The sequence below is a fragment of the Pseudomonas sp. ES1 genome (assembly GCF_050586605.1).
Classification (GTDB): Bacteria; Pseudomonadota; Gammaproteobacteria; order Pseudomonadales; family Pseudomonadaceae; genus Aquipseudomonas; species Aquipseudomonas sichuanensis.
In genome coordinates this window covers 1-52,513 of record NZ_JBOBDM010000046.1, presented here as the reverse complement: position 1 = coordinate 52,513, position 52,513 = coordinate 1, and the positions used below count along the sequence as shown (strand labels likewise).

At 64.7% G+C, this 52,513-nt stretch carries 47 protein-coding genes and 1 tRNA gene; 28 read left to right on the top strand and 20 right to left on the bottom strand.

Annotation, left to right across the window (positions count from 1 at the left end):
• Positions 1 to 8 precede the first annotated feature (8 nt).
• From ACQ4N9_RS18860 to ACQ4N9_RS18850, 3 genes are read left to right on the top strand one after another with little or no spacing between them, the layout of a single operon-like run.
• Positions 9 to 467: a tripartite tricarboxylate transporter TctB family protein gene (locus ACQ4N9_RS18860; protein ID WP_390967163.1), complete on the top strand. Its 459-nt coding sequence runs from the start codon at positions 9 to 11 to the stop codon at positions 465 to 467.
• 3 nt (positions 468 to 470) lie between these two features.
• A complete protein-coding gene (locus ACQ4N9_RS18855; protein WP_390967162.1) occupies positions 471 to 1,985 on the top strand; it encodes a tripartite tricarboxylate transporter permease in 1,515 nt (504 codons plus the stop codon).
• The gene (locus ACQ4N9_RS18850) at positions 1,978 to 3,009 is read left to right on the top strand and encodes an AbrB family transcriptional regulator (protein ID WP_430933471.1); all 1,032 of its coding nucleotides are present in this window, start codon (positions 1,978 to 1,980) and stop codon (positions 3,007 to 3,009) included. The genes ACQ4N9_RS18855 and ACQ4N9_RS18850 overlap by 8 nt, the downstream gene beginning before the upstream one ends.
• Positions 3,010 to 3,128: 119 nt before the next feature.
• Here ACQ4N9_RS18850 and ung read toward each other — a convergent pair whose 3' ends face one another.
• Positions 3,129 to 3,821 (bottom strand): uracil-DNA glycosylase, encoded by a 693-nt coding sequence (gene ung / locus ACQ4N9_RS18845; RefSeq protein WP_110993777.1) that lies wholly within the window; start codon positions 3,819 to 3,821, stop codon positions 3,129 to 3,131.
• Positions 3,822 to 3,949: 128 nt separating this feature from the next.
• On the opposite strand from ung, the gene ACQ4N9_RS18840 reads away from it, so the two are divergent.
• Positions 3,950 to 5,056 carry an enoyl-CoA hydratase/isomerase family protein gene (locus tag ACQ4N9_RS18840; protein WP_390967159.1) on the top strand — a complete coding sequence of 369 codons (1,107 nt, stop codon included), beginning with the start codon at positions 3,950 to 3,952 and terminating at the stop codon, positions 5,054 to 5,056.
• Between the two features lie 60 nt (positions 5,057 to 5,116).
• On the opposite strand, the gene ACQ4N9_RS18835 is transcribed toward ACQ4N9_RS18840, so the two are convergent.
• Positions 5,117 to 5,581 carry a hypothetical protein gene (locus tag ACQ4N9_RS18835; RefSeq protein ID WP_390967158.1) on the bottom strand — a complete coding sequence of 155 codons (465 nt, stop codon included), beginning with the start codon at positions 5,579 to 5,581 and terminating at the stop codon, positions 5,117 to 5,119.
• A gap of 212 nt (positions 5,582 to 5,793) precedes the next feature.
• On the opposite strand from ACQ4N9_RS18835, the gene ACQ4N9_RS18830 reads away from it, so the two are divergent.
• From ACQ4N9_RS18830 to ACQ4N9_RS18805, 6 genes are all read left to right on the top strand, one after another.
• Positions 5,794 to 7,287, top strand: a complete 1,494-nt coding sequence (locus tag ACQ4N9_RS18830; RefSeq protein WP_390967157.1) for a sensor domain-containing diguanylate cyclase — start codon at positions 5,794 to 5,796, stop codon at positions 7,285 to 7,287.
• A complete protein-coding gene (locus ACQ4N9_RS18825; RefSeq protein WP_125462797.1) occupies positions 7,277 to 7,498 on the top strand; it encodes a cysteine-rich CWC family protein in 222 nt (73 codons plus the stop codon). The genes ACQ4N9_RS18830 and ACQ4N9_RS18825 overlap by 11 nt, the downstream gene beginning before the upstream one ends.
• A gap of 31 nt (positions 7,499 to 7,529) precedes the next feature.
• Entirely contained in the window at positions 7,530 to 8,222 is a 693-nt protein-coding gene (locus ACQ4N9_RS18820; RefSeq protein ID WP_125857594.1) for a pseudouridine synthase, read from the top strand.
• A 447-nt stretch (positions 8,223 to 8,669) separates the two neighbouring features.
• Positions 8,670 to 9,554 (top strand): alpha/beta fold hydrolase, encoded by an 885-nt coding sequence (locus ACQ4N9_RS18815; protein ID WP_390967156.1) that lies wholly within the window; start codon positions 8,670 to 8,672, stop codon positions 9,552 to 9,554.
• A gap of 113 nt (positions 9,555 to 9,667) precedes the next feature.
• Positions 9,668 to 9,741 (top strand) — tRNA-Gly (locus ACQ4N9_RS18810).
• A 204-nt stretch (positions 9,742 to 9,945) separates the two neighbouring features.
• Positions 9,946 to 11,646 carry a SulP family inorganic anion transporter gene (locus tag ACQ4N9_RS18805; RefSeq protein ID WP_390967155.1) on the top strand — a complete coding sequence of 567 codons (1,701 nt, stop codon included), beginning with the start codon at positions 9,946 to 9,948 and terminating at the stop codon, positions 11,644 to 11,646.
• Between the two features lie 104 nt (positions 11,647 to 11,750).
• On the opposite strand, the gene ACQ4N9_RS18800 is transcribed toward ACQ4N9_RS18805, so the two are convergent.
• Both ACQ4N9_RS18800 and ACQ4N9_RS18795 read right to left on the bottom strand, forming a co-directional pair.
• A complete protein-coding gene (locus tag ACQ4N9_RS18800) occupies positions 11,751 to 12,233 on the bottom strand; it encodes a hypothetical protein (RefSeq protein ID WP_390967154.1) in 483 nt (160 codons plus the stop codon).
• A 14-nt stretch (positions 12,234 to 12,247) separates the two neighbouring features.
• Positions 12,248 to 12,619, bottom strand: coding sequence for a hypothetical protein (locus tag ACQ4N9_RS18795; protein WP_390967153.1), 372 nt, complete (start codon positions 12,617 to 12,619; stop codon positions 12,248 to 12,250).
• Positions 12,620 to 12,783: 164 nt separating this feature from the next.
• Here ACQ4N9_RS18795 and ACQ4N9_RS18790 point away from each other — a divergent pair, with 164 nt between their 5' ends.
• Positions 12,784 to 13,794 carry a DUF4917 family protein gene (locus ACQ4N9_RS18790; protein ID WP_390967152.1) on the top strand — a complete coding sequence of 337 codons (1,011 nt, stop codon included), beginning with the start codon at positions 12,784 to 12,786 and terminating at the stop codon, positions 13,792 to 13,794.
• Positions 13,795 to 13,816: 22 nt separating this feature from the next.
• Here ACQ4N9_RS18790 and ACQ4N9_RS18785 read toward each other — a convergent pair whose 3' ends face one another.
• From ACQ4N9_RS18785 to ACQ4N9_RS18775, 3 genes are all read right to left on the bottom strand, one after another.
• Positions 13,817 to 14,326: a helix-turn-helix transcriptional regulator gene (locus ACQ4N9_RS18785; RefSeq protein WP_390967151.1), complete on the bottom strand. Its 510-nt coding sequence runs from the start codon at positions 14,324 to 14,326 to the stop codon at positions 13,817 to 13,819.
• 131 nt (positions 14,327 to 14,457) lie between these two features.
• Complete coding sequence (locus tag ACQ4N9_RS18780; protein ID WP_390967150.1) at positions 14,458 to 15,678, bottom strand: class I SAM-dependent methyltransferase; 1,221 nt, start codon at positions 15,676 to 15,678, stop codon at positions 14,458 to 14,460.
• A gap of 99 nt (positions 15,679 to 15,777) precedes the next feature.
• A complete protein-coding gene (locus tag ACQ4N9_RS18775; RefSeq protein WP_390967149.1) occupies positions 15,778 to 16,386 on the bottom strand; it encodes a TPM domain-containing protein in 609 nt (202 codons plus the stop codon).
• Between the two features lie 200 nt (positions 16,387 to 16,586).
• On the opposite strand from ACQ4N9_RS18775, the gene bglX reads away from it, so the two are divergent.
• The 5 genes from bglX to ACQ4N9_RS18750 all read left to right on the top strand — a co-directional run bounded on the left by bglX (position 16,587) and on the right by ACQ4N9_RS18750 (position 24,930).
• Positions 16,587 to 18,878 carry a beta-glucosidase BglX gene (bglX, locus tag ACQ4N9_RS18770; RefSeq protein ID WP_390967148.1) on the top strand — a complete coding sequence of 764 codons (2,292 nt, stop codon included), beginning with the start codon at positions 16,587 to 16,589 and terminating at the stop codon, positions 18,876 to 18,878.
• A gap of 116 nt (positions 18,879 to 18,994) precedes the next feature.
• Positions 18,995 to 20,752, top strand: coding sequence for a sensor histidine kinase (locus ACQ4N9_RS18765; protein ID WP_125857588.1), 1,758 nt, complete (start codon positions 18,995 to 18,997; stop codon positions 20,750 to 20,752).
• Positions 20,746 to 22,080 carry a sigma-54-dependent transcriptional regulator gene (locus tag ACQ4N9_RS18760; protein WP_390967147.1) on the top strand — a complete coding sequence of 445 codons (1,335 nt, stop codon included), beginning with the start codon at positions 20,746 to 20,748 and terminating at the stop codon, positions 22,078 to 22,080. Before ACQ4N9_RS18765 ends, ACQ4N9_RS18760 begins: the two co-directional genes overlap by 7 nt.
• 269 nt (positions 22,081 to 22,349) lie before the next feature.
• A complete protein-coding gene (locus tag ACQ4N9_RS18755) occupies positions 22,350 to 23,669 on the top strand; it encodes an MFS transporter (protein WP_390967146.1) in 1,320 nt (439 codons plus the stop codon).
• 124 nt (positions 23,670 to 23,793) lie between these two features.
• A complete protein-coding gene (locus tag ACQ4N9_RS18750; RefSeq protein ID WP_390967145.1) occupies positions 23,794 to 24,930 on the top strand; it encodes a Fic family protein in 1,137 nt (378 codons plus the stop codon).
• Between the two features lie 16 nt (positions 24,931 to 24,946).
• Here the strand turns inward: ACQ4N9_RS18750 and ACQ4N9_RS18745 are convergent, their stop codons facing one another.
• Complete coding sequence (locus ACQ4N9_RS18745; RefSeq protein WP_390967144.1) at positions 24,947 to 25,699, bottom strand: COG4705 family protein; 753 nt, start codon at positions 25,697 to 25,699, stop codon at positions 24,947 to 24,949.
• A 341-nt stretch (positions 25,700 to 26,040) separates the two neighbouring features.
• Here ACQ4N9_RS18745 and ACQ4N9_RS18740 point away from each other — a divergent pair, with 341 nt between their 5' ends.
• Both ACQ4N9_RS18740 and ACQ4N9_RS18735 read left to right on the top strand, forming a co-directional pair.
• Positions 26,041 to 26,445 carry a heme utilization protein gene (locus ACQ4N9_RS18740; protein WP_258705785.1) on the top strand — a complete coding sequence of 135 codons (405 nt, stop codon included), beginning with the start codon at positions 26,041 to 26,043 and terminating at the stop codon, positions 26,443 to 26,445.
• 119 nt (positions 26,446 to 26,564) lie between these two features.
• Positions 26,565 to 27,170, top strand: a complete 606-nt coding sequence (locus ACQ4N9_RS18735) for a flavin reductase family protein (protein ID WP_125462782.1) — start codon at positions 26,565 to 26,567, stop codon at positions 27,168 to 27,170.
• On the opposite strand, the gene ACQ4N9_RS18730 is transcribed toward ACQ4N9_RS18735, so the two are convergent.
• Together ACQ4N9_RS18730 and ACQ4N9_RS18725 are read right to left on the bottom strand one after the other, a co-directional pair.
• Complete coding sequence (locus ACQ4N9_RS18730; protein WP_110993798.1) at positions 27,171 to 27,404, bottom strand: hypothetical protein; 234 nt, start codon at positions 27,402 to 27,404, stop codon at positions 27,171 to 27,173.
• A 121-nt stretch (positions 27,405 to 27,525) separates the two neighbouring features.
• Positions 27,526 to 27,819 (bottom strand): antibiotic biosynthesis monooxygenase family protein, encoded by a 294-nt coding sequence (locus ACQ4N9_RS18725; RefSeq protein WP_110993751.1) that lies wholly within the window; start codon positions 27,817 to 27,819, stop codon positions 27,526 to 27,528.
• Between the two features lie 198 nt (positions 27,820 to 28,017).
• Between ACQ4N9_RS18725 and ACQ4N9_RS18720 the strand changes: the two genes are divergently transcribed.
• Complete coding sequence (locus tag ACQ4N9_RS18720) at positions 28,018 to 28,938, top strand: AraC family transcriptional regulator (protein WP_110993750.1); 921 nt, start codon at positions 28,018 to 28,020, stop codon at positions 28,936 to 28,938.
• 127 nt (positions 28,939 to 29,065) lie between these two features.
• Here the strand turns inward: ACQ4N9_RS18720 and ACQ4N9_RS18715 are convergent, their stop codons facing one another.
• Positions 29,066 to 30,703: a 5-guanidino-2-oxopentanoate decarboxylase gene (locus tag ACQ4N9_RS18715; RefSeq protein WP_390967143.1), complete on the bottom strand. Its 1,638-nt coding sequence runs from the start codon at positions 30,701 to 30,703 to the stop codon at positions 29,066 to 29,068.
• A 112-nt stretch (positions 30,704 to 30,815) separates the two neighbouring features.
• Here ACQ4N9_RS18715 and ACQ4N9_RS18710 point away from each other — a divergent pair, with 112 nt between their 5' ends.
• Complete coding sequence (locus ACQ4N9_RS18710) at positions 30,816 to 31,691, top strand: LysR substrate-binding domain-containing protein (protein WP_390967142.1); 876 nt, start codon at positions 30,816 to 30,818, stop codon at positions 31,689 to 31,691.
• Between the two features lie 154 nt (positions 31,692 to 31,845).
• On the opposite strand, the gene ACQ4N9_RS18705 is transcribed toward ACQ4N9_RS18710, so the two are convergent.
• Together ACQ4N9_RS18705 and ACQ4N9_RS18700 are read right to left on the bottom strand one after the other, a co-directional pair.
• Complete coding sequence (locus ACQ4N9_RS18705; protein WP_390967141.1) at positions 31,846 to 32,460, bottom strand: NAD(P)-dependent oxidoreductase; 615 nt, start codon at positions 32,458 to 32,460, stop codon at positions 31,846 to 31,848.
• Between the two features lie 28 nt (positions 32,461 to 32,488).
• The gene (locus ACQ4N9_RS18700) at positions 32,489 to 33,364 is read right to left on the bottom strand and encodes an MBL fold metallo-hydrolase (protein ID WP_390967140.1); all 876 of its coding nucleotides are present in this window, start codon (positions 33,362 to 33,364) and stop codon (positions 32,489 to 32,491) included.
• Positions 33,365 to 33,468: 104 nt separating this feature from the next.
• On the opposite strand from ACQ4N9_RS18700, the gene ACQ4N9_RS18695 reads away from it, so the two are divergent.
• Positions 33,469 to 34,380, top strand: coding sequence for a LysR family transcriptional regulator (locus ACQ4N9_RS18695; RefSeq protein ID WP_390967139.1), 912 nt, complete (start codon positions 33,469 to 33,471; stop codon positions 34,378 to 34,380).
• A 628-nt stretch (positions 34,381 to 35,008) separates the two neighbouring features.
• On the opposite strand, the gene ACQ4N9_RS18690 is transcribed toward ACQ4N9_RS18695, so the two are convergent.
• The gene (locus ACQ4N9_RS18690) at positions 35,009 to 35,878 is read right to left on the bottom strand and encodes an isocitrate lyase/PEP mutase family protein (RefSeq protein ID WP_390967138.1); all 870 of its coding nucleotides are present in this window, start codon (positions 35,876 to 35,878) and stop codon (positions 35,009 to 35,011) included.
• A 357-nt stretch (positions 35,879 to 36,235) separates the two neighbouring features.
• On the opposite strand from ACQ4N9_RS18690, the gene ACQ4N9_RS18685 reads away from it, so the two are divergent.
• Positions 36,236 to 37,687 (top strand): MDR family MFS transporter, encoded by a 1,452-nt coding sequence (locus ACQ4N9_RS18685; protein WP_390967137.1) that lies wholly within the window; start codon positions 36,236 to 36,238, stop codon positions 37,685 to 37,687.
• Between the two features lie 168 nt (positions 37,688 to 37,855).
• Here the strand turns inward: ACQ4N9_RS18685 and ACQ4N9_RS18680 are convergent, their stop codons facing one another.
• Positions 37,856 to 38,488 (bottom strand): TetR family transcriptional regulator, encoded by a 633-nt coding sequence (locus ACQ4N9_RS18680; RefSeq protein WP_258645094.1) that lies wholly within the window; start codon positions 38,486 to 38,488, stop codon positions 37,856 to 37,858.
• 256 nt (positions 38,489 to 38,744) lie between these two features.
• On the opposite strand from ACQ4N9_RS18680, the gene ttgA reads away from it, so the two are divergent.
• The 5 genes from ttgA (at position 38,745) to ACQ4N9_RS18655 (ending at position 47,269) form a co-directional block, all read left to right on the top strand.
• Positions 38,745 to 39,899, top strand: a complete 1,155-nt coding sequence (gene ttgA, locus ACQ4N9_RS18675) for a toluene efflux RND transporter periplasmic adaptor subunit TtgA (protein WP_125857575.1) — start codon at positions 38,745 to 38,747, stop codon at positions 39,897 to 39,899.
• A 3-nt stretch (positions 39,900 to 39,902) separates the two neighbouring features.
• A complete protein-coding gene (gene ttgB, locus ACQ4N9_RS18670; RefSeq protein ID WP_258645091.1) occupies positions 39,903 to 43,055 on the top strand; it encodes a multidrug efflux RND transporter permease subunit TtgB in 3,153 nt (1,050 codons plus the stop codon).
• Entirely contained in the window at positions 43,052 to 44,497 is a 1,446-nt protein-coding gene (locus ACQ4N9_RS18665; RefSeq protein WP_390967135.1) for an AdeC/AdeK/OprM family multidrug efflux complex outer membrane factor, read from the top strand. Before ttgB ends, ACQ4N9_RS18665 begins: the two co-directional genes overlap by 4 nt.
• Positions 44,498 to 44,838: 341 nt before the next feature.
• On the top strand, positions 44,839 to 46,092 hold the full coding sequence (locus ACQ4N9_RS18660; protein ID WP_390967134.1) for an OprD family porin: 1,254 nt from the start codon (positions 44,839 to 44,841) through the stop codon (positions 46,090 to 46,092).
• A gap of 193 nt (positions 46,093 to 46,285) precedes the next feature.
• Positions 46,286 to 47,269 (top strand): LysR family transcriptional regulator, encoded by a 984-nt coding sequence (locus tag ACQ4N9_RS18655; protein WP_390967133.1) that lies wholly within the window; start codon positions 46,286 to 46,288, stop codon positions 47,267 to 47,269.
• Here the strand turns inward: ACQ4N9_RS18655 and ACQ4N9_RS18650 are convergent.
• A complete protein-coding gene (locus ACQ4N9_RS18650) occupies positions 47,169 to 47,855 on the bottom strand; it encodes a Crp/Fnr family transcriptional regulator (protein ID WP_390967132.1) in 687 nt (228 codons plus the stop codon). The two genes, ACQ4N9_RS18655 and ACQ4N9_RS18650, sit on opposite strands and share 101 nt — an antisense overlap.
• A 91-nt stretch (positions 47,856 to 47,946) precedes the next feature.
• On the opposite strand from ACQ4N9_RS18650, the gene ACQ4N9_RS18645 reads away from it, so the two are divergent.
• Positions 47,947 to 48,471 carry a DUF962 domain-containing protein gene (locus ACQ4N9_RS18645; protein ID WP_125857569.1) on the top strand — a complete coding sequence of 175 codons (525 nt, stop codon included), beginning with the start codon at positions 47,947 to 47,949 and terminating at the stop codon, positions 48,469 to 48,471.
• A 110-nt stretch (positions 48,472 to 48,581) separates the two neighbouring features.
• Here ACQ4N9_RS18645 and pcaC read toward each other — a convergent pair whose 3' ends face one another.
• The 4 genes from pcaC to ACQ4N9_RS18625 are packed head-to-tail and all read right to left on the bottom strand — an operon-like array spanning position 48,582 to position 52,440.
• Positions 48,582 to 48,974, bottom strand: coding sequence for a 4-carboxymuconolactone decarboxylase (pcaC, locus tag ACQ4N9_RS18640; protein ID WP_125462767.1), 393 nt, complete (start codon positions 48,972 to 48,974; stop codon positions 48,582 to 48,584).
• A gap of 11 nt (positions 48,975 to 48,985) precedes the next feature.
• The gene (gene pcaD, locus ACQ4N9_RS18635) at positions 48,986 to 49,777 is read right to left on the bottom strand and encodes a 3-oxoadipate enol-lactonase (RefSeq protein ID WP_390967131.1); all 792 of its coding nucleotides are present in this window, start codon (positions 49,775 to 49,777) and stop codon (positions 48,986 to 48,988) included.
• 11 nt (positions 49,778 to 49,788) lie between these two features.
• Positions 49,789 to 51,141: a 3-carboxy-cis,cis-muconate cycloisomerase gene (locus ACQ4N9_RS18630; RefSeq protein ID WP_390967130.1), complete on the bottom strand. Its 1,353-nt coding sequence runs from the start codon at positions 51,139 to 51,141 to the stop codon at positions 49,789 to 49,791.
• A gap of 9 nt (positions 51,142 to 51,150) precedes the next feature.
• Positions 51,151 to 52,440: an MFS family transporter gene (locus ACQ4N9_RS18625; protein ID WP_125857566.1), complete on the bottom strand. Its 1,290-nt coding sequence runs from the start codon at positions 52,438 to 52,440 to the stop codon at positions 51,151 to 51,153.
• Positions 52,441 to 52,513: the final 73 nt, after the last annotated feature.

The following is a 52,513-nucleotide window of genomic DNA, read 5'->3' as shown; positions in this document are numbered from 1 at the left end:
ATTCTCCCATGATCCTGCAACGCCTCTTCGCCCTGCTTTTGCTGGCGGTGTGCACCGCCCTGGCCGTGATGGCCTGGCCCTACCAGGCCGCGTTTTCCTATGAACCGGTGGGCCCGCGCGCCTACCCGCTGCTGATGCTCGGCCTGATGGGCCTGGGCCTGCTGTACCTGGCCATCCGCCCCACGCCCATCGTACGCAAGGACGACGAGCCTGAACTGGACCGCGAAACCCTGATCAAGATCGCCGCCTGTGTCGGCCTGCTGATCGTCTTCGCCAGCACCTTCGAGGCCCTGGGCTTCATCCTCAGCGCCGTGCTGGTGGGCATCCCCATGGCCCGCCTGTACGGCGGCCGCTGGCTGCACAGCGCCATCGTGGTGGTGGGCATGAGCCTGCTGCTGTACTGGCTGTTCGACCGCGTGATGGACGTGCCCCTGCCCCTTGGCCTGCTGAGCGTACTGGAGAACTGACACATGGATACCTTGAGCTATCTCGGCCAGGGCTTCGGCGTCGCGCTGAGCCCGTACAACCTGGTCACCGCCCTCACCGGCACCCTGATCGGCACCGTGGTCGGCCTGCTGCCGGGCCTGGGCCCGATCAACGGCGTGGCCCTGCTGATCCCCATCGCCTTCGCCCTCGGCCTGCCGCCGGAGTCGGCGTTGATCCTGCTGGCCGCCGTTTATCTGGGCTGCGAATACGGCGGGCGCATCAGCTCGATCCTGCTGAACATCCCCGGTGAAGCCTCCACCGTGATGACCACCCTCGACGGCTACCCCATGGCCCGCCAGGGCCTGGCCGGTGTGGCGCTGTCGCTGTCGGCCTGGAGTTCGTTCATCGGCGCCTTCATCGCCACCTGCGGCATGGTGCTGTTCGCCCCGCTGCTGGCGAAATGGGCGATCGCCTTCGGCCCGGCGGAGTACTTCGTGCTGATGGTGTTCGCCATCGTCGCCCTCGGCGGCATGGCCGGCGACAAGCCGTTGAAGACCTTCATCGCCGCGTTGATCGGTCTGTTCCTGTCGGCGGTGGGTATCGATGCCAACAGCGGCGTGTACCGCTTTACCGGCGACAGCGTGCACCTGGCTGACGGCATCCAGTTCGTGGTGCTGGTGCTGGGGCTGTTCTCGATCAGCGAGATCCTCCTGCTGCTGGAGAAGACCCACCATGGCCACGTGGCGGTCAAGGCCACCGGGCGCATGCTGTTCAACTTCAAGGAAGCGGCGTCGGTGTTCGCCGTGAACATCCGCTGCGGCCTGCTGGGTTTCTTCATGGGCGTACTGCCGGGTGCCGGCGCGACCCTGGCCAGTGCCGTGGCGTACATGACCGAAAAACGCATGGCGGGTGAAAAAGGCAAGTTCGGCAAGGGTGACGCCCGTGGCCTGGCCGCCCCGGAAACCGCCATCGGCGCCTCCTGCTGTGGCGCCCTGGTGCCGATGCTGACCCTGGGCGTACCGGGTTCGGGCACCACTGCCGTGATGATCGGCGCGCTGACCCTGTACAACATCACCCCGGGCCCGCTGCTGTTCGAACAGCAGCCGGACATCGTCTGGGGCCTGATCGCCTCGCTGTTCATCGCCAACATCATGCTGGTGATCCTGAACATCCCGATGATCCGCATCTTCACCCGCATCCTCGCCGTGCCGAACTGGGCGCTGGTACCGGTGATCGCGATCATCACCGCGATCGGCGTGTACGCCGTGCATGCCACCACCTTCGACCTGTTCCTGATGGTCGGCATCGGCATCATGGGCTACATCCTGCGCAAGCTGGACTTCCCGCTGTCGCCGATCCTGCTGGGCTTCATACTCGGTGGGCTGATGGAGCAGAACCTGCGCCGCGCGCTGTCGATCTCCAACGGCGAACTGGGCATCCTCTGGTCGAGCCCGATCAGCATGTCGGTCTGGGTGCTGACGGTGCTGATGCTGACCCTGCCGCTGCTGCGCATCTGGCGCAAACGCGCGCAACAGCGCCGGGCGATGGCGGATGCCTGACCGCGGTCTCCCTCTGTTCTGGGCCACCGGGCTGGTCGGTCTTGCTGGCGGTTTTGCCGCCAGCAAGGTCGGCTGGCCTTTGCCATGGATGGTCGGCGCGTTGCTGGCGATCATCCTGGTGCGCTGCCTGACCCCCTGGCAACTGAGCGAAATCCCCAATGGCCGCAAGTGCGGGCAGTGGATCATCGGTATCGGCATCGGCCTGCACTTCACCCCGGCGGTCATCGAGCAGGTTGCCGAGCACTTCGCGCTGATCTTCTTCGGCGCCTTGTTCACCACGCTGTCCAGCGTGTTCAGCGTGTGGCTGCTGCGGCGTACCGGCGAAGACCGCGCCACGGCGTTTTTTGCCAGCATGCCGGGCGGTTCTGGAGAAATGGTCAACCTCGGCGCGCGCAATGGCGCGGTGCTCAGCCAGGTGGCAGCCGCTCAAAGTTTACGGGTGCTGGCGGTGGTGCTGTGCGTGCCGGCGCTGTTCAAGCTGTTGCTCGGTGATGGGGTGCCGTTGAACCACGCCGGTAGCGTCAGCTGGGGCTGGCTGGCCCTGATCGCACCGCTGGCCGTGGCGGTCGCGCTGATCTGGCAACGGCTGCGCCAGCCCAACCAGTGGTTGTTCGGGCCGTTGCTGGTGGCGGCGAGCGTGAGCCTGGCCGGTAACCTGCAGATCGGTTTGCCCAATGGCGCCAGCCAGATCGGCCAGTGGCTGATCGGCAGCGGCCTGGCCTGCCACTTCAACCGCGCGTTTTTCCGCCGGGCGCCGTCGTTCCTCGGCCGGACCTTGCTGGCCACGGCACTGTGCATGCTGATTGCCGCAGGCGCGGCCTGGGGGTTGAGCCTGCTCACCCACCTGGACCTGCGCTCGCTGACCTTGGGGATGATGCCGGGAGGGATTGCCGAGATGAGCCTGACAGCCGAGACTCTGCAACTGTCGGTGCCTCTGGTGACGGCATTGCAGGTGATGCGCTTGTTGTTCGTGCTGTTTCTGGCCGAGCCGCTGTTCAGGCGCTGGAACGCCAGCCAGGAATAATGTGCAGGCCCTTTCGCGGGTAAACCCGCTCCCACAGGTACTGCGCAGGCTTCTGAGTTTGCGCGATCCCTGTGGGAGCGGGTTTACCCGCGAAGAAGCCTACACAATGCTTCAACCGATCACAGCGGCGGCAACGCCCAGTTGATCGGCGCCATCCCGCGCTGCTCGAGGAAGCCGTTGGCCCGGCTGAAATGCCCGCAGCCGAAGAACCCGCGATAGGCCGACAACGGCGACGGGTGCACCGACTTGAGTACCAGGTGCTTGCTGGCGTCGATCAGCTTCTGCTTGCTCTGGGCATGCGCCCCCCACAGCAGGAACACCACGTTCGGGCACTGCTCGCTGACCACCTGGATGACCCGGTCGGTAAAGAACTCCCAGCCCTTCTTGGCATGCGAGGCGGCATTGGCCCGCTCCACGGTCATGGTGGTGTTGAGCAGCAGCACCCCCTGCTCGGCCCAGCTCTGCAAGTAACCGTGGTTGGGGATCGGCAGGTTGAGGTCGCGTTGCAGCTCTTTGTAGATGTTGACCAGCGACGGCGGCGTAGGCACGCCCGGCTGCACCGAGAAGCACAGGCCATGGGCCTGGCCGGGGCCGTGGTACGGGTCCTGGCCGAGGATCACCACTTTCACCTGCTCCAGCGGCGTTGAGTTCAACGCATTGAAGATCAGCGGCCCCGGCGGGTAGATCTCCTTGCCGGCGGCGTATTCACCCTGCAGGAACTCACGCAGCTGATGCATGTAGGGCTGGTCGAACTCGGCGCGCAACGCGGCCTTCCAGCTGGGTTCGAGTTTGATGCGGTCGTCGTCGGTCATGGGGCCATCCAGAAGCAAAGTGGCGCGACACTAGGAAAGCCGCGCCGGCTTGTCAATCGATCCGACCGACGACCGGCAGCTTCAGCAGCGCGGGCCATACTGGTGGGATGACTTGCGCGAGGTAGTCCATGTCCATTCAATGCGAGGTACTCACCGGCGCCGATGGCGCCCGCATCGGCATCGCCACCCTGGATGCACCCAAGGCGCTCAATGCGCTGACCCTGCCGATGATCGAGGTGCTCGACGAGCGCCTGCACGCCTGGGCTCACGACCCCGGCATCGTCTGCGTACTGCTGCGCGGCAACGGGCCTAAAGCCTTCTGCGCCGGAGGCGACGTGCGCGCACTGGTACAAGCCTGCCGCGAACATCCCGGCAGCATACCGCCGCTGGCCGCCACCTTCTTCGCCAGCGAATACCGCCTCGACCACCGCCTGCACACCTACCCCAAGCCCCTGCTGTGCTGGGGCCATGGCCATGTGCTCGGGGGTGGCATGGGGCTGCTGCAGGGCGCGGCGGTGCGCATCGTCACCCCCAGCAGCCGCCTGGCCATGCCCGAGATCAGCATCGGCCTGTATCCGGACGTTGGCGCCAGCTGGTTCCTGTCCCGCCTGCCCGGCAAGCTCGGCCTGTTCCTCGGCCTCACCGGCGCGCCGATCAATGCCCGTGACGCCCTGGACCTGGGCCTGGCCGACCGTTTCTTTGGCGAGCATCAACAAGAAGCGCTGGTGGAGGAGCTGCTGCAACTGAACTGGCAGGAACAGACCGACCTGCAGCTCAACAGCCTGCTCAAGGCCGAACAGCACCGGGCGTGCGCCGAACTGCCCGAGGGCCAATGGCTGGCACGCCGGGCAGTGATCGACGAAGTACTCGATGTGGCCGACCCGGTAGCAGCCTGGCGTGCGCTGGCCGGCCTGGCTCGGCATGCCGACCCTTTACTGGCCGCGGCAGGTCAGCGCCTGCACGAGGGCTGCCCGCTGACCGCGCACCTGGTGTGGGAGCAGATCCGCCGGGCCCGCTACCTGTCGCTGGCGCAGGTGTTCCAGATGGAATACACCCTGAGCCTCAACTGTTGCCGTCACCCCGAGTTCAGCGAAGGGGTGCGGGCCAGATTGCTGGACAAGGACAACACGCCGCACTGGCACTGGCCGGACGTGGCGCAGGTGCCCGCAGCGGTGGTGGCGGCGCATTTCAACAAGGCCTGGGAAGGTCGGCATCCGCTGGCTGATCTGGCGTAGAAACAGCACAGGGCAAGTCGGTACGGCACGCCGACTTGCCCTGTGATGGCTCATTTGCCCTCAACGCTGCCAGTTGCGATCCCCTCCCCGCCCGCCGTCCTGGCCGCGGTCACCATGGCCCTGCCCATTGGAATGCCAGCGATCCCCGCGCCCGCCACGGTTGTCGTTGCGGTAGTCCTGCCGATCCCGGTCGCGCCCGTAGTCATAACGCTGGCGGTTGCCATAGTCGTTGCGCGGGTTGCCGTGCCAGCTGGGCTGCATGCCGGGTGCCGGATAAGGCCGGTACTGCGGCACCGGTGCCGGCCGGTAGTAGCGCGGTGCAGGCTGGTAGTAACGCGGCGCGCTCTGGTAGTAGTAGCGCGGTTGCGGGGCTACATAGTAGCGGTCCTGGCGGTAATAGCCGGGGTACACGTAGCGGTCGCTGGTGTAGTAGTCACTGCGGTAGTAGCCGTCGCTCTCGTAGTAGGGGGCGCAGGCAGAAGTCAGCAGTCCGAGCAGGACAATGATCAGGATTCGTGGGTACATGGCGGCCTCCTGGACCGCAGGGGTGCCCGACACAGCGGCGCTGGCGAGCGTCGACGACGATGCGTTGATCGACACTGCATAAGACAGTCCGGCCAGGGTTCAGTGCCATTTCTGCAACAAATTGAAACATCCCCTATAACCCTGAAAAACATGCAGTCATTTTTCGGTCATCTCACTAGAATGTCGCCACTGGCACACATCATGGGACGATCATGCCCTCGCCTTCCGCCCTGTTTTCGCAACGCTCGCTGATCTTCACCCTGCTGCTGTTGCTGGGCTGCGGCTTCCTCGCCACCTCGCTGCTGAGCTACTACGCCTCGCGCGGGGCAATCCGCGACGGCATTATCAATACCGAGCTGCCACTGACCTCCGACACCGTCTATTCGGAAATCCAGAAAGACCTGATCCGCCCGGTGCTGATCTCGTCGATGATGGCGCAGGACACTTTCCTGCGGGACTGGCTGCTGGGCGGCGAACAGGACCCCACGCGCATTACCCGCTACCTGGGCGAAGTGATGGGCGGCCAGGGCACTTTCACCAGTTTCCTGGTCTCCGAGCGCAGCCGCACCTATTACCAGGCCAAAGGTGTACTCAAGCAGGTCAAGGCCGATGCCTGGCGCGATGCCTGGTACTTCCGCCTGCGCGAGGCCAGCGTGCCCTACGAGATCAATGTCGACGTGGACATGGCCAACCAGGACAAGCTCACGGTATTCATCAACTACCGCGTGCTCGACTACCAGCAGCGCTTCATCGGTGCCGTGGGGGTGGGCTTGAGCGTCGAGTCGGTGGTGCGCCTGATCGATGACTACCAGCGCCGCTACCATCGCTCGGCGCTGTTCACTGATGCCCAGGGCAAGGTGCTGCTGACCGGTTCTGACGGCGGCCCCCACGGCCTTCGCGCAGGGCAGCAGTTGAGTGACAGCAGCCAGTGGCGGGACCTGCTGGCGCGCATGCCGACACCTGCCGCCGGCAGCCACGAGTATTACGACAACGACGGCCACAGCCACTTCCTCAACGTGCGCCCGCTGCCCGAACTGGACTGGTACCTGCTGGTGGACAAGCGCGAGACCAGTGCCCTGGACCGCATCCGCCAGTCGCTGTACCTGAACCTGGCGATCTGCGCGATGATCACCCTGGTGGTGCTGTCGCTGCTCAACGCCATGATCAAGCGCCATCAGGACAACGCCGAGGCCCTGGCCACCCTCGACAGCCTCACCGGCCTGCCCAACCGACGCAGCTTCGACCTGCTGGCCGGCCAGGCGCTGGTCGAGGCGCAGCGCATCAGTGCGCCGCTGGTCGCCCTGTTGATCGACCTCGACCACTTCAAGGCCCTCAACGACACCCACGGCCACCTGGCCGGCGACGAAGTGCTGCGCCAGTTCGCCAACGTGCTGCAGGGCAGCCTGCGACAGTCCGATATACTCTGCCGCTGGGGCGGCGAGGAGTTCATCGTGCTGCTGCGCGAAACCGAAGGTCGCCAGGCCGTCGAAGTGGCCGAAAAGATCCGCCGGCGCACCGAGCAACTGATCTTCAGTTATGCCGACCAGCCGCTGCGCCTGACCGTCAGCATCGGCCTCGCCGGCCTGCAGCGCGACGACACCCTGCACAGCCTGCTGAGCCGCGCCGACCTCGCGCTTTATCGTGCCAAACAAGGCGGACGCAACCGCGTCTGCAGCCAGATGCCCGGACCCGACCATGACCAGTAACCAGCACTGCCCTGCCTGCGGCGCCGCCAACCAGTGCGGCCTGGCCAACCCGGCCAGCGCCACCCAAGGTTGCTGGTGCTTCGCAGTGAGCATCGACCCGGCCATCATCGAAGCCCTGCCTGCCGAACTGCGCAACCAGGCCTGCCTGTGCCCGCAGTGCGCGAAAGTGGACGAGCAACTCAAGGCAGCGCAATCCCCCGCGATTCGCTAGACTGCGCGCCGATCTGCCGCGACCTGCCGCCATGCGCCTCGACCGTTTCCTCGCCAACCTGCCCTGTTTCAACCGCCAGCAAGTACGCCTGCTGCTGGTGCAGCGGCGTGTGCGCGTGGATGGCGTGATCACCGCCGACCCGCTGCACGAGGTACGCGAGTTCAGCCGTGTCGAGGTGGACGAGCAACTGCTGCAGGCCGGCCGCCCGGCGCGCTACCTGATGCTGCACAAGCCCATGGGCTGCGTCAGCGCCACCAGCGACCCGCAGCACCGCACCGTGCTCGACCTGCTGCCGCCCGCATGGCGCGACGACCTGCACATTGCCGGGCGCCTGGACTACAACACCACCGGCCTGCTGATCCTGACCAACGACGGCCAGTGGTCGCGCCGCCTGACCCAGCCACAGACCAAGCTGGCCAAGGTTTACCACGTGCAGACCGAGGACGAGATCGGCGCCCACTACGTCGAGAAGTTTCGCCAAGGTTTCTATTTCGCCTTCGAAGACCTCACCACCCAGCCTGCGCAGCTGGATATTCTCGGCCCCCGCGAAGCGCGGCTGGCGATCGTCGAAGGCCGCTATCACCAGGTCAAGCGCATGTTCGGCCACTTTCAGAACAAAGTGCTGCAACTGCACCGGGAAAGCATGGGGATGATCGAGCTGGATCCGGCCTTGTTGCCGGGCCAGTACAGGGACCTTTCGGCCGCAGAAATCGCCTGTTTCTGAGCCGCTGCGAAGGCTCTGCGCGGGCGTTTTTCGCGCAAACGATTGGGTAGCCCTGGCCGTTTTCCACTACATCGACCGCCCAGCGGTTTGCTGCAAAATATCCGCAGAAACTCACTTGCGCGATCGGCCCTGCGCTGCTTGACTGCCAACTTGTCGGTCTGCCTGTGACTTACCGGTCACAAACGCAGTCCAAGACACCTTTTTGCCGGCCACCCAGGGTCTCGACACCTTGGGGCACGGTAAATCGCCCGCTACAACAATACCGTCGACACGCGCGTCAGGGATCGACACAAGGGCCCACCGGTTTTCTTCCAGGCAAATGCCTACCTGTCATAAAGCACGTGCACCCTAACGGCCTGCGCGGTTGATTCGAACGCGAGTTCACCAACCAGCCACGCAGACCAACAGGTGACGCGAATACCCTTTTTTGCGCCAGGAGTCGATGACATGAGGCCAGAAATTGCTGTACTTGATATCCAAGGTCAGTACCGGGTTTACACGGAGTTCCATCGCGCGGAAGGCGCCGAAAAGACCATCATCCTGATCAATGGATCATTGGCCACCACGGCGTCCTTTGCACAGACAGTGCGCAGCCTGCACCCGCAATTCAACGTGGTGCTGTACGACCAGCCCTATGCCGGCAAGTCCAAGCCCCACAACCGCCAGGAACGGCTGATCACCAAGGAGACCGAGTCACACATCCTCCTTGAGCTGATCGAGCACTTCCAGGCCGACCATGTGATGTCGTTCTCCTGGGGCGGTGCCTGCGCCCTGCTGGCGCTGGCGCACCAGCCACGGTTGGTGAAGAAGGCCATCGTCAGTTCGTTCTCGCCGGTGATCAACGAACCGATGCGCGACTACCTGGAGCGTGGTTGCCAGTTCCTCGCCGCCTGCGATCGCTACCAGGTGGGCAACCTGGTCAACGACACCATCGGCAAATACCTGCCGTCGCTGTTCAAGCGCTTCAATTACCGGCATGTCAGCAGCCTGGACAGCCACGAATACGCGCAGATGCATTTCCACATCAACCAGGTGCTCGATCACGACCTGGAGCGGGCGCTGAAGGCCGCGCACAACATCGACATCCCGGTGCTGTTCATCAACGGCGACCGTGACGAATACACCACCGTCGAAGATGCGCGGCAGTTCAGCAAACATGTGGGGCAAAGCCACTTCAGCGTGATCCGCGGAGCCGGCCACTTCCTCGACATGGAGCACAAGAGCGCCAGTGAGGATACCCGCTCGGTCATGCTCGGTTTCCTCAAGCCGACCGTGCGCGAGCCCCGTCAACGCTACACCCACACGCAGGGGCAGCATGCACTGGCCATCTGAGCGCAACGGCACCTGCATGCCTGGCTTATCCGCAGGCAGCAGAGTGCCGACAGCCTTTTATGACATTGGGCTATTAATTGGCAGGGGGTTATGGTAAAAAGTCGGGCGCCGACGCGGGTATAGTTTAGTGGCAAAACGAAAGCTTCCCAAGCTTTAGTTGAGGGTTCGATTCCCTCTACCCGCTCCACATCGCATTCCCCGCATGGCGTTCCAGTGACGTCATCGCTGTAAAAAGGAGCCTTGGCTCCTTTTTTCGTTTCTGCCGCCTGCATTTGCGCACCCTTCATTGATCTGGCCCATGGCCATCCCGCGCCCGATTGGCTTAAATGCCCGGTGCTGCCCAGCACGCAAAAGCACCTAAGCTTTCTGAAACATTTCCAAAGGACTGCGCATGTTTCTCTCCCGCTGGCTACCGGGCCTGGCCAACCTGCTGCATTACCGTCGCGAGTGGTTCCATGCCGACCTGCAGGCGGGCCTGTCGGTGGCCGCGATCCAGATCCCCATCGCCATCGCCTATGCCCAGATCGTCGGCTTGCCGCCGCAGTACGGCTTGTACGCCTGCGTGTTGCCGATGATGGTCTACGCCTTGATCGGCAGTTCACGGCAACTGATGGTCGGGCCCGATGCCGCCACCTGCGCGATGATCGGCGGCGCTGTGGCCCCGTTGGCCATGGGCGACCCGCAGCGCATCGCCGAGCTGTCGGTGATCGTGACCGTGTTGGTGGGCGTGATGCTGATCGGTGCCGGGGTGGCGCGCGCCGGCTTCATCGCCAGCTTTTTCTCGCGGCCGATCCTGATCGGCTACCTCAACGGCATCGGCCTCAGCCTGCTCGCCGGGCAACTCTCCAAAGTCGTGGGTTTCAAGATCGAGGGCGACGGTTTCATCCTCAGCTTGATCAACTTCCTGCAGCGGCTGGGCGAGATCCATTGGCTGACGCTGTCGATCGGCCTGGCCGGGCTGGCATTGCTGATCTGGTTGCCGCGGCGCTACCCGCGCCTGCCGGCGGCACTGGTGACGGTGGTGGTGTTCACCGCCCTGGCCGGGCTGCTCGGCCTGGACCGTTATGGCGTGGCGATCCTTGGCCCGGTACCGGCGGGCATCCCGGAGCTGGCCTGGCCACAAAGCAACCTGGCGGAAACCAAGAGCCTCCTGCGTGACGCCCTGGGTATCGCCACCATCAGTTTCTGCAGCGCCATGCTCACCGCCCGCAGCTTTGCCGCCCGGCATGGCTACGCGATCAACGCCAACCATGAATTCGTCGCCCTCGGGGTGAGCAACCTGGCCGCCGGCATTTCCCAGGGCTTCGCCATCAGCGGCGCCGACTCGCGCACCGCGGTCAACGACATGGTCGGCGGCAAGAGCCAGCTGGTGGGCATCATCGCCGCGCTGGTGATTGCCCTGATCCTGCTGTTCTTCACCGCCCCCATGGCCTGGATCCCCCAGGCGGCGCTGGGCGCGGTGCTGCTGATGGCCGGCTGGGGGCTGATCGACATCAAGTCGCTGAAGACCATCCGCAAGCTCAGCCGCTTCGAATTCTGGCTGTGCCTGCTGACCACGGTCGGCGTGCTGGGGCTGGGCGTGCTGCCGGGCATCGTGTTTGCCGTGACCCTGGCCATCCTGCGCCTGCTCTACAGCATCTACCAGCCTACCGACGCGGTACTCGGCTGGCTGCCGGGTGTCGAGGGGCAGGTGGACGTACGCCAGCACAAGGACGCCCGCACCGTGCCAGGCCTGGTGGTGTATCGCTTCGACGACGCGATCCTGTTCTTCAACGCCGACTACTTCAAGATGCGCCTGCTCGACGCCGTGCAGGGGGTGGACAAGCCCCAGGCGGTGCTGTTCGACGCCGAAGCCGTGACCAGTATCGACGTCAGCGGCATCGCCGCCCTGCGCGAGGTGCGCGACACGCTCACCGCCCAGGGCATCCACTTCGCCATCGCCCGCGCCCGCGGCACCTTCCTGCGCATGCTGGTGCGTTCGGGGATGGCGCGGGAGATGGAGGACAAATTGCTGTTTGGCTCGGTGCGGGCCGGGATTCGGGCGTATCGGGTATGGCGCAACAGGAATCGGCAAGCGCCAGTGGACCGTTGAGAGACAAGGGCTACAGCATTACGCGACGCGAATGCTGTAGCGGCAAGTAAGACCCTCGCCCAGCGCAGGCCCGGAAAATCAGGGCCTGCAATTGCGCTGCGGCCTCAAGCCTGCGGATAGCTGCAGCCGACGTAAAGGTCACGCGCCTTGTCTTCGGTCGAAACCACCCGCAAAGTGCCCTTGCTCTCGAGCACTCGCTGATAGTCGACGTAGCCGTCGGTATCGAGGGTCTTCTTCAGTTTCAGGGCGCTGGCGAGCTTGGCCGCATCGGCCAGCGGCGCGCTGCTGCTGGTCTGCAGATAGAAGCTGTAGCGGTCGGTCATCACCAGGGTGGCGGACGACACGCCATTGACGCTCAATGCCGGCGTGACCTGCCAGGCAGCACCACCCCACGGGCTGTGGGCTTCGTCCTTGGTGAAGGTCAATTGGCCGCTATCCGCCAGCTGATTGAACGCCTCCACCTGTTGCGCACTGGCCTGGCACTGCGCCAACGCCGTGAACAAGGCAACCTGGGCCGAATCGGCGGCCATGGCGTTGAACGCAGTCAGGCTGCCGACCAGCGTGATGAAGCGAAGAGATCCTTTCATGAAACCATCCTTGTTCAGTTGAAGGTGCATTGCTCGAACGCCATGAAGTCACTGCCAGAGGTGAACTGCAGCACGCACTGCGCATCGAATTTCTGGCCAGGGCGCATCGCCTTCATCAACGCTTGCTGAGCCTCGTCGGCACCGTTGAGGCGGGCCAGTTCGTAGCCCTCATCGTCACCGGCAGCAAGGATCGGCGCGCCCTTGAGGTTGGTCGAGACCCCCAGTGCCACCGCTGTGATCTGCACAGACTGGTGCAGCTCCTCCATGCTCAGCGTGGAATAGCCCTTCTGCTCATAAACCTGATACAGCGTGGAAATGTCCTGGGCACAGGCACCCGAGGCCAGGAAGAGACTGCCGGCAAACACGGCCAGATTGCTGAATTTCACACTAGTTCCTTGTGTTGGGTCGCCTGCGCGGGCGCGCAGGGGGTAGGCACTCTGCCATCAACGGTTGCTGTATGCCATCGGGGCCTCCCTGAGCGGCGAGCGTCGCACAGGTGGCCCGACATGCTAAAGTCGCCGCGTTTTGAGCCACGCCCAACGGAATGCCCATGCCCGCACTCGACGCCCACTTGCCCGCCTGGGCCGACCTCACCCAGCGCCACCCTTGCACCGCCCTGTTGCTGGGCAACGGTGCCAGCCGGGCGTTGTGGAAACCGTTCGGCTATTTCTCGCTGTACGAAGAAGCCCAGCGTGCCGGCCGCAAGAAAGGCCTGGCGGTCAGTGACCAGGCGCTGTTCAAGTCGCTCGGCACAGAGCTGTTCGAACCGCTGCTGAGCACCCTCAACCACACTGTCCGCGCCAACGCCGCGCTGGCCATCAACTCCACCGCGCCGCTGAACCGCTACTACTCGATCAAGGAAGCGCTGATTCACGCCGTGCGCACCGTGCACCTGCCGTGGCCATTGGTGCCGGCGGCTACCCTGGCCTCGATCAACCAGGCCTTGCGTGGCTTTCGCAGCGTCTACACCAGCAACTACGACCTGATCCTGCCGTGGGCCGTGCAGCATGCTCCACAGGGCTTTGCCACGCTGTTCGACGAGCAGGGCTTCTTCGACGTGCGCCGCACCCGCAGCGAAGGCACCCGGGTGATGCACCTGCATGGCGGCCTGCACCTGCTCAAACTGCCGGACGGCTCCAGCCGCCAACGCAGCGCCGAATGCGCCGAATTGCTGGACGGTTTTGCCGTGAACATCCCCGGCGAGGTGCCGTTGTTCGTCAACGAGTTCCGTAGCGAGGAGAAACTGCGCGCGATCCGCAACTCGGATTACCTGTCATGGTGCCTGGGCCAACTGGCCAATGAGCACGAAGGGCTGTGCCTGTTCGGCCAGCATCTGGACAGCAGCGACCAGCACCTGCTCGACGCCATTCGCCAGGCGCGGCCGGCGCATCTTCTGATTGCCATCCGGCCGCTGAGCGAGGCATCGGTGCTGAACCAGAAGCAGCATTTCGTCGAGCGGTTCGGTGATCTTCCGGGGACAGCGCTGCACTTCTTCGATGCCAGTACCCATCCCCTGGGGCTGGCGGAGTTGGCGATCGAGGTGCCGACAGGACGCCGTTGAAGCTGCCCCCAGCGGCACAGCTTCAATCGGCCAAAGCCACCGTCCCTTTGAAAACCCGTGCATGGGCGCTTGATACATTGACGGTCATCGCGACCCGAGCCAGATCCAGCATCTGCTGGCCGATGTCATAACTCCCCCTCGCCTGCAGCCAGGCCAATACATCGGCGAGATGCCAGAGCGAGGTACTGCCTTCATGCATGGGGGCCGGGAAGCTGTGCATGTGCGCCAGCATCAACTTGCGCATGTTCTGGCGCGACACACCCACGATCTGGGCCACATCGGTCAGCCCGACGAGGTCGGGCGTCGCCTCTATCAGTCGTGCGCCAGGCACTGCGCTGCGAACATCCCTGAGCGCACTCTCGATCGCCTCCTCGGCACTAGGCGACTCCCGTACAAACTCCAGCGACAGGCGACCGGGCTGACCAATCCCGACCAGGGCGTCGTCACAACCCGCTTCGGCCAGGCGCTCGAAGAGCGCATCCATTTCTTCGTCATCGACCAGTTGGTAGTTGAGGGTGAACTCGTATTCCATCGTCACTGCTCCTTACCCGCCTTCACATGGATGGCCAGCACACTACAGAGCTCTCGACACCAATATCGGCCGCCAAACGCGCTTGGGAGGGGTCCTACACACTTTCGGGATTGGCACCCAACAGTTTGTGCTTACCCGGCGATCAATCCATCCGCCTGCAACAACGTCTCCAGGCAATGCTCCTGCACCCCATAAAACGCCTTGAGCTGCGCAATCTTCTCCAGCAGCGCCCCCGCCGGCACTGGCTGTTTGCGCTTCACCGCGAGAATCATCTTGTTCTTGTTGGTGTGCTCCAGCGAGATGAACTCGAAGACCTTGGTCTCGTAGCCGCAGGCCTCGAGGTACAGCGCGCGCAGGCTGTCGGTGAGCATCTCGGCCTGCTGCCCAAGGTGCAGGCCGTACTGCAGCATCGGCTGCAGCAGCCCTGGGCTGTGCAGTTGCGGGCGGATCTGCTTGTGGCAGCACGGCGAACACATGATGATCGCCGCATTGCAGCGGATGCCCGTGTGGATGGCGTAGTCGGTGGCGATGTCGCAGGCATGCAGGGCGATCATCACCTCGATGGCCTCCGGCACCACGCTGCGCACGTCACCGCACTCGAACACCAGCCCCGGGTGCTCCAGGCGCGCAGCCGCGGCATTGCACAGCTCGACCATGTCCGGGCGCAGCTCGACGCCGGTAACCTGTGCCTCACGCCCGAGGGTGTTGCGCAGGTAGTCGTGCATGGCGAACGTCAGGTAGCCCTTGCCCGAGCCGAAGTCGGCCACCCGCAAGGCCTGATCGGCCGCCACCGGCGCGCCGGCCAGGGCGTGGTCGAAGACTTCGATGAACTTGTTGATCTGCTTCCACTTGCGCGACATCGACGGGATCAACGCGCCTTGCGCGTCGGTCACCCCAAGATCGCGCAGGAAGGGCCGCGACAGTTCCAGGTAACGCTTCTTCTCGCGGTCATGCCCAACTGCCGCCGCTTCACGGGGTGCCTGTTGGGCCAGGTGACGGCGCAGCATCGGCTTGCCCTTCTTGCTGAACTCCAGTTGCACTTCACCCGCACCGGTGAACAGGTGAGCGTTGCGAAAGCTCTCCGGCAGCAGCTCGGCCACCAGTGCCTGCGCCTGGCCCAATGGCAGGTTGCGGGTGATGTCGCGGGTCTGGTGGCGGTAGACCAGTTGCAGGCAGGCCTCGCCCTTGAGCTGCACCGGCTTGGCGATGATCCGCTGCAGGGTCTGGTCGGCCCCCACGTGACGGGCCAGCACCAGTTTGGCCAGGCTGCCATCGGCCAGGGCGTCGGCCAGCAGGCTCAGGAACTGGGCGCGCGCATCCGGCGCGGTGGGGGCGGAAGTAATGGACGACATGGGGAGCGGGTGCCTCGGAATACGGGGAGCGCGTTACGCAATGCCGCGCATTCTACGTCGCTGGCCGCCCATCGCGAAGGTTTTCGCGATGGGCGCGGCTCAATCGAGGATCACCAGGCGGTTGGGCAGCTCGTTACGCGCATGGGTGGGCGGTACATGCTCGCTGAGCAGTTCGCCGCACGCCTCGATGCAGTCGACAAAGCCTTGCAGGGTATGGCCTTGGCAGACCTGCTCGGTGAACCGCGCAACGATCGCTTCGCGGGCCTGGGCCGGCAGGTGCCGGGCGATCCCCTCATCGACCAGGATCTCGACATGCCGCTCGGCTTCGCTGACAAAGATCAGCACCCCGGTAGCCCCGGCGGTGCGCTGCAGGTTGAGTTCGAGAAACTGCTGCCGGGCAAGCCCGGAAGCACGTCGCCGGCGCAGGATCGCCGGCACCAGCCAGGCCGCCAGGCGTGGATGGCGCAGCAACAGGCACAAGGCAACAAAGGTGAGCATCTGCGCCAGCAACAGGCCGTTGAGGCCGATCCCGCCCTGCCAGCGGTGCAGCAGCAGTGGGATAACCAGCGCCAGCAGCGCCGCCCAGAGCAGGGGCAGATAGGGGTATTCGTCGGCGCGGCGCGCCAGCACGGTCACCAGCTCCGCGTCGGTGCGCCGCTCGACGCGTGCGATCGCCTCGGCGATCTGGCGCTGTTCGTATTCGGTCATGCCATCGTCTCTTGAGCGTTCTTATCGTTGTTATCCCGGCATCGGGGTGGCGAGAGTGTATCTCAACAAGCGCTTCATATAAGGCATAATCCGCGGCTGCGTCGGATCATGGACGAATGATCCAAAAAATCGCCAGCGGACCTCATAACAACAGGCGTACGAAAGTTCTCGGCCAACCGCCCTACTCAACAACGGAATTGATGATGAAACTGTCTTTGCTGGGCCTGGCCATGGGCCTTGCCAGTCAGGCGGCCCTTGCCGCCCCCTCCGCCCCGCCCCTGCAAGACAAGCAGGCATTCATCGACCACCTGGTCAGCCAGATGACCGAGGCCGAAAAGATCGGCCAACTGCGCCTGATCAGCATCGGCCCCGAAATGCCCCACGAGAAGATCCGCGAAGAGATTGCCGCCGGGCGCATCGGCGGCACCTTCAACTCGCGCACCGCCCCCGAGAACCGGCCGATGCAGGACGCCGCCATGCGCAGCCGCCTGAAGATCCCGATGTTCTTCGCCTACGACACCATCCATGGCGAGCGCACCATCTTCCCGATCGGCCTGGGCCTGGCCGCGTCCTGGGACATGGACGCCATCGCCAAGGTCGGCCGCACCTCGGCCATCGAGGCCGCCGCCGACTCGCTGGACATGACCTTCGCGCCGATGGTCGACATCGCCCGCGACCCGCGCTGGGGCCGCACCAGTGAAGGCTTCGGCGAAGACACCTACCTCACCTCGCGAATCGGCCAGGTGATGGTCAAGTCGTTCCAGGGCAAGAGCCCGGCCGAGCCCGACAGCATCATGGCCATCGTCAAGCACTTCGCCCTGTATGGCGCGGTGGAAGGCGGGCGCGACTACAACACGGTCGATATGAGCCTGCCGAAGATGTACAACGAGTACCTGCCGCCCTACCGCGCCGCGCTGGACGCCGGTGCGGGGGGTGTGATGGTGGCGCTGAACTCGATCAACGGCGTGCCGGCCACCTCCAACACCTGGCTGATGAACGACCTGCTGCGCAAGGAGTGGGGCTTCAAGGGCGTGACCATCAGCGACCACGGCGCCATCCAGGAACTGATCCGCCATGGCGTGGCCCGCGACGGTCGCGAAGCGGCCAAGCTGGCGATCAAGGCCGGCATCGACATGAGCATGAACGACACCCTGTACGGTGAAGAGCTGCCAGGCCTGCTCAAGTCCGGCGAAGTGACCCAGGGCGAGCTGAACCAGGCGGTGCGCGAAGTGCTCGGCGCCAAGTACGACATGGGCCTGTTCAAGGACCCTTATGTGCGCATCGGCAAGCCTGAGACCGACCTTACCGACTACTACGCCGAGAGCCGCCTGCACCGCGACGCCGCCCGCGACGTGGCACGCCGCAGCCTGGTGCTGCTGGAGAACCGCGAGCAGACCCTGCCGCTGAAGAAGGCCGGCACCATCGCCCTGGTCGGCCCGCTGGCCGACGCCCCCATCGACATGATGGGCAGCTGGGCCGCCGACGGTAAGCCACAGCACTCGGTCACCGTACGCGAAGGCCTGCGCCGCGCCGTCGAAGGCAAAGCCAAGCTGGTCTACGCCAAAGGCTCGAACGTGACCGGCGACAAGGCCATGTTCGACTACCTCAACTTCCTCAACTTCGATGCCCCGGAAATCGTCAACGACCTGCGCCCGGCCGCCGTGCTGATCGACGAAGCGGTCAAGGCCGCCCAGCAGGCCGACGTGGTGGTGGCCGTGGTCGGTGAATCCCGTGGCATGTCCCACGAATCGTCGAGCCGCACCACCCTGGAAATCCCGGCGGTGCAGCGCGACCTGATCAAGGCGCTCAAGGCCACCGGCAAACCGCTGGTGCTGGTACTGATGAACGGCCGCCCACTGTCGATCGCCTGGGAACGTGAACAGGCCGATGCGCTGCTCGAAACCTGGTTCAGCGGCACCGAAGGCGGCAACGCCATCGCCGACGTGCTGTTCGGCGACTACAATCCGTCGGGCCGCCTGGCCATCACCTTCCCGCGCTCGGTCGGGCAGATCCCGATGTACTACAACCACCTGCGCATCGGCCGCCCGTTCACCCCCGGCAAGCCGGGCAACTACACCTCGCAGTACTTCGAGGAGCCCAACGGCCCGCTGTACCCGTTCGGCTACGGCCTGAGCTACACCAGCTTCGACCTGACCGACCTGACCTTGTCGCGCACCGAACTCAAGCGCGGCGAAACCCTCAAGGCCAAGATCACGGTGAAGAACACCGGCAAACGTGACGGCGAGACCGTGGTGCAGCTGTACCTGCAGGACCAGAGCGCGTCGATGAGCCGCCCGGTGAAAGAGCTGAAGAACTTCCAGAAGCTGATGCTCAAGGCCGGTGAAGCACGTACCGTGACCTTCGACATCAGTGAAGAAGACCTGAAGTTCTACAATGGCCAGCTGCAGCGCGTGGCCGAGCCGGGTCAGTTCAATGTGCAGATCGGCCTGGACTCGCAGGCGGTGCAGCAGCAGAGCTTCGAACTGCTCTGACACCTGCTTTGGCTTCTTCGCGGGTAAACCCGCTCCCACAGGCTTCTCGATACCTGTGGGAGCGGGTTTACCCGCGAAGAGGCCGGACCTGAAAACCTACACCCCGGATCCGCCCCATGCCCTCTTCCTTCCGCGCCCTGCGTCTGGGGCTGATCATCCTGCTGATCCTGGTCGGCACCGGCCTCAGCGCCGGCTGGGCCATGCACCAGGCCAAGCGCGAGGCCATGCGGGCCGACGCGCAGCGGGCCAGCCAACAGCTGGGCCTGTACGCCAACAACCTGCACACCCTGATCGAACGTTACCGCGCCTTGCCTGCGGTACTGGCGCTGGACCCGGAACTGATCGACGCCCTGCGCGGCCCGGTCACAGACCCGGTGCAAAGTGCCCTGAACCACAAGCTCGAGCGCATCAACGGCGCCGCCAATTCCTCCACCCTGGAGCTGCTCGACCGCACCGGCCTGGCCATCGCGGCCAGCAACTGGCGCCTGCCGACCACCTATGTCGGCTCCAACTACGGCTTTCGCCCCTATTTCAAACAGACCCGCAGCCAAGGCAGCGGCCGCTTCTACGCGGTCGGCGTGACCAGCGGCGTGCCGGGCTACTTCCTGGCCAGCGCGGTCAACGACGAACATGGCCGCTTCCTCGGCGCCATGGTGGTCAAGCTGGAGTTCCCCGAGCTTGAACGCGAGTGGCGCCAGGGCAGCGATATCCTGCTGGTCAGCGACGCCCGTGGCATCACCTTCATCGCCAACCAGGACGGCTGGCGCTACCGCGAGCTGCAACCGCTGAGCGGCGCCGACCGCGCCGAACTGGCTGAAACCCGCCAGTACGACAAGCAGCCGCTGGTGCCCCTGCAGCACCAGGCCTTGACCCGCTTCGCCGACAACAGCCACCTGACCCGCGTGCAAGGCCCCGACGGCGCCGCCGAATACCTTTGGGAAAGCCTGCCGCTGGAAGCCGAAGGCTGGACCCTGCACCTGCTGCGCAAGCCGCAGGTCGCCGAGGATGGCCGCAACGCCGCCCTGGCCGCCGCCGCGATCTGGCTGACCCTGGTGTTCGCCGCGCTGTTCGTCAGCCAGCGCCTGCGCCTGGCCCGCCTGCGCCAGCGCAGCCGCGAAGAGCTCAAGCGCCAGGTCGAGGAGCGCACCCGCGAACTGCGCACCGCCCAGGAAGGCCTGGTGCAATCGGCCAAGCTGGCGGCGCTGGGGCAGATGTCCGCCGCCCTGGCCCACGAAATCAACCAGCCGCTGACCACCCAGCGCATGCAGCTGGAAACCCTGCGGCTGCTGCTTGACCATGGCCGTTACGACCAGGCGCGCCAGGCCCTGGAGCCGCTGGAGCAGATGCTCACGCGCATGGCCGCGCTCACCGGCCACCTGAAAACCTTCGCCCGCAACAGCCCCGGCGGGCTGCGCGAGCGCCTGGACCTGGCCACGGTGGTCGACCAGGCGCTGCACCTGCTCGATGCGCGCATCCACGCCGAAGCGGTCGACGTGGCGCTGTACCTGGCCCGCCCGGCCTGGGTCCGCGGCGATGCGATCCGCCTGGAGCAGGTGCTGATCAACCTGCTGCGCAACGCCCTCGACGCCATGGCCGACAAGCGCTACAAACGCCTGGAGATCCGCATCGAACTCGACGATGGCCAGTGGCGCCTGAGCGTGCTCGACTCCGGTGGCGGCATCGAGCCGGCCGACCTGGCCAAGGTGTTCGACCCGTTCTTCACCACCAAGCCGGTGGGTGAAGGGCTGGGCCTGGGCCTGGCGATTTCCTACGGCATCGTGGTCGATGCCGGCGGCTGCCTGCAGGTCGAGAACCTGCCGGGCGGCGCGCGTTTCAGCCTGACGCTACCCCGTGACCTGGAGCCGGTATGTTGAATTCAGTGATCGTCGTCGATGACGAAGCCAGTATCCGCACCGCCGTGGAACAGTGGTTGAGCCTGTCGGGCTTCAGCGTGCAACTGTTCGCCCGTGGCGAGGACTGCCTGGCGCAGCTGCCGCGCAACTTCCCCGGGGTGATCCTCAGCGACGTGCGCATGCCCGGGCTTTCCGGCATGCAACTGCTCGAACGGCTGCAACAGGATGACCCCGACCTGCCGGTGATCCTGCTCACCGGCCATGGTGATGTACCGATGGCGGTGGAGGCGATGCGCAACGGCGCCTACGACTTCCTGGAAAAACCCTTCACCCCGCAGCACCTGCTGGGCAGCCTCGGCCGCGCCCTGGAAAAGCGCCGGTTGGTACTGGAGAACCGTCGCCTGCATGAGCAGGCCGACCTCAAGGCGCAGCTCGAAACCAGCCTGCTCGGCATGTCCCAGGGGCTGCAACAGTTGCGCCGCCAGGTGCTGGACCTGGCCAGCCTGCCGGTGAACGTGCTGATCCGTGGCGAGACCGGCAGCGGCAAGGAGCGGGTGGCGCGCTGCCTGCACGATTTCGGCCCGCGCGCAGACAAACCCTTCGTCGCGCTCAATTGCGCGGCGATCCCCGAAACCCTGTTCGAGGCCGAACTGTTCGGCCATGAGAGCGGCGCGTTCACCGGTGCCCAGGGCAAACGCATCGGCAAGCTGGAATACGCCAACGGTGGCACCGTGTTCCTCGACGAAATCGAAAGCATGCCGTTGGCCCAGCAGGCCAAGCTGCTGCGGGTGATCCAGGAACAGAAGCTCGAGCGCCTGGGGGCCAACCAGAGCATCGCCGTCGATCTGCGCATCATTGCCGCGACCAAGCCGGACCTGCTTGAAGAAGCCCGTGCCGGGCGCTTTCGCGAAGACCTGGCGTACCGCCTCAACGTTGCCGAGCTGCGCCTGGCACCGCTGCGCGAGCGCCGTGAAGACATCCCGCTGCTGTTCGAACACTTCGCCCGCACGGCCGCCGAACGCCTGGGCCGCCATGCCCCACCGGTCAGTGGAGGACGATTGGCGCAACTGCTGGCCCACGACTGGCCGGGCAATGTGCGTGAGCTGGCCAATGCTGCCGAGCGTCATGCCCTGGGGCTGGACTCACCGAACTTTGAGAGCCTGCCAGGCGGACAGTCGCTGGGCGAACAGATGGAGGCCTTCGAAGCCCAATGCCTGCGTGCGGCGCTGCGCCAGCACAAGGGCGAGATCAAAGGGGTGATGGAGGCGTTGCAGCTGCCACGGCGTACGCTGAACGAGAAGATGCAGCGGCATGGGCTGGTGCGTGAGGACTTTCTCGGCAGCGAATGAGCGGATTTCCGCTTATTGATTCGGGTGAATGAGCGGAAGTTCGCTCATTGCATGCGCAATCGCCGGGGCTGCCCTGCAGCCCATCGCTGGCAAGCCAGCTCCCACAAAGCATCACGCAAGCCAGGCACTGTGGGAGCTGGCTTGCCAGCGATGGGGCACAAGACGCCCCCGAATGGATCACCCCGCACCCATTTGGCACAGCTCCTGCAAAACCCTTCTCAAGCTGCGCCCCGAGCGCGCTCCACAAAAACAACGAGAAGGTATCCCTGATGGATAACGCCAGCACCCTGCCCAGCGGGGCGGCCGCCGCGCCCGCCGCGGAAAAAACCACCGCCAGCCGCCTCAAATCGATCTTCAGTGGTTCCATCGGCAACATGGTCGAATGGTACGACTGGTACGTCTACGCGGCGTTCTCGCTGTACTTCGCCAAAGCGTTCTTCCCCGCCGGCGACACCACCGCACAACTGCTCAATACCGCTGCGATCTTCGCCGTGGGCTTCCTGATGCGCCCGATCGGTGGCTGGCTGATGGGCATCTACGCCGACCGCAAAGGCCGCAAGGCCGCGCTGATGGCCTCGGTGCTGCTGATGTGCGCCGGCTCCCTGGTCATTGCCCTCACCCCCGGCTACGAGACCATCGGCGTTGCCGCACCGGTCCTGCTGGTAGTCGCGCGCCTGATGCAAGGCCTGTCGGTAGGCGGTGAATACGGCACCTCGGCCACCTACCTGAGTGAGATGGCCAGCAAGGAACGCCGTGGCTTCTTCTCCAGCTTCCAGTACGTGACCCTGATTTCCGGCCAGCTCATCGCCCTGGCGGTGCTGATCATCCTGCAGCAGACCCTCACCACCGAGCAGCTGTATGCCTGGGGCTGGCGTGTACCCTTCGTGATCGGCGCGCTGTGCGCGGTGGTTGCCCTGTACCTGCGCCGTGGCATGGAAGAGACCGCCTCCTTCACCAAGAAAGAGAAGTCCAAAGAGAGCCTGATGCGCACCCTGATGCGCCATCCCAAAGAGCTGATGACCGTGGTCGGCCTGACCATGGGCGGCACCCTGGCCTTCTACACCTACACCACCTACATGCAGAAGTACCTGGTCAACACCGTGGGCATGAGCATCAGCGACTCGACCACCATCTCGGCGGCCACGCTGTTCCTGTTCATGTGCCTGCAGCCGATCATCGGCGGGCTGTCCGACAAGATCGGCCGGCGCCCGATCCTGATCGCCTTCGGCGTGCTCGGCACCCTGTTCACCGTACCGATCCTCAGCACCCTGCACACCGTGCAGACCTGGTGGGGCGCGTTCTTCCTGATCATGGCCGCGCTGATCATCGTCAGCGGCTACACCTCGATCAACGCCGTGGTCAAAGCCGAGCTGTTCCCCACCGAAATTCGCGCCCTGGGCGTCGGCCTGCCGTACGCGCTGACCGTATCGATCTTCGGCGGTACTGCCGAGTACGTGGCCCTGTGGTTCAAGAGCAACGGCATGGAAACCGGCTTCTACTGGTACGTCACCGGCTGCATCGCCTGCTCGCTGCTGGTATACGCGACCATGAAGGACACCAAGCAGCACTCGCGGATCACCACTGACTGATTGGCGGCACGGCAATGAAAAGGGGGCGCTCCGGCTGACGGAGCGCCCCTTTTTATTGGCTGTGAGCCGAATAATAGCGTTATTCGGCTCACCAAATGAGCCGAATAACGCTATTATTCGGCTCATGGACACCACAACACCTCTCTGGATCTGGCAACAGCCGGACTGGCCAGCCTTTCGCTGGGACAATCAACAGCTCACGACACTGCTGCGCCACTGCGTCGAAACGCAGGGGCAACTGTTGGGCAGAGCCGGTGCCGTCACTGCAATGGAAGCCAGCAGCGACATCCTCGATACCTTGCTGCAGAACATCGTCACTTCATCGGCCATCGAAGGTGAACATCTCAATGTCGAGTCTGTACGTTCTTCCCTGGCGCGGCGCCTGGGCATTGATGAGCCCGGGCCGACCAGCGCCCGCAGCGAAGGCCTGGCCGAGCTGATGCTCGACGCCACCGCAGGCTACGACCGCCCGCTCGACCCGCAGCGGCTGTTCACCTGGCACCGGTGGTTGTTCCCCGATAACACTGGTGGGCTCACCCCTGCCCTGCCCGTGGGCGAACTACGCGATGAGGCCCCCATGCAGGTGATATCCGGGCGCATCGACAAACCTAGGGTACATTTCCAAGCGCCGCCTCGCGCAGGCCTGGAAGCTCAGTTGCAGGCATTTCTCGACTGGTTCGAAACCAGCCGCAATGAACACCAGCTCGACCCGCTGCTGCGAGCAGGCATTGCCCATTTCTGGTTCGTTACCCTGCACCCGTTCGCCGACGGCAACGGCCGCCTTACCCGGGCACTGACCGACTTGGCCTTGGCGCAAGGCGAACAGCAAGCCATTCGTTTCTACGCCATGTCTGCCAGCATCCTGGACGATCGTGCTGGCTACTACGCCGTGCTGGAACGCTGCCAGAAAGGCAGCCTGGACATTACCGAATGGCTGCAATGGTTTCTCGCCACGCTGCTGCGCAGCCTGCAACAGGCACTGCTGCGCATCGACCGGGTACTGATCAAGGCACGCTTCTGGCAGGCGCACCGGGGCGACGGCCTGTCGCCGGAGCAGATCAAAGTACTCAACCGTCTGCTCGATGGCGGCCCCAGCGGTTTCGAAGAAGGCATCAGCGCCAGCCAGTACCAGGCAGTGGCCAAGGTTTCCAAGGCCACCGCCACACGCCATCTGGCCGATCTGCTGGACAATGGCTGCCTGACTCGCCTGCCGGGTGGAGGACGCAGCACCCGCTACACCGTCAAAACGCAAGGCATCTGAGCCTGGCAGCCCAGGCTTACGAGCGCTCCAGCACCGGCAACGGCTCACGACGCTGGTAGTAGGTGGCCGCCAGCACCAGTACCAGCAGCACCCCGCCCAGCACCATCGACGACCCCACGGTACCGAAGTCCAGGCCGCCTTTCTCGTGGGTCTTGGTCAGCACGTCGCCCAGGGTCGCACCGAATGGGCGAGTGAGCACGAAGGCGATCCAGAACAGCACCACGCCGGAGATCTTCGTCCAGTAGCGGGCAGCCGCCACCACGGCGATTGCCGAGCCGATCAGCAGCGCACCGCCGGCGAAGCCCAGCCCCGAATCGTCGGCCAGGTAGTCGCCCAGCGCCGTGCCGAGGGTGTTGGAGAACAGGATCGCCACCCAGTAGAACAGCTCGCCGCTGCGGTTCTTGATACGGGTGACATCCAGCGGGTTGCCGCTCAGACGCCACACCGCGAAGGTCATCAGCAGGATGCCGATCAGCAGCGCCGAGCCTGTTGCGTAACCCAGCCCCAGGGTGCGGTCCATGAAGTCGGACATGGTGGTGCCGGCAGTGCTGGTGGAGAGGATCACCAGCCAATAGAGCATCGGGTTGTAGCGGCGCGAGTAGAGCTGGGTAACCAGGGTCAGCAGAAACACGCTGATCAGCAGCAGCGAGCTCATCGCGTAACCGATGTTCAGGGTCATGGACAGCAGGTCGCCCGCCGTCTCGCCGAGTGTGGTAGCGCAGATCTTCATGACCCAGAAGGCCAGGGTGATTTGCGGGAGTTTGTTCATCGTTGTGCCGCTCCAGGTTTTAAGTGCGGCGATGGTGAAGAGCGCTGTCTGAAAAAACGGTTGGAGTTGTATGAAAAAAGCGTTGGTCGCGTACGACGAATGCTCGTGAGCTGTTAATTCGGCATTAATTCCCACCCGCCATGCTTGGCCAACTGAAAAAGCCCCGTCGTTCGCATGGCCTGCCAAGGCCAGGTACTGCATTTGACGAGGTACAAGCACGTCCAAAACAATCTATTTAATCGATTATTTAGCGTTGTTTTTTGCGCTTTTTAATCAATTTAATCGGCGTAGCATTGAACCCATAGAAACAAACAACCCACTGATCCACCGGAGCAACGACCATGAAAAACAAACTGATCCTCGCCCTGACCCTCTCGGTTCTGACCACTGGCGCTTTCGCCGAAGACGGTTTCGACCGTACCAGTGCCCACACCTTCGCCGCCGTCCAGAGCCAGTCGAACAGCTACGCAGAAGATGGTTCTGATCGCACCGGTGGCCAACGCTTCGCTGAAGACGGCTTCGACCGCACCAACGGCCAACGCTTTGCCGAAGACGGCTTCGACCGCACCAATGGCCAACGCTTTGCCGAAGACGGTTTCGACCGCACCAACGGCCAACGCTTTGCCGAAGACGGTTTCGACCGCACCAACGGCCAACGCTTCGCCGAAGACGGCTTCGACCGCACCAACGGCCAACGCTTCGCCGAAAATGGCTTCGACCGCACCAACGCTCACCGCTTCAGCTGATCACTGACAGCGTGCAACCAGCCCGGCTTAGGCCGGGCTTGATCATTTCCAGCCAGGCAAAGCCTTGGCACACTAGGCGCCTCGTTCCCAACCTGGAAGGGCCTCGCGGCCTAGCGCAGATGTACTACTACGAACCCGCCAAAGGCCACGGCCTGCCCCACGACCCGTTCAACGCCATCGTCGGCCCCCGGCCCATCGGCTGGATCTCCAGCCACGACCGCGAAGGCCGCCTGAACCTGGCGCCCTACAGTTTCTTCAACGCCTTCAACTACATCCCGCCGATCATCGGTTTCTGCAGCGTCGGGCGCAAAGACAGCCTGAACAACATCGAGCAGACCGGCGAGTTCGTCTGGAACCTGGCCACCCGGCCATTGGCCGAACAAATGAACCAGAGCTGCGCCGCCGTGGCGGCGGAGGTCGACGAGTTCGTCCTCAGCGGCCTTACGCCAGCAGCCTCGAAGGTGGTCAAGGTGCCACGGGTGGGCGAGAGCCCGGTGAGTTTCGAATGCAAGGTGAGCCAGATCGTCCAGCTCAAGCGGGCCGACCAGGAAATGGTGCCCAGCTGGCTGATCCTTGGCGAAGTGGTGGCCGTGCACATTGCCGAACACCTGCTCAAGGATGGCATCTACGACACCGCTGCCGCCGAACCGATCCTGCGTGGCGGCGGCCCGGCGGATTACTTCGCATTGGGCGAGCTGTTCAAGATGAGCCGCCCGCAGGTCTGATCAGAAGATCAGCTCGCCTTCCTCACCCACGCCCTGCAGGCGTTCGAGTTCGGCGCAGGCAGCCGCGTCGGCGGCGATGGCGGAGGTGAACACCTGGCCCTCGAGGACCTTGTGGAAGCGCGGCGCACCGCCCATGTTCAGGGCCTTCACGGCAATCGCCGCGTTGTAGCCGCCGCCTTCCACCGGGACCATCGCCGAAACCGCTTCGAAGTGAGGGAATTCTTTACGTGCCATGCTGCTCTGCGCCTGTGTGATCGAGGGGCGGCATTGTACACCTGACAGGGTTGCCTGTTCCGGCCCCATCGCCGGCAAGCCGGCTCCCACATGCGGCCTAGCCGGCGACAGGGCCGCAAGATCAGGCAAAGGTATGCAGGTCCAGGCTGCTGACCACTTGCGCCTGCACCAGCTCACCAAACACGTTCAGCGTTGGCGAAGCGAAATAGCCACTCATCGCCTGCTGGTCGCACCAACTGCCGCTGAGCAGCCACAGGTCGGCATCGACTTGCGAGCGTTGCACACTGAACGCCAGGCAACCTGGCGCGCGCCGCGTAGGCTCGAGCAAGTCGCGCAGGCGTACGCCGAGTTCCGCGGAACGACCGTTACTGGCGCGGATGAACGCCAAATGGGTGACCGGTTGCTGAAGGGTCATGAACGATCTCCTTGAAGCCAGGGGCGAGAAACAGGCTGCCAAGGTTAGGGGTCGCCCCTCGCGCGACGTTAGGCCATTACTGCCGGCCGATTGCCTGATCCTGCAGCGCTGCAGGATCAGGCAATCGATCTGCAGCATCCGACTAGCGCCCGGCATTGCCCAAACCTATGCTGCGTCGGTCAGCAGAGGAAACCCGTCATGACCACTCCCCCGCCCCTCGAACCCTCCCTGGAACAGCAGCGCCAGGAGCTGGCCGGGCTGATCCTGCGCCATGCCGGTGAACCCTATGGCCCGGCCTCGCCCATCGATGACCTCTACCTCACCTGCTACCGCGAGGATATTCGCGGCATGCCCGCCCTGGCCCAGCCGGCCCTGTGCGTTCTGGCCCAGGGCAGCAAGACCCTGATCCTGGGCGATGAGCACTATGCCTACGACCCACTGAACTACATGGTGGTGTCGGTGACCCTGCCGATCAGCGGCGCGCTGCTCAAGGCCAGCCCGGAACACCCGGCCCTGGGCCTGCGGCTGGACATCGACCCGGCGCAGATCAGCCAGCTGATCGCCGAAAGCAGCCCGATGGTGGTCCCCAACCTGCCTTCCGGCCGCGGCCTGTTCGTCGAAAAAAGCGACCCGCAGCTGCTGGATGCCCTGCTGCGCCTGATCCGCCTGCTGGATACGCCGCGCGATATCCCGATCCTCGCGCCGCTGATCCGCCGCGAGATTCTCTACCGCCTGCTGCGCGGGCCGCAGGGCCACCGCCTGTACGAGATCGCCCTGTCCAACAGCCAGACCCACCGGGTGTGCCAGGCGATCAGCTGGCTCAACCAGCATTACCAGCAACCGCTGCGCATCGAAGACCTGGCGCGCGAAGTGAACCTCAGCACCTCGACCCTGCATCACCGCTTCAAGGCGGTGACTTCGATGAGCCCGTTGCAGTACCAGAAGCAGTTGCGCCTGCAAGAGGCGCGGCGGCTGATGCTCAATGACGGGCTGGAGGCGGCGGTGGCGGGGTATCGGGTGGGGTATGAGAGCCCGTCGCAGTTCAGCCGTGAATACAGCAGGCTGTATGGCGCGCCGCCAATCAGAGATGTGGCGCGGTTGCGTGCCAGCGCCGGATGAAGCGGGACCGCTGGGCGGTCCCATCGCCGGCAAGTCGCGACGGCGAACCGCAGCATGCTGAGGCTGATGCGGTCGGTGTGGGAGCTGGCTTGCCAGCGAATCGGGGGCGCAGCCCCCGCAGCAATCGCTAGCCTTGCACCACCTGCTGCCACTGCCCCTGATCCACCTGGATCAACGTCGGCCCGCGGCGCTCCACCGCCCGACCCAGCGCCGCCTGCAGCTGCGCGACATCACCCACGTTCTCGGCCTCGGCCCCCAACGCCCGCGCCACACCGACGAAGTCAGGGGTGTGGATATCCACGCCCACGGGCTCGATATCCCGGTTGACCATGTATTTCTTGATTTCCTCATACCCCTGGTTGTTCCACAGCAGCACGATCAGCGGCACCTGTGCTTCCACCGCGCTGGCCAGTTCCGGCAGGGTGAACTGCAGGCCGCCGTCACCGATCAGGCACACCGCCGGTGCTCGCCGGGCGGGCACTTCGGCGCTGCCCAGCCAGGCGCCCATGGCGGCAGGCAAGGCATAGCCGAGCGTGCCGTAGCCAGTCGACGCATTGAACCAGCGGCGTGGCTGAGCCATGTCCAGGGTCAGGTTGCCGGTATACACCGGCTGGGTCGAATCGCCGACCAGGATGGCATTGGGCAAGGTTTCCAGGATGCCGGTCAGCAGGCGCGTCTGGCTCAGGGTCACCGGGTCCCAGGTCGCCGCATTGTCCTGGCGCAGACGCGCGGCACGCGCGGCGCCCCACTCGCTGTCGCGGGGTGGCTGCGGCTGCGCTTGCAGGGCTGCGAGCAGCGCCTCGGCGGCCTGCTCGGCATCGGCCACCAGCGCCAGCTCGGGCAGGTAGTTACGCACTGTCTGGTCCGGGTCGATATCGATGCGCAGCAGGCTGCCGGGGATCTCGAAGCCGCCCTTGAACGTCACGTCGTAATCGGTCTCGGCCAGCTCGGTGCCGATGGCCAGCACCACATCGGCCTCGGCGACCAGTGCGCGGGTAGCCGGCAGCGTCTGGGTCGAACCGATCTGCAATGGGTGGTTCGCCGGCAGCAGCCCCTTGGCATTGATGGTCAGCGCCACTGGCGCCTGCAAGTGCTCGGCCAGACGGGCCAGCGCGGCGCCAGCCGCCAACGCACCGCCCCCGGCGAGAATCAGTGGCCGACGCGCCTTGGCCAGGCGCTCGGCCATCTGCCGTACCGCCTGCGGCGCAGCGCCCGCGCGGCTGGTACGGATCGGGCGCGCCGCCAACAGGTGGTCGGCAGGCTCGACCAGCACGTCCAGCGGAATCTCGATATGCACCGGGCGTGGCCGCGCGCCATCGAACACGGCAAAGGCCCGGGCCAACACCTGGGGCAGGTCATCGGCGCTCATCAGCGTTTGCGAGAAGGCTGCCACGCCCGCGACCAGGGCGGACTGGTTGGGCAGCTCATGCAACTTGCCGCGCCCGCCGCCGAGCTGGCTGCGCGACTGCACGCTGGAGATCACCAGCATCGGAATCGAGTCGGCATAGGCCTGGCCCATGGCGGTGGTGATATTGGTCATGCCTGGGCCGGTGATGATGAAGCACACCCCCGGTTTGCCGCGTGTGCGCGAGTAGCCGTCGGCCATGAACCCGGCGCCTTGCTCGTGGCGCGGGGTGATGTGGCGGATGGACGACGCCGCCAGGCCACGGTACAGCTCAACGGTATGCACACCGGGAATACCGAAGACATGGTCAACGCCATAGTCTTCGAGGAGTTTGACCAACACTTCGCCGCAGGTTGCCATGATCGAATACCCGAATCTTGTTGAAATCGGTGTTCATGGAACCAATCCGCGGCTACCGCCACAATGCAAAAAAACACATACTAGCCATGACTTCACATCATGGCTTACCACGATGAAACGCCTACCGCCCCTGCCCGCCCTGCATACCTTCCTGGTTACCGCCCAGCACTGCAATTTCACCCGCGCCGCGCAGCAGCTGCATATCACCCAGGGCGCGGTCAGCCGACAGATCGCCGGGCTCGAGGAGCACCTGGGCTACCCGTTGTTCCAGCGCCAGGCGCGTGGCCTGGCACTGACCCGCGAAGGGCAGGACTGGCTGCCGCGGGTGCAACAGATCTTCGCCCTGGTCGAGCAAGGCGTGCGCGAGGTCGGCGGGCGCAGCAGCACGTTGCAGCTCAAGGCGCCAACCTGCGTGATGCGCTGGCTGTTGCCACGCCTGATGGAGTGGCAGGCCTTGCGCCCGGACGTGCCGGTGGAGCTGACCACCACGGTGCAGCACGGGGTGGACTTCCGCCATGAAGGCTTCGATGCGGCCGTGGTGTATGGCGCTGTGCCGAACCATGGGCTGCAGGTGCGCAAACTGTTCGATGAGCAACTCACGCCGGTCTGTGCGCCCTCGCTGCTGAACGGGCCATTGCCGCTGCAGCAGTTGCAGGACCTGTCGCGGCACATGCTGCTGCACCCCTCGCGGGATGAACATGACTGGCGGCTGTGGTTGCAGGCGGCGGGAGCCGGGTTCGAGCCGCAAGGGCCGAAGCAGCATTTCGAGACGCTGGACATGGCGATGGCCATGGCTTCCCAGGGCACGGGGATCGCCATCGGCGATTGGGCGCTGATCGGCGATGACCTGCGCAGCGGGCGGTTGTGCATGCCGTTCGGGCTGAAGGTGACGACCGGGAAAGGGTATTACCTGGTGAGCCCGTCGAAGACCATGGCGGCGGGGTTGGTCGAATTGATGGAGTGGCTGCAGGGGCGTGCCCGGCACTAGAACGCCGGGGGCGCGTTGCGCCCCGCTGAGCCTTGTGTTGCTTGCTCTGGCCTCATCGCTGGCAAGCCAGCTCCCACATGGATCGTGTGTCTCTCAAGGCCGGCACTGTACCTGTGGGAGCCGGCTTGCCGGCGATAGGGCCAATACAGGCGACTCAGTAACCGACGGTGAACCGCGTCTTCGAGTGCGCCGGCTTCTCCAGCTCATCGATCATCGCGATCGCATAGTCGGCGAAGGTGATCCAGCTCTTGCCCTCGGCACCGATCAACAGGTGATCCTTGCCCAGTTTGTAGTGCCCGCTGCGCTCCCCCTCAACGAACTCCGCCGACGGCGACAGGAAGGTCCAGTCCAGCGCCGGCTCCTGGCGCAGCGCATCGAGGAATCGCACGCCGCCATTGGCCTCAGCCTTGTAGGCCTCGGGGAAGTCCGGGCTGTCGATCACCCGCTGCCCGGACGGCAGCAGCAGGCTGCCGGCACCGCCCACCACCAGCAGGCGCTTCACGCCGGCACGCTTGACCGGCTCGATGACGGCCTGGGGTTCAAGGGTGGAGAAATGCGCGGCGCTCAGCACGGCGTCGCAGCCGCTGACCGCCGCCTGCAGGGCGGCGCTGTCCTTGGCGTCCAGCGCCTTGACGGTCACGCCTTCCCGGCCTTGCAGCTTCGATGGATCACGGGCGATGGCGACCACGCTGTGGCCACGGCGCAGGGCCTCTTCCAGCAGTTGGCTGCCGGCACGCCCGGTGGCGCCGATGATTGCGATCTTGCTCATGGGAAACACTCCAACAGGTTGAATGGGATTACCACTTCATCTCGCCCTTGGCGACCTTGGCCCCTAGTTCCAGGGAGCTTTCGTCGGCCAGGTTCGGGTAGCGCTTTTTCATTGCCGCGATCAGTGCGTCGGCGTTGCCGGCCTTGGCGGTTTCGGTATCGAAGTCACGAATGTAGTTGGCGGTGAAGCGCACGGCCTCCAGCGAACGGCTGCTGTCGCCCAGGTAGTGCCCGGGGACCACGGTGCGCGGCGCCAGTTGCTCAATCCTGGCCAGGGTACCCAGCCAGTCGGCGTGGGATTGCGCGGTCTGGGTGTCGGCCATCCACACATGGATGTGCTCGGACACCACCACACCACCCACCACGGCCTTGATCGACGGGATCCAGACAAAGCTGCGGTCCGGCTGCGGGCCATCCAGGCCGACGACTTCCAGCGCCTGGCCTTCAAGCTTCAGCTGATTGCCGTCGAGCACTTGTGGCACGACCAGCTTGGCCGGTTTGTCGGCGCCCATTTGCGGGCCCCAATAGGCGAGCTTGGCATCCATGGTGTTGCGGATATGGGCAACGGTGGCGGCCGACGCGACCACTCGGGCCTTGGGGAACGCCTGGGTGAGCGTGTCCAGGCCGAAGTAGTAGTCCGGGTCACCGTGGCTGATATAGATGGTGGTCAGCTGCTTGCCGCTCTTGCGCAGGCGCTCGACCACCTGTTCGGCCTGGCCCTTGCCGAATTGCGCATCGACCAGGATCGCGTCGTGTTCACCACTGACGATCACCGAGCTGACCGGGAAGATGGCGTCGTGGCCAGGGTTGTAGACATCGAGCTTGAGCGGTTCGCCAGCCATGGCCTGGCCAGCGAGGGTGACGCAGGCCAGCAGCAGGCCGCGCAGGGGCGTGAACAGTGACATGGGTGCTTCCTGATGAGTGAGTCGATGGAACACAGCTTAGTTGCCCGATTCAATACAAAAAATGCGATGCTGCGACATAGTTCATTTCTGAAATCGGGCAAATCATGGACCGTCTCAACGCCATGCGCGTCTTCGTCACCGTCGTCGACCTGGGCAGCCAGTCTGCAGCGGCGGATCACCTGGAGCTTTCCCGGCCAGTGGTGTCGCGCTACCTGGCGGAGCTGGAGGACTGGGTCGGCGCCCGGCTGATGCAGCGCACCACGCGCAAGCTCAGCCTGACCGCCGCCGGGCAGGAGACATTGCCGCGCTGCCGGCAACTGCTGGAACTGGCCGGCGACCTGCAACACGCCGTGCGCCAGCCCGATGATGCCCCCCGCGGCGAGCTGCGCATCAGCGTCAGCACCTCGTTCGGCCAGGCTCAACTGGTGGATGCGCTGGCGGCCTACGTCAAGCGCTACCCCGGGGTGAAGGTGGAGCTGCAGATGCTCGATCGCACCGTCAACCTGGTGGACGAACGCATCGACCTGGCGATCCGCACCAGCAACGACGTCGACCCCAACCTGATCGCCCGGCGCCTGAGCGTGTGCCGCTCGGTGGTCTGCGCCAGCCCCGCGTACCTGCGCGAACACGGAACACCCGCGCGGGTGGAGGAACTGAGCGAGCACAACTGCCTGACCCATGCCTATTTCGGCCATAGCCTGTGGCATTTCGAGGTGGGCGGGCAGAGTGTCGCCGTGCCGGTACAGGGCAATATCAGCGCCAACGAGGCCATGACCCTGCAGAAGGCCGCGCTGGCCAGCGCCGGTATCGCCATGCTGCCCACCTACCAGGCGGCCAGTGCGCTGCGCAGCGGCGAACTGGTGCGCCTGTTGCCCGAGGCACGGCCACGGGAGCTGAACCTGAACGCGGTGTACACGTCGCGCAAGCACATGCCGGCGACCTTGCGCAGCATGCTGGATTTTCTGGTGGAGCGGTTTGGGGATGAGCCGGAGTGGGATCGGGGGTTGGGGCTTTAGGGGTGGGTGGGTGCCAGGTGTAGGGCGATAGCCTTGCAGCGCCTATCAGATCGAGCGCCGCCCGCGCGGCGCTTCGCGGGTAAACCCGCTCCCACAGTTTGTTTTGGGCCAATGAGTCCTGTGAAAGTACCGCTGCCCGCTTTGGTGTATGTCTTGAGCCCTGTGAGGCAGCCTAGGCGCCCACGCTGAAATTGTGCCGAGCAAACAAGGCGGACCAGGCAATGGCACAGGAGAGACTGGCCCGAAACAAACTGTGGGAGCGGGTTTACCCGCGAAGCGCCGCGCGGGCGGCGCTCGATCTCATAGGCGCTGCAAATCGTGAACGGTTCACCCCGCCAGCACGCGGTCCCACCGGCAATGATGCCAGTGCAGATATCCAAGCCGGGCCTATGCTTACCGTTATCACCTGTTACAACAACAGGAGGTAAGCACCATGAGTATCAAGTCCAGGCGTTGCGCGCTGGTCTTTGCCTTGGCCGCCGTCGTGGGGCTCTACGGTTCGGCCTGTTGGCGGGTCGAGCTGCTACGCAGCCAACCCAACACCGCAGCCAGTTGCGCGCAGGAACACTGCGTGCCCCACACCGCAACTTTAAGTGCCGTCAGATAAAGCGACGGCGCCGCGCGCCGGTCACTCCTCGACGCTCATGTATTCCTTGGCCCAACGGATGTAGTCCTCCGGCTGGGTGTAGGTGTGCGAGAGCTCGGTGGCGTTGAGGCTGTCCGACTTGTGCTGCTGGCCACGCTGCAGGCGCAGGCAGTCGTAGGTGGCCTTGATCGCGGCGAAGTAGGCGGCGTGACCGTCGACCACGATGCGCACGCCCAGGCGCGCCAAGCGCTCGTCGTCACGCAGGTTCGGGTTGCCGTAGGTGACCAGCATCAGCGGCACGCTCAGGTGCTCGGCGATCTGCTCCAGCTGCTCGAAGTCCTTGACCCCCACCATGCAGATGCCATCGGCACCGGCCTTCTGGTAGCTCTGGGTGCGCACGATGATTTCTTCGGTGCTCAGCACCCCGGCGTTGGTCCGGGCGATGATCGCCATGGCCGAATCGACTCGGGCCTCCAGGGCAGCGCGGATCTTGCCGACGCCCTCTTCCACCGGGATCAGGTCAGTGGACTTGCGGCCGAACTGAGCCGGCAGCAAGGTATCCTCGATGGTCAGGGCGGCAACCCCGGCACGCTCCAGTTCGATCACCGTGCGCATGACGTTGAGGGCATTGCCGTAGCCATGGTCGGCATCGGCGAGTACCGGCAGTTGGGCAACGCGGCCAATACGGGTGGCTTGCTCGACGAACTCGCTGAGGGTGATCAGGGCAAAGTCCGGCGCGGCCAGTACCTGCAACGAGGCAACCGAGCCGCCGAGAATGCCGACTTCAAAGCCAAGGTCGGCGGCGATGCGCGCAGACATGGGGTCGAAGACCGAGGCGGTGTGATAGCACGAACCTGAAGCGAGCAGTTCGCGGAAGGCAAAACGCAGATCGTGGTGGGAAGCCTTGGGCATGATCACTCCGCTTGTAATAAGAAATGTTGAACGGCTGACAACCGACCCCTGTATCGGGTCTACCTGACTGATCCAACCGTCGCCATCGGTGCGGTCATGCTCGTCATGCAGGCAGAGGAATAAAAGGTGTGGAAATACAGCAACGCGAAACCCTGTGGCAAAACGCTGCACCATGCTGGTGCAAGCCCCGGATTTCAGCCTCTGCAGCCTTTGCACGATATCACGCAGCCATGCAGCACTGGATGAATGCGCCAATGCCGATCTTGCATAGGGGATGCACAGAGTACATAGGAAGCTACTCAACTCAGGTTATAATCAGGCCACTCCGAATGAGCTGATCACAACCAGGTAGCCACCGTGACCGCCGCCCTGCCCCCTACCGTTCTGCGCAGCGTACTGACCGCCCTGATGCTGGCGATCTTCCTCGGTGCCCTCGACCAGACCATCGTCGCCGTGTCGCTGCCGGCGATTTCCGCCCAGTTCAACGATGTCGGCCTGCTGGCCTGGGTCATCTCCGGCTACATGGTGGCCATGACCATCGCCGTGCCGATCTACGGCAAGCTCGGCGACCTGTATGGCCGGCGGCGCATGATCCTCACCGGCACCGCGCTGTTCACCCTCGCCTCGGTCGCCTGCGGCCTGGCCCAGGACATGCCGCAGCTGGTGCTGGCGCGGGTGCTGCAGGGCATCGGCGCAGGCGGCATGGTATCGGTAAGCCAGGCGATCATCGGCGACTTCGTGCCACCGCGTGAACGCGGCCGCTACCAAGGCTATTTCAGCAGCATGTACGCCCTGGCCAGTGTCGCCGGGCCGGTGCTGGGCGGCTGGCTGACCGAGTACCTGTCGTGGCGCTGGGTGTTCTGGATCAACCTGCCGCTGGGGCTGGTGGCGCTGTGGGCGATCCACCGTGCCCTCGACGGGTTGTCGGTGAAACGCCGCGAGGTGCAGGTGGACTACCTGGGCGCGGTGTTGATGATCATTGGCCTGGGCAGCTTGCTGCTGGGCATCACCCTGGTCGGCCAGGGGCATGCCTGGCAGTCGACGCCGGTACTGTTGCTGCTGGGCTGCGCGCTGCTCGGGCTGCTGGTGTTCGTCACCCACGAGCGACGTTGCCGGGAGCCACTGCTGCCGATGAGCCTGTTCGGCAACCGGGTCGCGGTGCTGTGCTGGTGCGTGATCTTCTTCGCCAGCTTCCAGTCGATATCGCTGACCATGCTCATGCCCCTGCGTTACCAGGGCATCACCGGGGCCGGCGCCGACAGCGCCGCACTGCACCTGCTGCCGCTGGCCATGGGGCTGCCTATCGGCGCGTTCACCGGTGGGCGCATGACCAGCCGCACCGGGCGTTTCAAGCCACAGATCCTGACCGGCGCGCTGCTGATGCCGGTTGCCATCGCCGCCATGGCCCTGACACCACCGCAATCGGGTTGGCTCAGCGCGCTGTTCATGCTGCTGACCGGGATCGCCTGCGGGTTGCAGTTCCCCACTTCGCTGGTGGGTACCCAGAGTGCAGTGGAGGCGAAGGACATCGGCGTGGCCACCAGCACCACCAACCTGTTCCGCTCGCTGGGTGGGGCGATGGGGGTGGCGTGCATGTCCAGCCTGCTGCTGGCGTTTTTGCAACAGGGTGGTTTCGAGCTGCTGGGCAATCCCCTGCTGAGTAGCCTCAAGGCAGGTGAAGCGGACCCTGAGACCCAGGCGCGGTTGCTGGAAACGTTCAGGAATCTGTTGCTGGCCAGTGCAGGGGCTTCGCTGCTTGGGTTGCTGGCGGCGCTGGCGTTGCCGGATCGGCAGTTGCGCGGGCGCTGAGATCGCCGGGGGCGCTTTGCGCCCCTTTCGCTGGCAAGCCAGCTCCCACAAGGATTGCACCGCCCCTGTGGGAGCTGGCTTACCAGCGATAGGGCCGCAACGCGGCCCCACTGTTAATCTCCCTTTAATCCATGGGAAAAAGACTCCCTCACAATCCTTCACAAAGTGTCATTTGCGCAGGCTTGGGCTCAAGCGCAGCATATCCAGCCCGGTGTCCACCCACTTTTCGGCATCGCGCAGCAGGTCGAAACTGTCCGGCAGCAGCAACCAGCGCCCGATCAGGCCATCAACGTAGGCAAACATCGCCACCGCAGCACGGTCGCAATCGAGGTCGGCAGGCAATTGCCCACGCCGCACGGCATTGGTCAGGGTCAGGGCGATGCCTACATGGCAGTCGAGTACTGCGCTCTGGCGTTGCTGGCGAATCTCACACATGTCATCGGTGAACTCGCACTTGTGGTGCAGGATTTCATTGATACGCCGGGTTCGGGCATCCAGCACCAGCTGGTTGAACACTTGCAGTAACAATTTGCGCATGCAACCCAGCGGGTCGAGTTCATCCTCGCTCTCACTGGCCCGGGCCAGGTGGTCGTGGGTTTCGTGCAGGCAGTCGAGCAGCGCCTGGACCAGGTCGGCCTTGTTGCTGAAATGCCAGTAGATCGCGCCACGGGTCACCCCCGCGAGCTCAGCGATATCGGCCAGTGTGGTTCGCGCAACCCCGCGCTTGTAGAAGGCCTTTTCCGCCGCCTCGATGATCTGGGCGCGGGTTTCCTGGGCTTCTTCTTTGGTTCGACGGACCATGGCAACACAACCTCTTCAGGCCCCGCACGCACTTCTGGCGGGCGGGAATCAGGCCGGGGTCGCCTCTTCAGGGGCCGTTCCCGGGGTAATTGAGCGGTACGCGGTGGAGGGGTATGCAATCCACCGGCGGTATTTACAAACAAGCATGAATGTAAGTATATTCGGTAGCAAGCTATTAATCCACCGGATAGCGTTTTTCTGACAAGACACTTCCACTATTCTTGAGCTCCCTTGCTCCAGCGACCCGAGGATCCTCATGCAATTCAAGCCAGCCGTAACCGCCCTGGTTTCCGCCGTGGCCCTGGCAACCCTGCTCAGTGGCTGTAAGAAAGAAGAAGCCGCGCCTGCGCCGCAGGCTCCTCTGGTCGGCGTCGTCACCGTTCAACCCCAGTCCTTCACCCTGACCTCGGAACTGCCGGGGCGCACCACGGCCTACCGCATCGCCGAAGTCCGCCCGCAGGTCAATGGCATCATCCTCAAGCGCCTGTTCAAGGAAGGCAGCGACGTCAAGGAAGGGCAGCAGCTCTACCAGATCGACCCCGCCGTCTACGAGGCCAACCTGGCCAACGCCCAGGCCAACCTGCAGGCTACCCGCTCGCTGGCCGAACGCTACAAGCAACTGATCGACGAGCAGGCCGTCTCCAAGCAGGAATACGACGACGCCAATGCCAAACGATTGCAGGCCGAGGCAGCACTCAAAAGCGCCCAGATCGACCTGCGCTACACCAAGGTACTGGCACCGATCAGCGGTCGCGTCGGCCGTTCCTCGGTCACCGAAGGCGCGCTGGTGAGCAATGGCCAGACCAACGCCATGGCCACCATCCAGCAACTCGACCCGGTATACGTCGACGTCACCCAGTCCACCGCCGAGCTGCTCAAGCTGCGCCGTGACCTGGAAAGCGGCCAGTTGCAGAAGGCCGGTGACAACGCCGCGCAAGTGCAGCTGGTGCTCGAAGACGGCAGCCTGTTCAAGCAGCAGGGCCGCCTGGAGTTCTCGGAGGTCGCGGTCGACGAAACCACCGGTTCCGTGACCCTGCGCGCGATCTTCCCCAACCCCGACCACACCCTGCTGCCGGGCATGTTCGTGCACGCCCGCCTCAAGGCCGGGGTCAATGCCAACGCCATCCTGGTCCCGCAACAGGGCGTGACCCGCGACCTCAAGGGCGCGCCGACCGCACTGGTGGTCAACCAGGAAAACAAGGTCGAACTGCGCCAGCTCAAGGCCAGCCGTACCCTGGGCAGCGACTGGTTGATCGAGGAAGGCCTGAACCCGGGTGACCGCCTGATTACCGAAGGCCTGCAATACGTACGCCCAGGCGTCGAGGTCAAGGTCAGCGAAGCCACCAACGTCAAGAAGCCGGCCGGCCCCGATCAGGCCAACGCGGCGAAAGCAGACGCCAAAGCGGAGTAAACCATGTCGAAGTTCTTTATCGATCGCCCGATCTTCGCCTGGGTGATCGCCCTGGTGATCATGCTGGTCGGCGCCTTGTCGATCCTGAAGCTGCCGATCAACCAGTACCCGAGCATCGCGCCGCCGGCCATCGCCATCGCCGTGACCTACCCGGGCGCCTCGGCGCAGACGGTGCAGGACACCGTGGTGCAGGTGATCGAGCAGCAGCTCAACGGTATCGACAACCTGCGTTATGTGTCGTCGGAAAGTAACTCCGACGGCAGCATGACCATTACTGCCACCTTCGAGCAGGGCACCAACGCCGACACCGCGCAGGTGCAGGTGCAGAACAAGCTCAACCTGGCCACCCCGCTGCTGCCGCAGGAAGTGCAGCAGCAAGGTATCCGCGTCACCAAGGCTGTGAAGAACTTCCTGCTGGTGATCGGCCTGGTGTCCGAAGACGGCGGCATGACCAAGGACGACCTGGCCAACTACATCGTCTCCAACATGCAGGACCCGATCTCGCGGACCGCAGGCGTGGGTGACTTCCAGGTGTTCGGTGCACAGTACGCCATGCGTATCTGGCTCGATCCGGCCAAGCTCAACAAGTTCCAGCTGACCCCGGTCGACGTGCGCACCGCGGTTGCCGCGCAGAACGTGCAGGTGTCGTCCGGCCAGCTCGGCGGCCTGCCGGCCCTGCCGGGCACCCAGCTCAACGCCACCATCATCGGCAAGACCCGCCTGCAGACCGCCGAGCAGTTCGAAAAGATCCTGCTCAAGGTCAACAGCGACGGCTCCCAGGTACGCCTGAGAGACGTCGCACAAGTCGGTCTGGGCGGCGAGAACTACGCCGTCAGCGCCCAGTTCAACGGCAAGCCCGCCTCGGGCCTTGCCGTGAAGCTGGCCACCGGCGCCAACGCCCTGGATACCGCCAAGGCACTGCGCAAGACCATCAGCGACCTGGAACCCTTCTTCCCGCCTGGCGTGAAAGCGGTGTTCCCGTATGACACCACCCCGGTGGTCACCGAATCGATCAGCGGAGTTATCCACACCCTGATCGAGGCCGTGGTCCTGGTGTTCCTGGTGATGTACCTGTTCCTGCAGAACTTCCGCGCCACCATCATTACCACCATGACCGTACCCGTGGTGTTGCTGGGTACCTTCGGCATCCTGGCGGCGGCCGGTTTCAGCATCAACACCCTGACCATGTTCGCCATGGTGCTGGCCATCGGCTTGCTGGTGGACGATGCCATCGTCGTGGTGGAGAACGTCGAACGGGTCATGTCCGAGGAGGGCTTGCCGCCCAAGGAGGCGACCAAGCGCTCGATGGAGCAGATCCAGGGCGCGCTGGTGGGTATTGCCCTGGTGCTGTCGGCGGTACTGCTGCCCATGGCCTTCTTCGGCGGCTCCACCGGTGTGATCTACCGTCAGTTCTCGATCACCATCGTCTCGGCCATGGGCCTGTCGGTACTGGTCGCGCTGATCTTCACCCCGGCCTTGTGCGCCACCATGCTCAAGCCGCTGAAGAAGGGCGAGCACCATGTGGCCAAGCGCGGTTTCTTCGGCTGGTTCAACCGCAACTTCGACCGCAGCGTGGTCGGCTACGAGCGCAGCGTCGGTGCCATCCTGCGCAACAAGGTGCCGTTCCTGCTGGCCTATGCGCTGATCGTGGTCGGCATGATCTGGCTGTTCGCCCGCATCCCCACCGCGTTCCTGCCCGAGGAAGACCAGGGCGTGCTGTTCGCCCAGGTGCAGACCCCGGCCGGCTCCAGTGCCGAGCGCACCCAGGTGGTGGTCGACCAGATGCGCGAATACCTGCTCAAGGAAGAAGCCGACACCGTGGCTTCGGTGTTCACCGTGAACGGCTTCAACTTCGCCGGCCGCGGCCAGAGCTCGGGCATGGCGTTCATCATGCTCAAGCCGTGGGGCGAACGTTCGGCCGAGAACAGCGTGTTCAAGCTGTCGCAACGCGCCCAGCAGCACTTCTTCAGCTTCCGTGACGCGATGGTGTTCGCCTTCGCCCCGCCTGCAGTGCTGGAGCTGGGTAACGCCACCGGCTTCGACGTGTTCCTGCAGGACCGCGCCGGCGTCGGCCACGCCAAGCTGATGGAAGCGCGCAACCAGTTCCTGGCCAAGGCCGCGCAGAGCAAGATCCTCAGCGCTGTGCGCCCGAACGGCCTGAACGACGAACCGCAGTACCAGCTGACCATCGATGACGAACGCGCCAGCGCCCTGGGCGTGACCATCGCCGACATCAACAGCACCCTGTCGATCGCCCTCGGCGGCAACTACGTCAACGACTTCATCGACCGTGGCCGGGTCAAGAAGGTCTACATCCAGGGCGCGCCCAACGCGCGGATGAGCCCGGAAGACCTGCAGAAATGGTACGTGCGCAATGGCGCCGGCGAGATGGTGCCGTTCTCCTCGTTCGCCAAGGGCGAATGGGCCTACGGCTCGCCGAAACTGTCGCGCTACAACGGTGTTGAAGCGGTCGAGATCCTCGGTGCCCCGGCCCCAGGCTACTCCACCGGTGAAGCCATGGCCGAAGTCGAGCGCATCGCCGGCGAACTGCCAGCCGGTATCGGCTACTCCTGGACCGGCATGTCCTACGAGGAAAAACTCTCCGGCTCGCAAATGCCGGCGCTGTTCGCCCTCTCGGTCCTGTTCGTGTTCCTCTGCCTGGCAGCGTTGTACGAAAGCTGGTCGATCCCGATCGCCGTGGTCCTGGTAGTACCCCTGGGCATCATCGGTGCGCTGATCGCCACCAGCATGCGCGGGCTGTCCAACGACGTGTACTTCCTGGTCGGCCTGTTGACCACCATCGGCCTGGCGGCCAAGAACGCGATCCTGATCGTCGAATTCGCCAAGGAACTGCACGAGCAGGGCCGCAGCCTGTACGACGCCGCCATCGAGGCGTGCCGCATGCGTCTGCGCCCTATCATCATGACCTCCCTGGCGTTCATCCTCGGCGTGGTACCGTTGACCATCGCCAGTGGCGCGGGCGCCGGCAGCCAGCATGCCATCGGCACCGGGGTGATCGGCGGCATGATCAGTGCGACCGTGCTGGCCATCTTCTGGGTACCGCTGTTCTTCGTAGCAGTGTCGTCGCTGTTCGGCAGTAAAGAGCCGAAAGCCGACGCCACCCCTGAAACTCCACGTTATGAGGCTGGGCAATGACCAAGTCTTTGCTGTCCCTGGCGGTTACCGCCTTCATTCTCGGCGGCTGCTCGCTGATCCCTGACTACCAGACGCCGGAAGCGCCAGTCGCCGCGCAGTGGCCGCAAGGCCCTGCGTACTCGCCGACCGAAACCGCCAACGTCGCCGCTGCCGAACAGGGCTGGCGCCAGTTCTTCCACGACCCGGCGCTGCAGCAGCTGATCCAGAGCTCGCTGGAAAACAACCGCGACCTGCGCGTGGCAGCATTGAACATCGATGCCTACCGCGCCCAGTACCGCATCGCCCGTGCCGACCTGTACCCGGCTGTTTCTGCCAATGGCAGCGGCAGCCGTCAGCGGGTACCGGGGAACGTGTCGCAAACCGGTGAGGCAGACATCACCAGCCAGTACTCGGCAACGATCGGCGTCAGTGCCTACGAGCTGGACCTTTTCGGCCGCGTACGCAGCCTGAGCCAGCAGGCCCTGGAAACCTACCTGTCCAGCGAACAGGCGCGCCGCTCCACGCAGATCAGCCTGGTGGCCAGCGTGGCCAACGCCTATTACACCTGGCAGGCCGACCAGGCGCTGCTCAAGCTGACCCAGGAAACCCTGAAAACCTACGAAGAGAGCTACAACCTCACTCGCCGCAGCAACGAGGTGGGTGTGGCGTCGGCGCTCGACGTCAGCCAGGCACGCACCGCCGTGGAAGGCGCCCGGGTCAAGTACGCGCAGTACCAGCGCCTGGTCGCCCAGGACCTCAACAGCCTGACCGTGCTGGTGGGTACCGGCGTGCCGGCCAGCCTGCCCAAGCCGCTGGAGCTCAACGCCGACCAGCTGGCCGAAGTGCCAGCGGGCCTGCCGTCCGACCTGCTGCAACGGCGCCCGGACATCCAGGAAGCCGAGCACCTGCTCAAGGCCGCCAACGCCAACATCGGCGCCGCCCGCGCTGCGTTCTTCCCGAGCATCAGCCTGACCGCCAACGCCGGGACCCTGAGCCCGGACATGGGCGGCCTGTTCAAGGGTGGCTCTGGCACCTGGCTGTTCCAGCCGCAGATCAACCTGCCGATCTTCAACGCCGGCAGCCTGAAGGCGAGCCTGGACTACTCGAAGATCCAGAAGGACATCAACGTCGCCAAGTACGAAAAGACCATCCAGACCGCCTTCCAGGAAGTCGCCGATGGCCTGGCCGCACGCAAGACGTTCGAAGAGCAGTTGCAGGCGCAGCGTGACCTGGTGGCCGCCAACCAGGATTACTACCGCCTGGCCGAGCGCCGTTACCGCATCGGCATCGACAGCAACCTGACCTTCCTCGATGCCCAGCGCAACCTGTTCAGCGCCCAGCAGTCGCTGATCGGCGATCGCCTGTCGCAGCTGGTCAGCGAGGTCAACCTGTACAAGGCCCTCGGTGGCGGCTGGTACGAGCAGACCAACCAGCAAGCGTCGGTACAGTCGCCAAAAGGCTGATCACACCGGCAACAGCATCAAGCCCACCCTCGCGGTGGGCTTTTTGTTTGCCGGGAGTTTCTACCGGCCTTTCGCCGGCAAGCCGGCTCCCACAGGAGCAGCGCACGGCTTGAGTTTGGTGCGATCGGGGTGGGAGCCGGCTTGCCGGCGATGCGGCCTGATGCCCGAACATTACGTTCGATAATCGCCCCATTCCGCTTGCGGCGAATTGCCTCGCCCCCACCCTCCCACGCACCATCGCCCACGCAACGTTGCACAAGTTCTCACAAAGACGCCCGTCCCCTGCGGCCCGCACCCGCAGCGCCCCGGCTCGCCCAATAAAAACAAGAGATCCACGACAGATGAGCACTTTGCACCCCGCACGCCAGCTGCTGCCCGGCCTGTTGGCCATGTCCTGCGCCCTGCCCGCCCTGGCCGCCGAAAGCGGCTTTTTCGAGGACGCCAAGGCCAGCCTCAACCTGCGCAACTTCTACATCAACCGCAACTTCGTCGACCCGGCCAACCCCCAGGGCAAGGCCGAGGAATGGACCCAGAGCTTCATCCTCGACGCCCGCTCCGGCTTCACCCAGGGCACCGTCGGTTTCGGCCTGGATGTGCTGGGCCTGTATTCGCAGAAGCTCGACGGCGGCAAAGGCACCGCCGGCACCCAACTGCTGCCGGTGCACGACGATGGCCGCCCGGCCGATGACTTCGGCCGCCTGGGCGTGGCGTTCAAGGCGCGCCTGTCGCAGACCGAACTGAAGGTCGGCGAATGGATGCCAGTGCTGCCGATCCTGCGTTCCGACGACGGCCGCTCGCTGCCGCAGACCTTCCGTGGCGGCCAGCTCACCTCCAAGGAAATCGATGGCCTCACCTTGTATGGCGGCCAGTTCCGTGGCAACAGCCCGCGCAACGACGCAAGCATGGAAGACATGTTCATGCAGGGCCGCGCCGCCGCTACCTCCGACCGCTTCAACTTCGCTGGCGGTGAATACACCTTCAACGACAAGCGCACGATGATTGGGCTGTGGGATGCGCAACTCAAAGACATCTACCGCCAGCAGTACCTCAACCTGGTGCACAGCCAGCCATTGGGCGACTGGACCCTGGGCGCCAACCTCGGTTACTTCATCGGCAAGGAAGATGGCAGCGAACGCGCCGGCGAGCTGGACAACCGCACCGCTTCGGCCCTGCTCTCGGCACGCTACAAGGGGCATACCTTCTACGTTGGCCTGCAAAAGGTCAGCGGCGACGACGCCTGGATGCGAGTCAACGGCACCAGCGGCGGCACCCTGGCCAACGACAGCTACAACTCAAGCTTCGACAACGCCAAGGAACGCTCCTGGCAGGTGCGTCACGACTTCAATTTCGTCAGCGTCGGTGTTCCTGGGCTGACCTTGATGAACCGCTATATCAAGGGCGACAACGTGCACACCAGCGCAGTGAACGACGGCAAGGAATGGGCGCGGGAGACCGAGCTGGCTTATGTAGTGCAGTCCGGTGCGTTCAAGGATCTGTCGCTGAAGTGGCGCAACTCCACCATGCGCAGGGACTACAGCACCAACGCATTCGATGAAAACCGGTTGATCGTGAGCTATCCGCTGAACCTGCTCTAGCAGGTCCGGCCTCTTCGCGGGTAAACCCGCTCCCACAGGATTGGTGAGAAACCTGTGGGAGCGGGTTTACCCGCGAAGAGGTCGGCAATGACAACAAAGAACAAAAATGCATATATAAATCAAATAACATTCTTTGACGCTATATGTAACAAAAGCTAAAACCGAGCCCTGATCCCCGCACCAGAGCCCGAGCATGGACCTCCGCCAACTGCGCTATTTCATCGCCCTCACCGAGTACCGCAGTTTCGTCCGCGCCGCCGAAGCCATGGGCATCACCCAACCGGCATTCAGCCGGGCCATCCAGAACCTCGAGCAGACCCTCGGCTGCACCCTGGTCGACCGTGGCAACAAAGCCCTGCCCCCCACCCCCGAAGGCCAAGTGGTGCTGCAACACGCCCGCCGCCTGGTGCAAGGCGCCGCCCAGTTGAACAACGAGGTGTCGCAGATGACCAAGCTCGACGCCGGCGAACTGCACTTCGGTAGTGGCCCGGCCCTGGCGGTGCGCCTGGTGCCCGAGGCCTTGCAGCAGTTCATCGAGCGCCACCCCGGCATCCGCACGCAACTGCTGGTGGACAACGCCGAGCGCCTGGGCCAGGCCCTGCGCCGCGAGCAGATCGAGTTCTTCGTCGATGACATCCGCCCGTTCGAGGCCGACCCGAACTTTCACACCGAACCGCTCAACCCACGCCCCGGCCTGTTCTTCTGCCGCCCCGGGCACCCGCTGCTGGCCAAGGACAGCCTGTCGACCAACGACCTGTTCGCCTACCCCTTGGCCTGCGCCCTGCTCGCCCCCGGGGTACGCAAGCGCCTGGCCAACCTCAGCGGGCGCAACGACTTCACCCCGCACCTGCAAACCGAGCACCTGGCGGTGCTGCGCAGCGTGGTGCTGGCCAGCGACGCGGTCGGCAGCGCCAGCGAAGAAGCGGTGGCCGAAGACCTGGCCGCCGGCACCCTGGTGCGCCTGCACTGGCGCAACCTGCCGCCGGGGCTGGAGGTGCTGAGCGTGCGTTGCGGGGTGGTCAGCCGCAGCGGCTATCGCCTGTCGCCGGCGGCACGGGCGATGATCGAGACCCTGGTCAGCCTGGATGCTGAGCCATTGCCCGCAGCCGCGGCGCATCGACAATCTCCACCTCGCCGTAGCCCAGGCGTACCACGCCGGACTGTTCGAGGTTCCTGAGAATCTGGTTGATGGTCTGGCGCGACAGCGACAGCATCAGCGCCAGCTGCTCCTGGGACAGTTGCAGGCGCCACTGGGCGATATCGCGCTCGCCATAACCCTCGGCGATCTGCAGCAGGCGGTGGGCGACCCGCGGCGCTGCGGCCAGCAGGCTCTGCTGCTCCAGGGCGACGAATACCCAGCGCAGCTTGTGGCTCATCAGCAGCGCCAACTCGCGCCAGTGCTGCGGTTCACGCGCCAACCACTCGAGCAAAGGCGCCTGGGGCAGCCACAGTAATCGTGTAGCCCCTTCCGCGAAGGCGTCATGGGTGCGTGGCTGGCCATCGAACAGGCTGATCTCGCCGAACCAGTACGGCGCTTCGACCAAGGTCAACAGCGCCTCCTTGCCCTCGCTGCTCACCGCCCCCACCCGCATCGCCCCGTCGAGCACCGCATACAGCCCGCACGGCGCATCGCCACGCTGGAACAGGCATTGCCCTGGCGCCAGCTCGCGGGTTCGGGCCAGGGCCAGCAGGCTATCCTGAACCTTGGTGGGCAACTGCCGGAACCATTGCCCGTGCAGCAACTGGGGACGCAGATCGTGCATGGCACCTCGCAAAGCGGACTCTGTCGGCCAGGCGACAGACGACAACGAATGGACGGGGCAAGCTGCGCCTACCCCTGATGGAGGAACAACAATGAAAAACCTCGTCGAACACCTGAGTCAATACGCCGCCTATCATCGCGACCCGCGCAATATCACCACCCACTTCGTCGGTATTCCGTTGATCGTGCTGGCGGTGAGCATCCTGCTGTCGCGGCCCGGCTGGGACGTGGCAGGTCTGTGGCTGTCACCGGCATTGCTGCTGGCCACCTGGTCGGTGTGGTTCTACCTGCGCCTGGACCTGCGTTTCGGCCTGGTGATGGGGCTGTTGCTGGGGCTGTGCCTGTGGGCCGGCCAGGCCTTGGCCGTGCAGGCCACCGGGCTGTGGCTGAGCGCCGGGCTGGGGGCGTTTGTGGTGGGCTGGATCATCCAGTTTGTCGGGCATGCTTACGAAGGGCGCAAGCCGGCGTTTGTCGATGATGTCAGCGGGCTGATCATCGGGCCGTTGTTCGTGGTGGCGGAGCTGGCGTTCATGGCCGGATTGTGTGGCGATCTGAAGAAAGCCGTGGAGGCCAATGCCGGGCCCGTGGCCATCCGCCAGAAGAAAGCCGCAGTCTGACGATGGCATTACGTGGGCTTCATCGCTGGCAAGCCAGCTCCCACAGGTGCAGCAGATGCCGGCCCCCGTGGGAGCCGGCTTGCCGGCGATGACGGCGACACCGATTCACCTCACTGCCGCGACTCGACCCCCAACTCATCCCACACCGACTCCGCCAGGTGGAAGGTGGCATTGGCCGCCGGGATGCCGCAGTAGATCGCACTCTGCATGATCACTTCCTTGATCTCTTCGCGCGTCACGCCATTGTTGGCCGCCGCGCGCAGGTGCAGTTTGAGCTCTTCGTTGCGGTTCATGCCGATCAGCATGGCGATGGTGATCAGGCTGCGGGTATGCCGTGGCAGCCCCGGGCGGGTCCAGATATCACCCCAGGCATGGCGGGTGATCATTTCCTGGAACTCGCCGTTGAAGTCGTTGAGCTTCTCCAGGCTGCGGTCGACATGGGCATCGCCCAGCACCGCGCGGCGCACCTGCATGCCGGCGTCGTAGCGTTGTTTCTCATCCATGGCGTATGTCCTCAGCGAGCCAGCAAAAAATCGAGCACGCGGTCACTGAACGGCGCACCGACCTCGACGTTGGACAGGTGCGCCGCCGGGAACTCGGCGTAATCGGCACCCGGGATGCCAGCCTGCATGAACCGGCCATGCTCCGGCGTGGTGACCACATCGGCGCTACCGGCGACGACCAGGGTCGGCACCTGGATGTGCTGGAGCTGGTCACGGAAATCGGCATCCCGCACAGCGGCGCAGTTGCCGGCGTAACCGGCAGGCGAGGTGTGCGCCAGCATCTCGGTTATGCGTTGGGCAATGGCCGGCTCGGCCGCGGCGAACGCCGGGGTGAACCAGCGCGCAATGGACGCATCACGCAGGTCACGCATGGCCTGCTGGCCGCCCTTGAGCACGGTGTCGATGCGGGTGTTCCACACCTCGTCATTGGCGATTTTCGCCGCCGTGTTGCACAGGGTCAGGCTGAGCAGGCGGGCGCCTGCGTTGATACCCAGCCACTGGCCGATCAGGCCGCCCATGGACAGGCCGACGAAGTGGGCCTTGGGGATATCCAGGGCGTCGAGCAGCGCCAGCACATCGTTACCCAGCTGTTCGATGCTGTAGGGCCCTTCGCTGACCACCGAGGCACCGTGGCCACGGGTGTCGTAACGCAGCACGCGAAAGTGTTCGCTCCATGCCGGGACCTGCGTGTCCCACATGCCAAGGTCGGTACCCAGCGAGTTGGACAACACCAGCACCGGGGCATGCGCCGGGCCGTCGAGTTGGTAATGCAGTACGCCATCGGCCAGTTGCACGTGCGCCACAGCGGTCTCCTTCAGGCAATGAAACGTTGATGTTCGGCCACGGCACGCGCCACCCAGACACGGGCCTGGCCGAGGTAATGGGCAGGGTCGAGCAGGCGGTCGAGTTCGTCGGCGGACAACTCGGCGCTGACCTGGGGTTCGTCACCGAGCACGGCGCGCAGGTGGCGTTGCTCGGCCACCGCGCGCTGGCAGCAGTGCTCCAGCAGATGATGGGCGCGATCGCGGCCCAGGCGCTGGGCCAGGACGATGCTGACGGCTTCGGCCAGCACCAGCCCCTGGGTGAGGTCGAGGTTGCGGCGCATGCGTGGGGCGTCCACTTCCATGCCCTCGGCGATCACCTGGGCCTGGCGCAGGGCGCCGGACACCAGGCAGCAGATTTCCGGCAGGGTTTCCCATTCGGCGTGCCACAGGCCCAGGCTGCGTTCGTGCTCCTGGGGCATGGCGCTGAACAGCGTCGAAACCAGCCCCGGCACACGGGTGGCGGCGCCGATCAGCACCGCCGCCCCCACCGGGTTGCGCTTGTGCGGCATGGTCGAGGAGCCGCCCTTGCCCGGCGCTGAGGGTTCGAACAACTCGCCCGCCTCGGTCTGCATCAACAGGCTGACATCACGGCCGAACTTGCCCAGGCTGCCGGCGATCAGGCCCAGCACCGAGGCAAATTCCACCAGGCGGTCGCGCTGGGTGTGCCAGGGTTGCTCGGGCAACGTCAGTTGCAGCTGTTCGGCCAAGGCTTCGGCCACTGGCAAGGCCTTGCTGCCCAGCGCCGCGAGGCTGCCGGAGGCACCGCCGAACTGCAGCACCAGCAAGCGCGGGCGCAGCTCCTTCAAGCGCTGGCGATGACGGGTCAGGGCGCCGAGCACACCGGCCAGCTTCATCCCCAGGGTCACTGGCGTGGCGTGCTGCAACCAGGTGCGGCCCACCAGTGGCGTGTCGGCATGCTGCAGGGCCTGGCGGGCCAAGGTGTCGGCCAAGCTGCCGAGGTCGCTTTCGATCAGCGTCAGCGCCGCACGCAGTTGCAGCACCAGGCCAGTGTCCATCGCGTCCTGGCTGGTGGCGCCCAGGTGCACATAGCGCTCGGCCTCGGGCACGCCACTGGCGATAACCCTGCCCAAGGCCTTGACCAGCGGGATCGCCGAGTTACCAGCAGTGGCGATGGCATCGGCCAATGCCCGCACGTCGTAGCGCTCGGCCTTGCAGGCGGCCTCGATCGCCGGCACCACGGCGTGTGGCACCAGCCCGGCGGCGGCTTCGGCACGGGCCAGGGCCGCCTCGAAATCGAGCATGCCCTGCAGCCGGCCCCGATCGGAAAAGACCTCGCGCATGGCCGGGGCGGTGAAGTAGGCGTCGAACAGTTGGTTGCTCATGCAACGTCCTTAGTGATCATCGTGCAGGTACTGCGCCTGCTTGGGCAGGCGCAGGCTGAACAGGAAGGCCACCGCCATCATGGCGGTCACGTACCAGTAGAAGGTGTTCTCCATGCCCAGGGTCTTCAAGCCCAGGGCCACGTACTCGGCCGAACCGCCGAACACCGCGTTGGCGATCGCATAGGCCAACCCTACCCCCAGCGCCCGCACCTGCGGCGGGAACATCTCGGCCTTCACCAGGCCGCTGATCGAGGTGTAGAAACTGACGATGCACAGTGCCAGGGTCACCAGCACGAAGGCCATGAACGGGCTGCTCACGGTCTTCAACGCCATCAGCAGCGGCACGGTGAACAGCGTGCCCAGAGCGCCGAACAGCAGCATCGAGTTACGCCGGCCAATGCGGTCGGAGAGCATGCCAAACACCGGCTGCAGGATCATGAACAGGAACAGCGCGCCGGTCATCACGAAACTGGCGCTCTTGGCGTTCATGCCGGCGGTGTTAACCAGGTACTTCTGCATGTAGGTGGTGAAGGTGTAGAAGATCAGCGAGCCGCCGGCGGTATAGCCCAGCACGGTGATGAAGGCGGCGGCGTGGTTGCGCAGCAGGCCACTGACCGAGCCTGCGTCCTTGTCCTGGCGAGTCTCGGCGCTGCTGGTTTCTTCCAGGGAGCGGCGCAGCACCAGCGAGATCAGCGCGGCAACCGCACCAACCACGAACGGGATACGCCAGCCGTAGGCGCGCAGTTCTTCCTCGCTCAGCAACTGCTGCAGGATCACCACCACCAGCACCGCCAGCAACTGGCCGCCGATCAGGGTGACGTACTGGAACGAGGCAAAGAAGCCGCGCTGGCCGCGCAGGGCCACTTCGCTCATGTAGGTGGCGGTGGTGCCGTACTCGCCGCCCACCGACAGGCCCTGGATCAGCCGCGCCAACAGCAGCAGCGCCGGCGCCCAGGCTCCGATGCTGGCATAGGTCGGCAGGCAGGCAATGATCAAGGAGCCGAAACACATCATCAGCACCGAGGTCATCAACGAATTCTTGCGCCCGTGACGGTCGGCCAAGCGGCCGAAGATCCAGCCGCCGATGGGCCGCATCAGGAAGCCCGCGGCGAACACCCCGGCCGTGTTGAGCAACTGCACCGTGGGGTCGTCGGAGGGGAAGAAGGCCGGGGCAAAATAGATGGCGCAAAAGGCGTAGACATAGAAGTCGAACCATTCCACCAGGTTGCCCGAGGAGGCACCGACGATGGCGAAGATGCGTTTGCTGCGTTCTTCGCCGGTGTAATAGGTTGAGGTCATGGTGCGTTTACTCCTGGAGGGTCACAGGTAATTCTAGACATACCTGGTTACACACTCGTTCCGCCTTTGGCCG

Excerpts from the sequence above, each read along its gene's own strand:
- ACQ4N9_RS18860 (WP_390967163.1), top strand. The coding sequence starts at position 9 with ATGATCCTGCAACGCCTCTTCGCCCTGCTTTTGCTGGCGGTGTGCACC.
- ACQ4N9_RS18750 (WP_390967145.1), top strand. The coding sequence starts at position 23,794 with ATGGACACCACAACACCTCTCTGGATCTGGCAACAGCCGGACTGGCCA.
- pcaC (WP_125462767.1), bottom strand. The coding sequence starts at position 48,974 with ATGGATGAGAAACAACGCTACGACGCCGGCATGCAGGTGCGCCGCGCG.
- ACQ4N9_RS18740 (WP_258705785.1), top strand. The coding sequence starts at position 26,041 with ATGAAAAACAAACTGATCCTCGCCCTGACCCTCTCGGTTCTGACCACT.
- ACQ4N9_RS18655 (WP_390967133.1), top strand. The coding sequence starts at position 46,286 with ATGGACCTCCGCCAACTGCGCTATTTCATCGCCCTCACCGAGTACCGC.
- ACQ4N9_RS18650 (WP_390967132.1), bottom strand. The coding sequence starts at position 47,855 with ATGCACGATCTGCGTCCCCAGTTGCTGCACGGGCAATGGTTCCGGCAG.
- ung (WP_110993777.1), bottom strand. The coding sequence starts at position 3,821 with ATGACCGACGACGACCGCATCAAACTCGAACCCAGCTGGAAGGCCGCG.
- ACQ4N9_RS18820 (WP_125857594.1), top strand. The coding sequence starts at position 7,530 with ATGCGCCTCGACCGTTTCCTCGCCAACCTGCCCTGTTTCAACCGCCAG.
- ACQ4N9_RS18700 (WP_390967140.1), bottom strand. The coding sequence starts at position 33,364 with ATGTCACTGTTCACGCCCCTGCGCGGCCTGCTGCTGGCCTGCGTCACC.
- ACQ4N9_RS18645 (WP_125857569.1), top strand. The coding sequence starts at position 47,947 with ATGAAAAACCTCGTCGAACACCTGAGTCAATACGCCGCCTATCATCGC.
- ACQ4N9_RS18825 (WP_125462797.1), top strand. The coding sequence starts at position 7,277 with ATGACCAGTAACCAGCACTGCCCTGCCTGCGGCGCCGCCAACCAGTGC.
- ACQ4N9_RS18725 (WP_110993751.1), bottom strand. The coding sequence starts at position 27,819 with ATGACCCTTCAGCAACCGGTCACCCATTTGGCGTTCATCCGCGCCAGT.
- ACQ4N9_RS18830 (WP_390967157.1), top strand. The coding sequence starts at position 5,794 with ATGCCCTCGCCTTCCGCCCTGTTTTCGCAACGCTCGCTGATCTTCACC.
- bglX (WP_390967148.1), top strand. The coding sequence starts at position 16,587 with ATGATGAAACTGTCTTTGCTGGGCCTGGCCATGGGCCTTGCCAGTCAG.
- ACQ4N9_RS18790 (WP_390967152.1), top strand. The coding sequence starts at position 12,784 with ATGCCCGCACTCGACGCCCACTTGCCCGCCTGGGCCGACCTCACCCAG.
- ACQ4N9_RS18715 (WP_390967143.1), bottom strand. The coding sequence starts at position 30,703 with ATGGCAACCTGCGGCGAAGTGTTGGTCAAACTCCTCGAAGACTATGGC.
- ACQ4N9_RS18730 (WP_110993798.1), bottom strand. The coding sequence starts at position 27,404 with ATGGCACGTAAAGAATTCCCTCACTTCGAAGCGGTTTCGGCGATGGTC.
- ACQ4N9_RS18660 (WP_390967134.1), top strand. The coding sequence starts at position 44,839 with ATGAGCACTTTGCACCCCGCACGCCAGCTGCTGCCCGGCCTGTTGGCC.
- ACQ4N9_RS18815 (WP_390967156.1), top strand. The coding sequence starts at position 8,670 with ATGAGGCCAGAAATTGCTGTACTTGATATCCAAGGTCAGTACCGGGTT.
- ACQ4N9_RS18765 (WP_125857588.1), top strand. The coding sequence starts at position 18,995 with ATGCCCTCTTCCTTCCGCGCCCTGCGTCTGGGGCTGATCATCCTGCTG.
- ACQ4N9_RS18755 (WP_390967146.1), top strand. The coding sequence starts at position 22,350 with ATGGATAACGCCAGCACCCTGCCCAGCGGGGCGGCCGCCGCGCCCGCC.
- ACQ4N9_RS18850 (WP_430933471.1), top strand. The coding sequence starts at position 1,978 with ATGCCTGACCGCGGTCTCCCTCTGTTCTGGGCCACCGGGCTGGTCGGT.
- ACQ4N9_RS18720 (WP_110993750.1), top strand. The coding sequence starts at position 28,018 with ATGACCACTCCCCCGCCCCTCGAACCCTCCCTGGAACAGCAGCGCCAG.
- ACQ4N9_RS18630 (WP_390967130.1), bottom strand. The coding sequence starts at position 51,141 with ATGAGCAACCAACTGTTCGACGCCTACTTCACCGCCCCGGCCATGCGC.
- ACQ4N9_RS18780 (WP_390967150.1), bottom strand. The coding sequence starts at position 15,678 with ATGTCGTCCATTACTTCCGCCCCCACCGCGCCGGATGCGCGCGCCCAG.
- ACQ4N9_RS18835 (WP_390967158.1), bottom strand. The coding sequence starts at position 5,581 with ATGTACCCACGAATCCTGATCATTGTCCTGCTCGGACTGCTGACTTCT.
- ACQ4N9_RS18680 (WP_258645094.1), bottom strand. The coding sequence starts at position 38,488 with ATGGTCCGTCGAACCAAAGAAGAAGCCCAGGAAACCCGCGCCCAGATC.
- ACQ4N9_RS18665 (WP_390967135.1), top strand. The coding sequence starts at position 43,052 with ATGACCAAGTCTTTGCTGTCCCTGGCGGTTACCGCCTTCATTCTCGGC.
- ACQ4N9_RS18775 (WP_390967149.1), bottom strand. The coding sequence starts at position 16,386 with ATGACCGAATACGAACAGCGCCAGATCGCCGAGGCGATCGCACGCGTC.
- ACQ4N9_RS18625 (WP_125857566.1), bottom strand. The coding sequence starts at position 52,440 with ATGACCTCAACCTATTACACCGGCGAAGAACGCAGCAAACGCATCTTC.
- ACQ4N9_RS18745 (WP_390967144.1), bottom strand. The coding sequence starts at position 25,699 with ATGAACAAACTCCCGCAAATCACCCTGGCCTTCTGGGTCATGAAGATC.
- ACQ4N9_RS18735 (WP_125462782.1), top strand. The coding sequence starts at position 26,565 with ATGTACTACTACGAACCCGCCAAAGGCCACGGCCTGCCCCACGACCCG.
- ACQ4N9_RS18705 (WP_390967141.1), bottom strand. The coding sequence starts at position 32,460 with ATGAGCAAGATCGCAATCATCGGCGCCACCGGGCGTGCCGGCAGCCAA.
- ACQ4N9_RS18710 (WP_390967142.1), top strand. The coding sequence starts at position 30,816 with ATGAAACGCCTACCGCCCCTGCCCGCCCTGCATACCTTCCTGGTTACC.
- ACQ4N9_RS18800 (WP_390967154.1), bottom strand. The coding sequence starts at position 12,233 with ATGAAAGGATCTCTTCGCTTCATCACGCTGGTCGGCAGCCTGACTGCG.
- ACQ4N9_RS18855 (WP_390967162.1), top strand. The coding sequence starts at position 471 with ATGGATACCTTGAGCTATCTCGGCCAGGGCTTCGGCGTCGCGCTGAGC.
- ACQ4N9_RS18840 (WP_390967159.1), top strand. The coding sequence starts at position 3,950 with ATGTCCATTCAATGCGAGGTACTCACCGGCGCCGATGGCGCCCGCATC.
- ACQ4N9_RS18760 (WP_390967147.1), top strand. The coding sequence starts at position 20,746 with ATGTTGAATTCAGTGATCGTCGTCGATGACGAAGCCAGTATCCGCACC.
- ACQ4N9_RS18805 (WP_390967155.1), top strand. The coding sequence starts at position 9,946 with ATGTTTCTCTCCCGCTGGCTACCGGGCCTGGCCAACCTGCTGCATTAC.
- ACQ4N9_RS18695 (WP_390967139.1), top strand. The coding sequence starts at position 33,469 with ATGGACCGTCTCAACGCCATGCGCGTCTTCGTCACCGTCGTCGACCTG.
- ttgB (WP_258645091.1), top strand. The coding sequence starts at position 39,903 with ATGTCGAAGTTCTTTATCGATCGCCCGATCTTCGCCTGGGTGATCGCC.
- ACQ4N9_RS18690 (WP_390967138.1), bottom strand. The coding sequence starts at position 35,878 with ATGCCCAAGGCTTCCCACCACGATCTGCGTTTTGCCTTCCGCGAACTG.
- ttgA (WP_125857575.1), top strand. The coding sequence starts at position 38,745 with ATGCAATTCAAGCCAGCCGTAACCGCCCTGGTTTCCGCCGTGGCCCTG.
- ACQ4N9_RS18785 (WP_390967151.1), bottom strand. The coding sequence starts at position 14,326 with ATGGAATACGAGTTCACCCTCAACTACCAACTGGTCGATGACGAAGAA.